Here is a 57,671-nt window from a genome sequence, read left to right on the forward strand (position 1 = left end):
TGCTGTTCGGCGTAAAAGTCAATAAATATAAGGCTTTTACGGCACTTTTGTTTTTTGACTTGGGGTGAACATCCGCTTTAAGAGAGGGTCACAGTTTAATTCCCATCTGAAGCTGTATTGTGGAAAACCAGACATACTGATTTTTAGTGGCAGAACTTAAAAACGTAGCAATTATAAGTGTCTGCACAGACACTTATAACCGACATTGCGGTTGATTTTGATAAATCATAAATTGCCCATATTAACTAACGCCGGCCTCCTGCTTGCCATTAGAATATTTCTTCTATTTTTTTTGAAATTACCGCAAGGTTTCTCTCTTTAGTCAAATATTCCACTTCGTTAGGGTGCACCTTCAAATCGGCAAGTATTTTCTTAATTCTCTTCCAGCCGGAATCCTTCTTTTTTTCGTCCGTTATCAGGTACATATCAGAAACCAGCTCTCCAAGGTTTTGTATTAGTCGCAGGTCTTTATTTTCATAAAATCCCTTAATAACCTTCTTTTGATATTGAGTGTACCCTTTTTCTTTGTTCTGATCCAAAATATATCCTGTTTTTTCTTTCTTGTAACTATTCAGCGTGATTTTGCGACTACCATATATGGCATAAAATGACTAAAAACATAAAATTTAGCCACAGGTTGTACTACCACATATAGTCTGAAAATACAAAACAAGCATTCTCTACCACATATAATGTTTTTTGCTCAAACACGCTGAATAGTTACGTTTTTTCTTTTTTTTAAATGATATTAAAAATAAAACTTCAACTAACCAATGCTTACCAAAGGTGTTTTCGGCAAATTCTTTGTCCCAATAACTAACTCCTCAACAAAATTACCAACATTTTCTATCCGCTTCTCATGAAGTTCGTGTTCATATTTTTCAATTTCTCTTACAATAGCGCTGCCAACAATTACGCCTTCTGCGATCTTTCCGACCATACTTGCTTGTTTGGCTGTGGATACCCCAAAACCTACTACAATAGGAATACTAGTAAGCTGTTTAAGTTTATTAATATTTTGTACAATATCATCGGGCAACATATCCCTTGCTCCGGTAATCCCCACCACCGAAATATAATACAAAAACCCCTGCGTTCTTTGAGTAATAAGGTTCATTCGTTGATTCGTTGTTGTTGGGGCCACAAAACAAACAATTTTTAAATCATTTTTGGATGAGATTTCAAATATTTCTTCATTTTCTTCAATGGGAAGGTCTGGGATAGTCAATCCGTCAAACCCTGCCTTTAAAGCCATTTCAACAAAAGCTTTACTTCCAAATTTGTACACAATACTATAAGAAATCATTCCGACTACAGGTATTTGAGTTTTACTGCGAAGCCTCGAAATCATATCGAATATTTGCGCAACCTTTACCCCTTTTCCCAATGCCCTGTGATATGATGCCTGAATAACAGGCCCATCTGCAATAGGGTCGGAAAATGGTACACCAAGCTCAATAATATCTGCCCCTTTTTTCTCAAAAGCAAGAATCAAGTCCTCTGTTGTTTCGATGTCAGGGTCTCCGGCCGTAATAAACGGAATAAAAGCAGGCTCCTTTTTTCTTTTTAATTCTTCAAATTTTTTATCAATCCTGTTCATTGGAATCATCTCAACAAAACTATAACGATTTCTCTACTCTAAAAATCAAATAGAGACTGTGCTTTACTTCGAATTAAATACCTTATTTACTTACGATTATTTTATATGTGGTATTCCACTAGATGACGTAGCCTAGTTTTTTTGCCACTTCAAAGGAATCCTTATCTCCAGTACCGGATAAACAAACAATAATCAATTTGTCCTTACTCAAAACAGGAGCAAGTTTCATTGTATACGCAATAGCATGTGCGGCCTCAAGGGCTGGAATAATCCCTTCTAATCGGGCACATTCCTGAAAGGCGCTTACCGCTTCTTCGTCAGTTATCGAAACATAATCAGCCCTTCCAATGTCTTTCAAATAGCTGTGCTCGGGACCAACGCCGGGATAGTCCAAACCGGCAGAAATTGAATGCACCGGCAATGTTTGCCCATCATCGTCCTGAAGAACATAGCTTACACTTCCATGCAACACACCTACTTTCCCGCTTGTCAGAGTCGATGCATGCTGGCCTACTCCAGGGCCAGTGCCTCCCGCTTCTACGCCAATCATTTTTACCTCTTTGTCGTCAATGAATGGATGAAACAATCCTATTGAATTACTACCGCCACCAACACAGGCAATAAGATAATCCGGCAGCCGGTTTTCCTTTTCCAATATCTGCTTTTTTGCTTCTCGTCCTATTACTAACTGGAAATCTCTTACCATTGTTGGGTAAGGATGAGGACCAACAACAGAACCAATAATGTAATGAGTGTGTTTTACCGACCCCATCCAGTCCCTCAAAGCCTCATTTGTAGCATCTTTTAATGTTTTCGAACCACTGACGACGGGAATAACCTTTGCTCCGAGCAGCTTCATTCTAAAAACATTCAACGACTGACGTCTCATGTCTTCTTCGCCCATATATACATCACATTGAACACCAAACATTGCAGCAGCAGTAGCCGTGGCGACGCCATGCTGTCCAGCGCCAGTTTCAGCAATAATGCGCTTTTTTCCCATCCTCAAAGCAAGCAATATTTGCCCAATCGTATTATTAATTTTATGTGCTCCGGTATGATTTAAATCCTCCCTTTTGAGATATATTTTAGCGCCGCCAAGTTTTTTTGTCAGCCTTTCCGCATAATAAAGGGTTGAAGGACGCCCCACATACTCTCTCAAATAGTATTCCAGTTCTGTATTGAATGTCGGATCGTTTTTCGCATCATTATATGCTTGTTCCAATTGGTCGAGAGAGGGCATAATCGTTTCCGGCACAAACTTTCCGCCAAAGCGGCCAAAATGCCCCATTTTAGCAGAAAAACCATCTGCCACCGATAATTTTTCATACGCAGGAGTTCTTATTTTTGAAGTAGTGATGCTCATAATTTAAACCTCCTTCTTTCATTTTAAAACAAGTAATTTTCTCTTAATACTTAATTGCCTGGAGATACAAGGTTTCAAACAGGCAAAAAAGGATTGAAACTACGGATTACACAGATTATGTATTTATCTCTGCACAATCTGTAGTTTATCTTGAATTTCCCTAAAAACCTAACTCATTTATAAAGATACAACGCACATAAAAGTACCGAATAAATACAATGAGGGTAGCAAATTGACCTCTGCTACCCTCATTGCTCGACAACATATATATCCTGAAAATTAAATCAGGTACATGAAACTTAGTGATGTATTTCTACACCAGCATCTGCATTAGCACGGTGAGGAATATCAGTTCTCTTGAACCATTCAACATCCACGTCGCCAGGTTTTCTCTTCCAGCCTGGGAGTAAATCAAGATATTCACCATGTTTCCAGAAATCAGCAGATTTGTGTTCTAAACCGATCTTTTTCTCAATAGCTGCAAACCTTCTCAACTTAGCTGCTTCGGTTTTGATTTCAACCAATTTTCTGTCCTGCTCAAAGGCGCTTCCATTTCCGTACGTTTGATTGTACATAGACATATGTGCATATGCCTTATAAACGTTACCGGTCAGGTAACAAATCATTTCCAGCCCTAAACGCTCTAAGTTAGAAGTCGCGTAGAACCTTGGATCTCCGCCTGGTAACAAGCTGAAAGTATAATGACCGTACCAATCAGGAGCTGATCCTTCAGGCATTGGGTCAACTACACCATCAAGATAACAACCCACGATAACCGCAGCTGCTTCTCTCCACTTTGTAAAACTCAAATTAACACCTGCGTCCATTTCTTTGAGTTTATCCGCTGCGAACCTTGGCGAATGACAGTCCTGGCATAACTTAATCCAAGAGTCTCTTTTCGCTTTATGTTTTGGTGCCCCGCGGTCTACCTGGAACATGCCCATATCGCTATAGATCGTTCCAAACCTCTGCGGATTGTGATCGCCGTTTTGCATATGGCAATAAGCACAGGTCGGCACCCTGTAGTTACCCTTCTTCAACTTCTTGCCCCAGTCCATCCTGGCTGATTCTGCTTCATACAATGCTCCATGGATAGAGGTATTGTACATAGCCCATTCATCATGGTCTATACCCATATGACAAACCCTGCAAGCGGTCGGTTTTCTGGCCTCAGCCGGGTCAAATTTGTGCCTTGTGTGGCAACCGGAACATCTGTTTTCCGCAATAGCATGACAATGCGCACAGCCAGTAACCTCTTCAGCAGGTTTCCCTACGTGCCATGAAAATTCCAACACGTTAACTGTGTATGCATGAGTATGAGACCCCAAACCGCCAGCCCTGTGTTCCGCTGTTTCTTTTGGATGACAGTCGTTACAGAGCTTATAGGTTGGCATTTCAAGCTTCTGGTGGTTATTGCCATGACAATCAGCACAACCAACCAAATCTTCAACCGGTTTTCCATCCTTCTTTATGCCAATCCCTCTCCTTATGTCCTTGCTGCCATGCGAACTTTGCTTCCAATCGTTCACAATCGTCGGAGTTTGTACTGTATGGCACAATACGCATTCTTCGTTCTTGAACACCCCTTCTGTCTGGCTTCCATTTGTCCAATAATGTTCCGGATCGTACCAACGAATTGACGGTAACATCTTCAAAAAAGACTTGTATGGCCCACGTCCATCAACATATTCAGGTTCAGTATATTTAGCGGTCAACCCAAATATATACAAGGTGCCATCATTATCCGGGCCAACTGGCTGGCCGAATACCTGTGATGCTACGTCCTGAAAAGTTGGTCCTTCAGCCATTGCAACACCATTTTCCATAGCGCAAGCTAGCAAGGTTACGCCTGCAAAGGCAAACGTCGCACCTACAATCCTGGACAATGGTTTCTTAAAAATTTCAAACATTACATCTTCTCCTTTCTTTACTTTAAACACTTTTAAAACTACGGTTATTACCTAAGTGACACAAGCGAGAATCACAGGTAAAAGCAGGAACATTAAATAATCTTTAGCCTAACCACCCCCTTCCCAGGTTCTTTATTAAACAAATTTTTAAAAGATTTTCATGCAAAATTTCAAGGCATAAAAATTTTCAACATTATACAGCGGTAGAATATCTTGTCAAGGACATTTTCATTGCAGCCAGTGCAATGTTAACGCCGCATTAAAACCTCTTATACTGCGGTAAAAAACGATATTTTACAACCGTTTTAGTTTTTTTAAGAATTTCCGAAATTACTAAGCATTATACATCAATAACGGCAATAACGGCAATTCAAAACTCCCGAAGTGTTTTTTCGCCAAAAAGTACCTAAATGTAATGTATAGACTGTGCCGAATGCAAAATTGCACTGATAGGGCTTTTGTAAAATTTTCCCTGGCCATAAAATCACAGGGCAGGATAATCAATTTTTGGGGTAAATAACACGCGCACCAGCCCATTTTCCCAAACAAAAATGTGGCGCTGTGCGATATTGTAGAGAAAATCTGTGCGCTTGAAAAGGATATTTCGAAAAAAATGCTCCGTCTTTGTCCAAATGGCAAGCGCCCACCTATCTCGCCTCAACTCTCAGAGCTTCTGAAGTATTTTTTTTAGTCAAAAAGTACCTAAGCCTATTAATTCCAGTGGGATAGGCAAGGATTAAAAAGCTTCACCATTGCTGGGTGGGAAATGGCATGACACCTGTTTTTAAACCCTGTAATGGAACATGGAGACTGGACAGGCTATACGCACGTCCTGCCATGTACAAATTTGCGTCTTGTATTTAATCTGGTATCAAATCAAATTCCACCAGATCAAGAGTTATGAAATTTTAAATTGATATGACATGAACTACTTATTCGCCTATCATGGCTTTTGCGCCATGCCATCGCTACCGCCGCTTAATGTAACGATAGCCGCTTCTATTTCGCCTGCCATTGGCTGATTTGGATTTAACCGCAGTGTTTCTTTTAAATGAAATAATGCTTTCCGGGTGTTGTTGAAATAATTCGCATACACAACGCCGAGCGCCTTGTGCACCGAGGAATTTTCAGGATTAATTTCTATTGCTCGTGCAAATGCGTCAACTGCCTCTCCATATCTTCCTTTTTCCATAAGGGCATTGCCAAGGTAATGGTGAAAATCCGCGTCATCCGCATTGATTTTAATAGCCTCTTCAAACTCAGAAATAGCCTTATCAACATTTTTTTTGGATAGATAGGCAATGCCAAGATTGCAATGCGCATTGCAATCTGTTTGGTCATATTCCAGGACGATGTCAAGTTCCCGGATGGCATTATCCGTCATTCCCATTGTCATGTACACACATGCCAGATTATTATGCACATCCGCGCCGTCAAATCCAAGGGCTACCGCTGTGTTTAATGCCTCTGCCGCTTTTTCCCCGTCGCCTTTATTTGCATAGGCAATTCCCAAATTGTTATATGCGCTTGCCATTTTCGGGTCGAGCCGGATCGCCGTATCAAACTCTCTCATTGCTTTATCAAATTGTTTCATGTTTGTGTATAACATCCCTAAACTATTGTGAATATTTGCATCGGCAGGGTCTAATTGAAGCGCTGTTTTGTATGCCTCTTCCGCGCCATCAAAATCTCCCATTTCTTTAAGAACATTTCCCAGTGAATTGTGCGTTGAAGATTTATCGGGTGCGATTTTTAATGCTTTCAGAAAGGCGTCAACAGACTCACGGTAATTTTTTGTTTCAAGATAGATAAGCCCTAAATTACTGTGATAGCGGAAATCGAACGGATTGCACCGGATCGCTTTTTCATACATTTTCACTGCCGCAGGATACTGTTTCTTTTTTTTATAAATATTTCCTATATTATTGTATGCATCTGCATGGTAGGGATTTGATTGTATTGCCTTTTCATATGCTGCGATAGCATCGCCAATCAGTTCCTTTCGTTCGTATAAATTCCCCAGATTATAATACGCCCCGGCATCATTCGGTTTTATTTCCAGGGTCTTTTTATACTCATACTCCGCCTTTTCATACATCCCTTTTGAATTATATACCACCCCAAGGTTGTGGTGTGCGCGTGCACTGTCAGGTTCTCTTGCCAGGGCATCATGCCACAGAGCAAATTCATCATGCCATACGACATTCCGGGAAATACTTATAAAGGCAAAAACGATTAAAATCACGCCAAAGCATATCTTCGCAAAAATATTCTCTGAAACACCCTTCCAGAACAGTACACCCACAGCGCCCGAAAATCCCATGAGGGGAATATACATGTAACGCTCTGACATGATATTGCTTAACGGGATTATATTTGACACCGGCGAAAGGGTGACAAAAAACCACACTGCAAAAAAACAGAATAATTTGTTTCCTTTCCCTATACGCAATAAAACAATAATCAGTACAATTATCAAAACGACAGAGATTGAAAACGATACCACATCTGCCAATACCGGCAGAATCACATAATCAGCATTAAGGTCAAAAGGTAGGAACAAAAGCTTTATATACGAGGCAAGTACCTTAAACATCACAAAGATGCTTTGCCCGGACTCGCTCAGATTAATAGACACATCCTTAAATACCCAAAACTGAATAATTAAATAGCAGCACGTGACTAAAAAATATCCAATATAGACGCCTTTCATTTTTTTAACACACTCTTTAAAAGGATTATTTTTTGATGGAAAAAAGAATGTATATATCACGAGCATTACCGGCAGAGTTACTGCCATCTCTTTTGAAAATAACGACAGTGCATAGAAAGTCAAAGAACCGGAATAACACAGATAAAATGCGCCTTTCTTCTTCAAGCCATCGTCGATTTTTAAGAACAGGATAAACGTCATTAGATAAAAGAAGGCGGCAAGGATATCTTCGCGATAGCTGATAGAATTAACTGTTTCTGTTATTACGGGATGGGTGGCAAACAATAATGCTGAAATAAACGCCAATGAATGTATCCGCGTTATCTTTTTAATAAAAAAGTAGAATACTGTTACATTTGCAATATGAAAGAGGAGATTAGTGAAGTGATACCCCGATGGGTTTTCTCCCCAAAGAGAATAGTCAAGAAAATAGGTAAACGTAACCATAGGACGATAGCTTATCTCTCCGGAAAGCATGAAATACTGAAAGGAAAACAACGTCCGGAAATTATCCCAATTCTTAATCAAATGGTTATTAACAATCGTAACAGAATCATCATAAACAAAATTATTCCGCAACGTGTTAACAAAGATAATACATGACCATATAACCAGAAATGCAACAGGGATTACCTGCCATTTCCAGCTTCCCGGCATTTTGGTTGAAACTGCAGTTGCATTCATAATAAATCAGATTTTAACGTTTTACATAACCTGCAGCAGGGAAAAAGGGGGCGTACGTTCATAAACCCAAACACCCGCTGCGGACTACAAATTTTAAGAAAACGCACTACCCGTAAGGGTCGGGTTGATGCAATTGTTATGTTGTTTTTGGGGGGGGATGAAAACTCTATTTTAACGCTAGCGTGTTATCTGGTTTATACCCTCTTTTCAATGAGAGTTCAAAATATTTATTAAAAATTTTGGTTTCACTATAAGAAATATTGTAGCAATCCGGCTTTTAAAAAAAGCCGTGTCGTTGAGAGAGGGTGCAATTTCATTTCTTGTAATACTTATTGTTTATTTATGTCAACCGGCATGGCGCACAAGATGTTACACGGCATGGATTGTCAGGCAAATAAATTGAATACCAAAATCAATTATCTCTAATATTGACATTTGTATTACATTTGTCATACAATTAGTGAATGATAGTATTTGATTCATCCACATTAATACTTCTCGCTAAAATAGACATGCTCGACATGGTTGTCTCTAATTTTAGAGGTAAAGTCTTGATTCCAGAAACAGTTATGACGGAAGTATGCGAAGATCGCAGAATTGAAGTACCTGCTATAGAAAAACTAATCAATGATCATAAAATCGAAGTTTTTAAGGTGAAAGGCATTGCACAGACAAAAAATATTATGGAAGACTTTAGCATCGATAGAGGGGAAGCAGAGGCAATTATTTTATCGATCGAGAAAGGGATATCCATGGTGGCGACCGATGATAGAAATGCGATAAGGGCATGCAAAATGCTCAAGTTAGATTTTGTTACTGCAATAACTATTTTGATAAGAGCATTTGAAAAAACGCTTATCGATAGCGAAACAGCGCTTCTTAAATTACAGAAATTACAATTAATAGGACGATATAGTAAAGAAATAATTCGCGATGCTACAAAACTATTAAGAGGAGGTACATAAAATGGCAACAAAGACCTTGAGTATCCGCATAGGTGATACTGATTACAAATTTCTTTCCTCACTGGCAAAAGAGGAAAATGAAGATGTCTCAAAAAAAATAAGAGAGCTGGTAGACCTCGGGCGGGTTATGCTTGCCATAGAAAAATATAAAAAATCAGAGGCATCTCTCGAAAAAGCTGCGCATATTGCAGGTGTCTCAATAGCAAAGATGATGGATATATTAAAAGAGTACAAAATCGAGGCAAACCTGGAGTACGAAGACTATTTGAAAAGCCTAAAGACGCTGAGAAAAGTGTGGTAATAAATTCCACTTTTGATGAAGTATTTTTTGTTGACAACTAATTATGTATCAGGCCGATTGCGGTGTTGTAATATACCAATCTCATTTGACGCCAGTTCTTCAGCATTATCATTAATTTTGTAAAATTCCTTATAGTGGTTCAACATTGCATTGGAGTTTTTGTACCCTAACCGGCGTCCGTAATTGACGAGACACATGGTTCTTGCTTCGACAAAAGAAAAGCCGTTAAATTGCAAGGCCGCCACGATGCATTTTCTCATGTGGCTGAGGTGATATGCCGTGGTGCGTGCAAAGAAACTTTTGTTGCCTTTAAACAGATATTGTATATCCATGGGATTATCAGGATTTCCTCCCGGCGTGGTTAACGTCTCGCAACCCCTTGGGGTGATGGGAGAAACCTGGCCGCCGGTCATGCCATAGATTTCATTTGCATAACAAATAACAGTAATGTTTGTGTTTCTCCGGATGGCATGCAAAAGATGGTTGCCGCCAATACCCATCAGGTCGCCGTCCCCGCTCACGACTACCACATTAAGCTTTTCGTTCGCATATTTAATACCTTCTGCTACGGGAATTGCCCTGCCATGGGTGGTATGTACTGAATCAAGATTAAAAAATCCCGCACTTCTCCCTGCGCAGCCAATCCCCGAAACGACTACCGTGCCTTGCAAAGGGTAGTTGAGTTCATAAAAGGCCTGGCATATGGTTTTCAGCACAATACCATTTCCGCAACCCCCGCACCATGGCGTTGGCAGCAGTTCGAGTTTCAGATAACGTTTGAACTGGACGTCTTTTATAGCATTGTTTTCCATGATAAAACGACACCCTTGTTTTTTAGCATTTTTTAATCACTTCAGAGAGTACACTCTTTATTTCTTCCAGGCTTATGCGCCCGCCGAGGATAGGGATCAAAGTTACTTCGCGGTGTAATAAACGTTCAATTTCACGGGCATATTGGCCTGTATTCATTTCCATAACGATAATTTTTTTATATTGGGATGCGATGCGCTTAAGGTCGTCAAAAACCGGAAACATCAATATTGGCCGGAATAATGAAAAATCATTTTTGAAATAATACGCCACCCTTGATAAAGCTCCATAAGAGATAAGTAATGTGTCGGTTTTCTTCGGGCATTCAATGTATTCGTAATAGTTATATTGCCCCGCAATGCGTAATTGTTTTTCATGCAGACGTGCAATAAGTTTTCGGTAATTGTCAACATCCGAGGTTTTTGGTTGAGAATCATAGTGTGATAAACCGGTGAAATGACGATTCCCGCAGCCAAACGGAAGCCGTTCCCGATTTTTGATCACAAAATTAACAGGGGGGGCAATTGTCTCAGAGAGGTGGCTTATGTAGCCGTCACTAAGCAGTATAACAGGGCTTAACGATTCTTCGGCGGCATTAAATGCCGTTATCGTATGAGTATAAAGCTCCGTCACGGAATTGGGATAAAATACTATAGGAAAATAATCGCCGTGGCTGCCATATATACATTGCATAACATCTCCCTGCGCGGGCAAGGTAGGCATGCCGGTGCTGGGCCCTACTCTTTGTACATTAACAATCACCAGAGGCACTTCCATCATGTGTGCGAGACCGATGTTTTCCTGCATTAAAGAGAATCCAGGGCCGGACGTGGCTGTCATTGATTTAAGGCCGGCGAGTGACGCACCGATAACGGCGCTTAATGAGGAAATTTCATCTTCCATCTGCAGTACTTTTACTTTTTTCCTGCTCACCAGGTTGTGGATTATTTCCGATGCCGGAGTAATGGGGTAGCCGGCAAAAAATGTCAGGCCTGCAACCTCAGATCCCAACACAATTGCCTGGTTTCCCTGCAATAATTGTTTAGACATTTATTTCCTCTATTTCAATGGCTATGTCCGGGCAATAACGCTGGCAGGTTCTGCAGACAATACATTTATTCAATTCCATTAATATTTTGTTTTTAATTTCCAGATTCTTCACCGGGCAAAGATTTACGCAGATACCGCAGCGTTTGCAATATTTATGATTTATGTGAACTATTCCCTTTCGTTTTTTTTCGTTGTTTTTTTCCACTGGATAACGTTACTTCTTCATAATATTAATAGGAAAGTTTTTTATACGATGTATTCACTACTTGTTGGGGAAGATTGCATGGCACTACTAAGGATTTGTGAAAAGCCAGATTTACATTTGCCTGTAGCTATTAAAGATATCTAGTCTAACAATAATATATTATGAATTCTAGCGATATTTACGTGTGGTTTTCGTTGCGAATTAATGTCTTGAGGAGGATAAGTGATGAAGCAAAAATATTCTCTCTTACCAGTGTACATCCCCTTTGATTTTTTGGGATCAACGATTTTCAACCAATCCTTTTAAAATATTTAAATTTTTCACATCCATGCCGCCCTCTTTTGGTGTTTCCAGTATTTTCGGTATGTGTTTCATTGTATTCATAATCTGTCTGAAGGGTTCCAGTCCTATAGCGCCTTGCCCGATATGTTCGTGCCGGTCAATTTTACTACCCAAAGCCCCTTTCGAATCATTTAAATGAATGGCATAAAGGGAGTTGAGGCCTACCGTGGCATCCAATTCCTCCATCGTTGTTTCAAATCCGATCTTCGTCCTTATATCATAGCCCGCTGCGAAAGCATGGCATGTATCAAAACAGACGCCTATTCTTCCAGAACCGATTCCCTCAATTAATTGCTGTAACTGCTTGAAATGATAACCAATGCTTGACCCCTGGCCGGCAGTGTTTTCCATCAGGATTTTTACGGGAGAGTTGTTTGTTTTTTTGAGTACTGATTTTATCATTTTGATTACGTTTTTCATGCCGGTTTGTTTGCCGGTATTTTTTGTGAAACCGGGATGTATAATAATAGACGCAATGCCAAGGTCATCACATCGTTGAATCTCTCCCAGGAGGGAATTGTGGGTAAGTGCGTGAATTCTGCTATCGCTGGTGGCAAGATTGATAAGATAGGATGCGTGTGAAAAAATTGTTTTTATGTTTGATTGCCGCAATGTTTCTCTGAAAATTGTTTTTTCCGCCGGACCGACGATTTTTTCTTTCCATTGGCGTTGGTTTTTCGTAAAGATTTGAAAGGTGTCTATTCCCAAAGACGCGGCTTCATTGAAGGCGTTATGCAAACTGCCTTTTATTGAACAATGTACTCCCAGGAGCATAGGTTAAATGTAAATAGTTATTGGCCTTAAATAATAGATATCGCTGATAATACAGCACAGGAATGCACCTCTCTGCTTCCTATACCATTTAATTATTTTCTCATAAACCGGAAAAAACCAAATTTCTGCTCTTTGCTGGCTGGAGTAACATGAATTTCCTGTTTTTCCTCCATCAGAAGGAATTCGCTTCCTAATTCATTTTGTAATTTTTCCGCGTCGTATTGTTCAATATCAAGACCGCTGCACCTTGTTGGGCCGTCAATTGCAAAAGCGGCGATAATCAAATGCCCTCCCCTTTTCAAAGAATTTTGTAATACCTCAACATATTTCTTTCTGTCCGATGGATCGGTCAGGAAATGAAACACCGCCCTGTCATGCCAAAGGTCAAACGGATAGGGCGCGACATATTCTGTTACATCGGCCTCAATCCAGCATACATTTTCAGCCCGCCTGCCCAGTCTCTCCCGAGCATATTGAATAGCTCTTGATGAAATATCCAGAACGGTTAAATCCCGATATCCCTTCTCCAGCAATTCATCCACAAGGACAGACACACCGCCACCCACATCAATAATTTTTGCAGCATTGTCTGGTTTTGCCAAGGTGATAAACTCCAGTGACACAGCAGGGTTAACCTGGTACCAACTGACCTCTGACGGTTTCTTTTGTTCATAAACATTTTCCCAATGTTTCTTTCGGCTACTGTCCATCGCTTTGCATCCCTCTATATAATGTATTGTTCATAATCATAATTCTTTTGAGAATGTTTTAGCAGAAATTTGGTATCTATTCAGCGTATTTTCATCCACTGTCGCTACGAGCTGGCAAAATCAGGCAATTCACCACGGAATAGCATCTGTAATGCCCGGCTCAAATTTACCCCTTGTTTTCGACAGGTCGAGAGATAACTCCGAATGCGGCAGAAAATTTTCGCTCCCTCCAAAGAACGAAAACAGCCCGATATCTTCTGCTGAACCTTCGTCATCCTGATATCGTTTTCTGCCAAATTGTTCGTAAAGGGGACATTTTTATTGTCCATAAACCTCAGCACATCACCCTCATACTTCCTCAATCGTTCCAGAAGATTCCGGGCCTTTGTCCTTCTTACCCTACCCCTTTTTCCCTTACGGTTCGTTTCATCAGGAGGAGAGCTTTCGGCTTCTGCGTTTTGTAGTATCGTCCTATACCTTTGCCGGTATTTTTCAGACTCATCGGTTCCCAGTATTCCCCCCGCATCGCTTGTCGCACGGTTTATCTCTTTAAGTAATGCTTTCATCTCTTTCGCCCACTCCTGCTTATTATCATCTTCCCACACCCCCTCCAATTCCCTCAAGTGGTGCGCATTACACAACGCATGCATACAGTTGCTATAGGTGTAATACGACTTCAAATGGTCATGGCAAAGAATCCCCCTAAATTCAGGTAATATACCAATACTATTTATCGCTTCTGTTCCACGCCTTTCATGTGGGAAAAAGTACGTCCACAAACTATTGGATGCACTGTGCAACCAATACCTGTCTCCATTCTTGTTGATGCCCGTTTCATCCACATGCATCACCTCTGATTTTGTAAGTTCTTCCCTGGCTCTCACATCGAAGGGTTCCAATGACTCGTAGGCTTCCCTGTTAAAGTTGTAAATAGAACCTTCACTCAGCGGTATACCAATCTGCCCTTCAAAATACTCCTGTATCCTCTTGTAGGGTATCAATTGATACTGCGACATATAGACTGCATGCGCTTTCAAATCCGGACCATACTGCACCGCCTTTGTTACCCCTTCCGGAAATGACGCTACAATCCGATTCCCTTTCGCATCCTCAACTACCTCTGCACGATACTCCGTTACTACACGCGAAATCTTTATATCAAACACCTGGCGTGCTTCGTAACCTACCACCTTGTATTTGCTGCGCGGATACTTCCTCCGGTCTACTTTTATTACTTCCACCTCATCAGGATTGTCTACCTTTTTGAGCGTTACTCCATCACGGCCCTTTTGCCCGCCTGCCTTCCTTTCACCCTTCGCCTTGCTTTCTCTCTTGCGATTCGGATCACTTGAGGGCGGCTTGCTGCTGTTGCGGCTGTTCCGGTTCAGACGTCCTGCCAGCAGTGTTATCAATAATACCAACAACTCTATCATTGACCTCACCGCCGGTGACAGCCCTTTCTCTTCAGAAAGTAGCTTCTCTACTTTCCGGAGTGTTGCGTCTACGTCTATATTCTCTATCGTCAATGGATGATACCTGTATAATTAGCCTGAAATTATCTACTGCATCTATTATACCACAGATTTTTTCACCCTTTTCTTTCGCTCTATAACACACCACAAAGGCTCGAATTTCTATCACTGAACAGACCTCACGCCTCTCTTTGTAAAGACTTCCTATGGACTGCAGTGACCGCATCTGCAACCCTATATATCGCTAACCATACTTGCTGCCTGCTTTTCTCATTATCTGTCAAGTAAATTCTAAATTATTTTCGCTGAATAGATACGAAATTTGTCTAGAATGTTACGATTTTATCGCTCTCTTTTACAATTTCGTACATGTCTTTCATTGTAGAAACAGGACACATTTCAGAACCTTCCTGGTTTCTTAATCTGATGCAAGTGCCACAGGCATAAACCCTTCCCCCGCTTTGCACAAATTTTTCCGCCTGCTCAATCGTATTGAACTTCTCAGTGCTTATCCTTTGATAATCAACTCCTTTGCCTGTAAAAAATATCTTGACCGCGTCTTCCCGGGACAGGCAGAAGTTTGCAAAACGTAAGGCATTCCAGCAAGTTTCGGCATCATTACTTGAAATAATAACTCCAATCTTCATACATCTTCCCCCCTCATCTTTTTAATACCTATTTCACTCATAACTCTTTTTATTTCATCAACAACGTAATTTACCTCATCTTCCGTATTGAATCTCCCCAGACTAAACCTCACTGCGCCCATTGCCAATTCTGCCGGAATATTCATGGCGGTTAGTACAGTGGAAGGCCGTCTCACCTGATCATGGCAAGCAGATCCTGTTGAGAGAGCGACGTCTTCCAGCTTGGATACCAATGCTGAGCTGTCAATGCCCTCAAAACTCACATTCAGGGTATTAGGAAGTCTTTGCGTGGGATGGCCGTTTAACTTCACTGCTGCAATTCCCTTCAGTTTTTCATGCAGCAAATCTCTCAAATACCGGATATTTTTAATGTACTCATCCATTCTCACGGCAGACATCAGACTTGCTTTTCCCAGCCCTCCTACCCCTGCAACATTTTCTGTCCCTGCCCGCAGGCCCATTTCGTGGCTGGCGCCATGAATCAATGGTTCCACGTCCACACCTTCACGGATGTATAACGCCCCGACTCCTTTGGGTGCATGAAATTTATGGCCTGCAATGGTCAACAAATCGACGCCTAGCTCGTTCACGTCCACTGGTATTTTTCCAACGGACTGTGCCGTGTCAGAATGAAAATAAATTCCTCTTTTTCTGCATATCTTGCTAATTTCCGCTATCGGCTGAATAGTTCCGGTTTCATTGTTTGCATGCATCACCGAAACTAAAACTGTCTCATCAATTATCGCTTCTTCAATATCATCGGCATTGACGCAGCCATACTCATCCACGCCAACATACGTTACCTTGAATCCCTTTGTTTCAAGATATTTGCAGGGATTGATTATTGCAGGATGCTCAACAACCGAAGTAACAATATGATTCCCCTTTCCTTTAAGGGCAAAAGCGACACCTTTTAATGCATGGTTATTAGACTCGCTCCCGCCGCTCGTAAAGATAATCTCATGAGGACTCGCCCCGATTAATTCAGCTACTTGTCTTCTTGCCGTATCAACAGCCTCCCTTCCCTTCTTACCAAACCAATGGCCACTGGAAGGATTGCCATAATATTGCCTGATAAACGGCTCCATCTCAACGATCACGTTTGGGTCAATTGGAGTGCTTGCATTATTATCAAAGTAAACTTTCACTTCACCCATCCAATAACTACCTCCTAAAAATGCATAAAAGTTTTCTACCGAAGAGAGCACGCCTTTTCCCGACTCTTTCCTTCTCCGTGAACTGACTCCGGAGAACGTCTCTCCACAGGATATTCCTCCGATAAGAATGCAAGCAATTTTTCAACCAGCTTTGGGCGCGTAATGTAATAACACCTAAGTTTGCCGTCCTCATGATAATCGACAATCTGTTCATGACGAAGAGCCGTTAAATGCTGTGAGACGTTTGACTGAGGCACATCAAGCAAATCCTGTATGTCTGTGACACATTTAGCTCCACGGGAAAGTTCTTCCAGGATTGCCAGCCTTGTCGGGTGTGCAAGAATTCGTAATCGATCAGCTTTTTTTCTTAAATCAAGTTTTTTCAATTTCAAACTTCCTCATTTCATTATTTCCACCGATGTAGAATAAAAAGGTACGGTAATCTTGCTGAAAGGTATGGGCGCCTCATCAGCCTTCTTGGGGAATATTAAATATTCAATCATGTCTAATCGCAACGTTAGCTTTTTAAAGGATGCATCACGTGGGATTTTGTATTTGTAATAAAATGATTTACACTCTCCAGGCGCCAATCTCCCATCTTTCACCTCCGTTGGGTATCCGGGAAACTCGAATGTCCTTGTAATGAAATATTCCTTTAATCCCTTTTCCTCTCCATTTTCATCCAGCACCGCCACGCGGGCAGCAATGGCCCTGACCGGGCAACCCGTTGGCACATAATGCCCGGCCCCGGTGTTGGTGACCCTTATTTCGGCCTTTACCTTATCTCCCGGTTTAGAGGTATCCTTTTCCGTTTTTAATTCTGTTTTAAGCGCTTTTCTTAATTCCTCAGGACTGCGAGAGCTTTTCTGGTCATGCATACCGTAAATACGCCTTGGCTTTCCCAATGAGGCAAGCCCTTCTTTCCTCTCCATGTGACAATCCTGACAGGTCTCCTTTTTGCCCGACCTTTTATACTCATCGCTGGTATAGCATGTCTTTTTAATCCTTGCCCGTGGAAAGCCCCAGGAATGACAGGTATAACAGAACTCAGACTTTTGAAAAGACGGATCGTATTTAACCGGGTGCGGCGCTTCCCCTTCCTTTATCTTTCGGGGGCCATAAATGGTTTTATTTCGCAAATGACAAACCACACAAGTCACGCCCTCTTTCATAAGAATAGCATCAAATTCTTTGTTTTTTATTGCGACAAAAGGCGAAGGGCCAGTTTCTTTAAACCCCCGTAATATTTTAGGCTTCTGTTCCAGCATGGGAAAATGGCAATTAGAGCAGAAGGGAGGATTATTCCTTGCCGTCCAGCATGCCTGAAATACAGGGTTTGTCGATGATTTGCTGTGCAAGGACTCCCGCCATTGGTCATAAATTTCCCGGTGACAATCTTTACATGAGTCGGCGCTATGTAAAGGAATATTTTGGGGCAAGTCTAACCGGGGAATATAATTTGATGGGCCAATAAATGTGACACCTGCATCACTACCCAACAAAACATGGGAGGCGATAATACTAACTGTTAAAAACAGAATTATTTTAAAGGTGTTCATGTCTATGCTCAAAATTCGATTTTTAAACCAAAGCTGGTAAAAAAGGCATCATAATCACCCAAGAGTAGTGTCTTTGCTCTGTCGTTCTGTACAAGATACCTTGAATTAACAAAGAACGATATGACAGTATCAGGCGATCGTAGATACTTATAATCAATTCCCATAAACGGCGCTGATTGAAAGAAGTCTGCATTATGCGATTCAGAGAAATACTTAGGCGCTGTAAATAAATTAACGTCTCACTTTGAAGCCTTGATTGCATGTTTCCAGAGCATGAAATTGATCTACTTGATACCTTTATTTATTTACAGTGCCTTACCATCAACTGCTAAGAAGGTATTCCCTACATTAAAATACATCTTAGACCTGAGCCGATAAAGTATTGGGATCCCGTATGTCAGGGAAATAGCATTCACATCAAAATCCATATTATTGGCATCATCCGTTTTACGTCTGTATTGATACAGCGAATATACCAGGGAGACCTTATGATTGTAAGGCAAATCAGAGGCAACACCTATTCCTCCGTGAGATATACTCCCCTTTTTTCCAGTGCCTTCCTGTGTTCTGATACCAAAGAAAGGCTCTATAAAACCAGGCTCTTGAACATTGCCTGCCTTTGAACTTTCTATCTGTCGTAAGTAATCCATGTCTGCAAAAAGCCTTGTAAAAGAAAGGATTCCAGGGAATGGATAGTCAAGGTGCAGTCGTACTCCCTCTCTATTTTGCGGATACTTCTTTGCGTCGTGGAGTTGCCAACTATCCGCATATGTTGTGAAATAGGGAAGTTCATAAAAGAGACCAGGAGATTGGACATCGCCTGGTCTTTCCATCTTTATCACAAAGGGGTCATACTTCGGTTCGACCCAAATGCCTTCCAAGTTAAAACTTACCCTCCCGACTGTGCCACTGATGCCCGTATTAAACAGATTTCCATGAACATCGATTCCATCGCTTCCGATAGGTCGATAAATACTATGTGCATAGGCAACTAGAGAAAAAGACATGGCAGATAGAGAACGCATTGCGGTCGATAAATACTATGTGCATAGGCAACCCATGCCTTATAGGTCGTCAGGAAATTATACGAGTACTCTGCACCGAGGACAAACGCGTCCTGTTTCCCTGTTTTATTGTAAGGAGACTCCCATCGTACCGGATTACCATCCACCATACCCTGTAAGGGTGAGTCTGTTTCAGATGTTGATGCGCCCCTGTTAAACGGACTCATAAAATTGAAACCAAATTTCATATCTTCATATTCCCTTCCCACGTAGAATCCACCCACCCAACTGGTAGAATCTGAATCTTCCGGTAATTCTGCAAAATATACCTCGTACAGGGTTGATGGAATAACGAAGGGGTTATAAAATCGCCTGACAACATTAACTCCATAAAAGGGCAAATAGTCTGGTCCGTAAAAGGTCGGATTGGGTTCGCCTTTCGTAATCACCCACGTGCAGCGGAGTGAAGGCGCCTACGGACATAGTGGTATCTAAGGGTTGGTACCGCGCCCAGGCCGTGTTGAGTGAGACGTCATTCGAGTGTCCCGCAAAAGGATTGGAAAAATACGGCAGGGTAACACCCCATATATCTCCGGTACCGGCATCACCTCCCAGTCCATATGCATCAACCTCCAGGCCTACAGTCCAGTCCTCTGACATATCTGCATAAACACCCGCCCTTGCCCTTGTCGTTATTGCCGCACCTTCTTCGATGGAAAATACATTCGACGGCCGGGGTAGTGTGTACGTTGGTTCCCACTCCTTGTGCATCCTCTGTGTGAGAAATCCCATCGTATAATCAAAGGCGCCTTGAGTTTTTGCAGTAGCGTCTTTGAAGTCAACGTCAATACCCGTTGCTATAGATTCAATACTAAAAATGGTTTTGTATCTATCTGATTCGGGTTTCGTCTGGAACCAGTTGGATTCTGGCTTTATCTCTTGAAGTGCATCGGCAACCCTATCCATGTCTAACCCAAGCAAAGGGGCTCTGAGGTATTTATCACTTATATCTTCGGTCTTTTTTTTATCTTTGATATTGGGAAGTGTAAAATCAGGGGCATTAGTGCCAACCTGTTCGATATCTGCATAGGCTACGTCATGCAAGGCGATAAAAATAATAAGACAGAAAGAGAATAAAGATAACCACAGTTTCATTTTATTGCCTTCACCTTTCAGGAAAACCAAGAAGAGTTTTACGAGTGACACAATGTTAGCAATATTCCCGGCAGAAAAAGGGTTGTCAAGCGGTTGAAATGATCATGTCCGGAGCGCCACCACCACCAGGTATTCCGACTCAACGAGAGTGGAGCCTCTATTTCCTTTGTTGTGGGCGGTCCAAAGCCCTTCGAGATCTTTGCGAAATGCGGCTTGTCCATCGGCATCAAGTGCAGCGAACGCTCGCTGTGTCGGACCATAAAACTGCCTCCAAAACTCGACCACTTCTGCAGGAGCAAACGGGAACTTAAAGGATATAATGCATCGAGCAAACTCTAATGCTGATGTGCCTTTCTGCAGGCGTTCACGCACCGTGGCTTCGTCTCCCCAAAGAAGTGGAGATGGCACTCCCGGCGGTGGAGGAACACGACTGGTGGTCGTCTTGAATACCTGTCCAATAAATCCGGAAGACACCCAGTTGGCCATAGCGATACGTCCGCCAGGGCGGCATACGCGGACAAGCTCTGCCGCAGTCTTTTCCGGGTGTGGGGCAAACATTGCCCCAAACATCGTAACCACCAAATCAAAGGTGTGGTCGGGATAGGGAAGGTTTTCAACATCGCCTTCATCAAGCTTGATCAGGAGTCCCTCTGTTTTCGCACGATCTCTGCCTTGTTCCAGGAGATTAGGAACTATGTCTACTCCGGTAACACATGCGCCGGCCCGCGCACATGGCAAAGTAAGATTACCGGTACCGCATGCAACATCAAGTACTCTAAGGCCGGGAGTGACCTTCAGTCTATCAACAAATTCTGCTGCGCCATCTTCATACGATTTTGCAATCTCTCCGAAATTTCCTGCTGCCCAGGTCGCCTGGAGCCGGGATTTAAATACGCCAATATCGGAAATGGTTTCACTCATAAATTTCCCCCTTTTTATCTAAAGCCATTCTTCATTTATTTTAGCAAGTTATCTGAGTTAAAATACCGCCACCTGAAGTATCCCTTGAACCTCCAGATGTAAAAAAACTAACCCCTGAAAATATTATTGATTGTATTAGAATATTATCATATTATATTTCAATCAAGTAAAATATACAAAGAGAGGAATGACAAATGAATAAATTAGATATAAGAGACAAAGCGGAAATTTTAAAGATCCTGGGACATCCAACCAGATTGTTGATATTGGAAGAGATTGCTGAAGGGGCTAAGTGTGTAACGGATATCCAGGATTTATTGGACATTGAACAGTCCAACCTCTCTCAACATCTTTCGGTATTGCGAAGGCTTAAGATAATTGATTTTTATGAGGATGGAGCGCTTCGTTGTTATTACATCACACGCCCCAAAATGGCAGATTCGCTATTTATGTTTATTTCCGGAAATTACCCTGTTGTACGACGTTCATGCGAAGAAGTTCGAAAGGAGAGTGAAAGAAGACAGACAAAAACAGCCACGAGAAAATAAATTTTATTCGTACAGGAATTTCATTTCATTACCTTCGCAACGATTATGACAAACAATCCCTTCCCGAAACCTTCTTCAAAGGCACTTATTTCCATCAAAAGAGGACGCTGATTTTCTCAGACACACACTGGCAATTTTGTATGTAATCCTGATAATCTGCGTGTATCTGCATCCAAAATAAAAATATTGCTGCTGTAAAAAAAGCGCTTGACAAACACGCTCTTTTGTAATATTTTAATTAAGTTATTACTAAAATACTTAACAGAATAGGAGCATAAAGAAATGAAGTTAGTACCTTCCGAAATTTTTAAGGTATTAGCCGTGGAAACACGGGTTAGAATAATTGATCTCCTGAAGTCCAAGGGGCCGCTTGGCGTCAAAAATATTGCAGAACTGGTTGGCATAACACCAGCCGCGGTATCACAACATCTAAAAATATTGAAGCAGTCAGGTCTTGTCAGGAGTGAAAGAAAGGGATACTGGATACCGTATTCCATAGATGAAGAGGCGTTAGAAAATTGCCGACAGATTTTAAACGAAGTTTGTACATGTGGATGCTCAGAAACCGGCAAATTCAAAGAGAAAGAACTGAGTGGAGCAAGTTTAGAATTACTCAGGAAATATGAGAAGGAATTGCAAAATGAAATCAGAACTGTCCATGAAAGGATTAAAGAAATAGCAACCCCAAAGAAGTAGGTAAATTTTTTTAATTTTATAATTAAGTATATGCTTAAATACCTAACTACTATCTTTATATGTTTGCTGACGTGGTCAGCACAATATCGAATTTTATAGGAAGGAGGTGATGAAAAATGTGTTGCAAACCAGGAGGAAGCCAAAGAATGACGGGGGTTTTGGGATGTAGCTGTGGCTGCTGCGGGTGTGGATGTCGTCCTTTCTTCCGACGTTTCATATCCACAAAAGAGGAACAGGAAATGTTGGAAGAGTACAGTGACCAACTGAAGAAAGAGCTCGCAGGAGCAGCAGAACGCATCCAGGAACTTAAAGGCAAGTAAGGCACTGTAAATAAATAAAGGTATCAAGTAGATCAATTTCATGCTCTGGAAACATGCAATCAAGGCTTCAAAGTGAGACGTTAATTTATTTACAGCGCCTAAGCTCAAGCTCCAACGCGGGGCGGGCAAATGTTAAAACCCCCGCCCCGCCTTTATTTGATTATCACAGTCATTTTCCTGCTTCTGACTGATGAATCCGAATTCGGCCGACCTCGACAATCCAAAGCTTCTTCTCTACGGGCATTTGAGTGAGTAATTGTAGAAATTGCAGGACCAGTTGTTCCAGCAAAGCAAAACCTGGATTCCGGGGAATACGAATGACAACTATGCCACTTGCTGAACATGGTGGAAAGCTGATTACATCCGCAAAATCCAAGTCCAGCGTTATCAGACAACGTTGTTCCTTACAGCATACCTCATAGAGATTTCGATCCAAACACCCCTGGAGTTCCTGACTACGGACTGTTTGAATGTCATGTCCCGCTGCACGAAAAATTTCCTGTGTTCGTGTTCCAAAGTTCTCATCTAATTTAAACTTCATCCTGTCGTCCCGGTTGGTATTTCAACATATCGTTCTCGCGCCATCTCAGCTCCATAGGCAAGAGCAGCCCGAACATCTTCCTCCGTCAGTTGAGGATATTCTGCAAGAATCTCCTCAATACTCATCCCATTGGACAGAAAATCAAGAATCAGTGATACCCAGATGCGAGTGCCACGAATGCAGGGTTTGCCAAAGCAGACACCCTGATCGATGGTAATACGTTGTAAAAGCGGATTCATATTCGTTTCTCCTTATCTGAAAAAGCCATTATCTGTTTTGCATCCCTTATATTCTGCGACAATTTAAGACTTTTGGCTAATATAATCAACTAATTTGTTAAAGGAAACAAAAGGCCACATATTCCTCCCTGCCCTTCACATACATATTTTCATTTCGTTGCTTCCGCTGAAATTACTACAAATAATCCTTTTCCAAAGCCTTCTTCAATGGGTCTCTACATTATACATTACGGGTTCACAGATTGTGATTTTTTAAAAGTTGCCGTTGTAGAGCGACGAGGCTCGTCGCTCTACATTGAGAAAGCAACCAAAGGCCTACTTTATTTGCCAGAAAGTGCAAAGAAATTACTTATAAGGTGCTAAACCTTTTCGCAGACAGTGCTGCGAAAAGGAAATCCGAAATACTAAGCACGAAATACGAAACAGGCAGGTTTTATGGCCACAGCAAACGGACACATCTCATGGTCTTGGTTTTGAACATTTGAATTTTGAGTTTCGGTATTGTTTCGAATTTCGACATTCGACTTTCGTATTTAGACGCTTTGATATATCGACAAAATTTTGTCGATGTTGAGGCGCTAATCGCCTAAATGGATATATTTTTTATTTCTGAAGCGCCTTTACAATGGCCTCGCCGAACTTCTTTGCCGATGCAGGTCCGTCTGCCGTTATTATATTCCCGTCTCTTTCAACGCCCTCGCCGGTGTAATTTGCCCCTTCGGATTTGATATCATTTACGGTGGAGGAATATGTTGTGGCTTTTTTCCCTTTAAGCAATCCGGCTTTTGCAAGCGTCACCGGCGCTATGCAAATTGCTCCCACTATTTTGTTTACCTTGTTTGCCTCTTTGGCAATCGTATGCGCCGTAGGGTTGTCCCAGTATTCGCTTGACCCTGTCCCCCCCACAAATATTACTGCGTCATAATCGCCAACAGCGATATCCGTAAAAAGGATATCCGGAGATACTTTTGCCCCTAACATCCCCTTTGATTCTTTTAATGAAGAAGAAGCGATTGTTACCGCCGCACCGTTTTTTTCCAGAATTGCCTTTGGTTCCAGCAATTCTTCGTCCCTGAAATTATTTTTTGCGATAATTATTACAACCTTTTTTCCTTTTATTGACTGCATGGCATGTGCCTCCTTACTGTTAATAACGCTACAGAATGTAAATAAAATAAATGGTATAAGCGCTAATCGATATACAAGGAACGTCTTTTTCATTTTTGTTCCCTCCGGAATGAGTTGTAAGATATGGTATTACCATGTAAAAACTTCTTTTTTTGTAAGTTTTTCTTTGTACTACTATCCATCAACTTCTTGTTTTTTATGCTCGTTTTTCAAAATGCATAACCGTAAGGCATTGATTAGATGAGGATTACGTAAAGTTTGGAGCATTGGGTTTTTTGTCATTTGAATTTGTTTCGTATTTCGATATTCGTATTTTGAATTTGGTTGCGGCCAAAGGCCGCGCCAAGCCCTTTGTGGTTAAACTCTTTTCGGTTGCGGCTTTGCTATGCTATGGTAACAATTCAGACTTTTGGAGAAATGGAAAATCAGGGGCACATTCCCCATAAAAAGCACATTCCGCAACCAAAGTGTTTTTTATTATTGCCAGTACATAATGTAATATATAATTGATAAACAACTGTTTTCATTTTACCTTTGAAAGTCTGTTCCGGCAAATACGTTTTTTTGATGGGAAAAGTTAACTATCGTTTCCCGGAAACTTATTTGGAGAAAGCGAGTATAAGATGAATGCGATATATGATGCCGTAGTGGTAGGTTCAGGCCCTTCGGGCGCTGCTGCTGCAAAAAGGCTGACCGGCGAGGGACTCCGGGTACTGGTATTGGAGAAAAAGAAACTTCCCCGATATAAGATATGTTCAGGCATTATTTTTAAAAAATCCCAGGAGATCACCGAACGCTATTTTGGCAGGATTCCCGATGCCGTTTATGTACAGCCAAAGCTGTTAAAAGGGGTAAGGTTCTGGAGTGATCTTGGGAATTATTCAGACTGGCCGTTTTCAAAGGATAGTGAGGGGGCGCCGAATGTATGGCGTTCGGAATACGATTACTGGCTTATCAGCAATTCCGGGGCAGAAGTGATGGATTGTGCTGTGTTTAAAGGGTTTGAAACGGAGGGGAATGCGGTTGTTGTTCATTATTATGATGCCAGAGAAAATAAAATCCGCCAGGCAAAATGCAGGTATTTGATAAGCGCCGAGGGAAGTGTTTCTTGTATCAGGGCAATGCTTTCACCAGCATTTGAGCGTAATGTGAAATGGTTTATTGCATATCAAAATTATTATGAAGGGCAGTCCAGTTTAGACCCATATTTTTATCATGGATTCCTTGACCAAAAATATGGCGAAGTGTATGCATGGTTCAGTGTAAAGGATGATTTGCAGGTGTTTGGCACATCCGTAAGAAAGGGGGCTAAAATCCTTCCTTGTCTAAATGCATTTCACGAAATGTTGGAGAAAGAACATGGGCTGGCATTGAAAAAATTGGTGCGAAAGACAAGCTGCCTGGGAAATACTATGTGCGCTTCGGGGAATTTTTCTCTGGGGAAGGGCAATATCCTTCTGGTGGGGGAAGCCGCGGGGTTTTTGAATGCCTTTGGAGAAGGGATTTCATGTGCATTGTCGTCGGGGCTTTTTGCTGCGGAAGCGATATGCGCCTGTATTAAATCGGGCGAAGATGTGATTTCTGCGTATACGGAATTGACAAAGAAGGAAAGAAGGCAGACTTCGGTATCGTGGAAATTAGGGGCAAAAATAGCAGGAAGGGATCTTATGCCTCTATAATATTACTCCGTAAAAACATCTTTTTTTGTAGGTTTTTGTTTATTGAAGATTGCTAAATCGTTCGATTGAGCTTACGACAAAGTCCGAAGCACGAAATCCGAAACGATTTCAAAATTACAAATTCAAATGTTCCAAACCTCGTTTTTAATTTCTTTAATTTGATATTAGAATTTCTTTCGGATTTCGATATTCGAGTTTCGAATTTGTCAAAAAAACAACAGTATTTATTATTCAGAACTAAGTAACTTTTCCTGGTTACTGCTGCGCCTCGCTATGAAACAGTCAGCATTGGCAAATATTCCGAAAATAAGCGGTCAGGAAGATTTATCATACACGTCAGCGGAAGGACATCCGTTTTAAGAGCAGGGAGTTTGTTACTACGGATACGGAAGAAAGCGCCATTGCAAGTCCGGCATATTCAGGTTTAAGGCTGATGCCAAAGAAAGGATACAGGGCGCCGGCGGCAACCGGGATTCCAATGGAGTTATAAAAAAATGCCCAGAACAAATTTTGCCGTATCTTTGCCAGTGTTTTTTTCCCTAACCGGATAGCCCGCACAATGTCCATAATATCATTTTTCATAAGTATTATGTCGCCTGCCTCCTTTGCAACGTCTGTTCCCGCGCCAATGGCAATGCCTACATCCGCCTGCGCCAGGGCCGGCGCATCATTTATGCCGTCGCCTACCATTCCCACCTTCATTCCCCGTTCCTGATAGTTTTTTACAATGTCCCTTTTTTCTCCCGGCAAAACTTTCGAATGGTATTCTTTTATGTTTACCGCGGAAGAGACGGCATTTGCCGCAGGCTCGTTATCTCCTGTAATCATTACGGCACGTATATTCATTTTTTGTAATGACGCTACCACGTCCTTTGCGTTTTGTTTTATTGTATCCGCAAGCCCCAGCATGCCCTTGCAGACATTGTCGTAAGAGACGTAGAGAATGGATTCTCCCCTATATTCCAACTCCCCTGCTTTGTTTCGTAAGTCTTCAATATTGATATTGTTTGATGTCATAAGCGACTCATTGCCTATCATCAGTGCTTTATCCCTGTATTTGCAAAGTATCCCGCTGCCGGCACGTTCTTCGAAGTCCTGAACTGTATCCCATGTAAAATTTCTTGCCTTTGCTTCGTCAACAACTGAAAGGGAAAGGGGATGATTAGAAAAGGCGCAGCCTGCGGCGGTGAGGGTGAGCAGTTCATTATCATTTATTTTTCCCGACGGGAAGATGCTTGTCACCCCAAACCTTCCTTCGGTAATAGTGCCTGTTTTATCAAATACGATAGTGTCTATACGCGCAATCTGTTCAAGGGCGCTGGCTTTTTTTATGAGTATTGAATTGTTGAGTCCAATGCCGCTCCCCACCATAATGGCAGTTGGCGTAGCAAGCCCAAGGGCGCAGGGACACGCTATTACCAGGACTGCTACCGCCGTTTTTAAAGCCCATACAAAGGGAGGGTGGGAGTGACGTCATAAAATATGAGATACCAGCAGAAAAACGTTATTATGGAAATAGCGACAACGATTGGAACAAAGACATTGGACACTTTATCCGCAAACCGCTGTATGGGAGCCTTGTCCATCTGGGCGTCTTCTACCATAGTAATAATCTGAGATAAAACGGTTTCCTCGCCTACCCGCAAGGTTTTTATAATGAGGACTCCCGTTTTGTTAATGGTTGACCCAATAACGCTGTCGCCTTTTTTCTTTACAACCGGCATTGATTCGCCAGTTACCATGGATTCATCAATTGTTGCCGTTCCCTCTGTTATTTCACCATCCACCGGAATAATTTCACCGGGCCGTACAATAACCGTATCTCCCACCTTAAGTATGGAGGCGTTTACTTTCGTTTCCTTTCCTTCAGGGGACAACAAATGCGCTTTGTCTGCCTGTAGTGTTATGAGTTTTTGCAGCGCCTTGCCTGCCCTGCCTTTTGCGCGTTCTTCCAGATACTTTCCGATGCGGATGAAGGCAATCAGCATTACGGATGTTTCGAAAAATGCGTGGCCTGAAGCGCCAAAAATGCCGAAAACGGCAAAGACGCTGTAGAGAAAGGCAGACAAAACTCCTATGGAGACGAGAACATCCATGTTGGCAAAAAGATTTTTAATGGATTTATAGGCGCTGATAAAAAAGTCCATACCGGAACCAAGAATGGTGATTGTTGCGATTCCCATCTGCAGGAAGGAAAGGTGCTTATTATCCAGTCCTGGAAAAGGAACATACATGATTACCATCATTACAATGGAAGCTGCAATGCTATAAATCAGCCATGCTATCTGAACGGACCCTTTTGATGATTGGTCCATTCGCATCCTTTCTTTTGCAGTATAACCAATGCTTTTTATGCATCTTGCGATACTACTTTTGTTTATAGCATGTGTATCATAGCTGACCAGGCAGGATGCCGTGGAGAAATTTACTCGTACCGATGTAATACCTTTTACTTCACGCAGCCTTCGCTCAATAGTAGCGGCACAGTTAACGCAATGCATGCCGGAAATATCAAATTTAATAGTCTGTTCAGCCATTTTGCCTTCCTATGGTATTACCTGTAAAAACTTTTTTAAATAAGTAGAGAAGCATGGCCATGCTTCTCTACTTTTTGGGTTGCGGATTGCTGAGTCTGGTGTATTGCGAACAATCTTATTCGTAGCAAACGGTTACAAACTCAGGTTCTACCATACTGCTAAGGATATCGCACCGTGAAATAATCCCGACAAGCATATCGTTCCTTACTACTGGGACCCTGATAATATTGTGCTTTGTCATAAGGTCGATAATTTCCTCTATGGAGGAATCTTCTTTTACGCATACAGGGGTTTTTGTCATAATTTCTTCAGCCGTTACCTGTTCCAGTTTTTTTCCCGCCTGAATCACTTTGAGAAGATCGAATTCGCTTACAACACCAATAACCCTTCCTTTTTCGTCCACCACGGGTACTCCGCTATACATGCCTGATAGAAGTTTTACCGTTAAATCCCTGCCAAGGGTGTTTCTTTTTGCCGCAACAACTATCTTATTCATAACATCTTTTGCAAGCATAATTCTCTCCTCCTTTATAAAAGATAAAAACCTTAAAATAACTTTTTCATTATATAACAAATTCTGTACGAAAGTCTTTTCAAAAATCATGTAACACTTTAGTTTTACAAAATCATACAATCATTTTTTATGTGTAAAATGCCGGCAAAGGGGAATGTGTCGCATAAGAGAAAAACCCTTGATAACTCTTAGTTTTGTTGATACCATTTGAACTTAAATTATTTTAGGGTAAAACATTGAGGAATTTATTTTGAAACCGTTTATTTCATCCACAACAATTTTATCAGTGAGAAAGGGCGGACATGTTGCCATAGGCGGCGATGGGCAGGTTACTATGCAAGCCACGGTGGTGAAGCATGATGCTAAAAAGATTCGACGGTTGTATCATGATAAGGTACTGGTCGGGTTTGCCGGTTCGTCGGCGGATTCTTTCGCGCTTATGGAGCGTTTTGATGCAAAGCTGGAACAATACCAGGGTAACGTGTTGCGGAGCGCACATGAACTGGCAAGGGAGTGGAGAACAGATAAGGTATTAAGAAGACTAGAGTCCCTCCTGGTGGTGGTAGATAAACAGCATTCTTTTCTGATCTCCGGAAGCGGCGATGTGATTGAACCGGATGACGGTATCATTGGCATTGGATCGGGAGGTTCGTATGCGGTTGCTGCTGCCCGCGCTTTGGCAAAACACACTCCGTTGTCTGTGAAAGAAATTGTTGCGGAATCGTTGAATATTGCGGCGGATATTTGTGTCTATACCAACAAAAATATCAAAGTGGAGGAAGTATAGAAGTGGAGGAATTGACGCCTCGAAAGATTGTTGAGGAGCTTGATAAATATGTTATTGGGCAGAAAAGCGCCAAGCGCGCCGTGGCGATTGCGATACGAAACCGCTGGCGCAGGCATCAGCTTTCTGAGGAATTACGTGAAGAAATTTTACCAAAAAACATAATAATGATAGGGCCTACCGGCGTGGGAAAGACTGAAATAGCACGCCGCATGGCATCTATGGTAAAGGCGCCCTTTCTTAAAATCGAAGCATCCAAGTACACAGAGGTTGGATATCACGGACGTGATGTTGAATCTATGATACGCGATATTACCGAAATTGGCGTTAATATGGTAAAGGCAGAGATGGTGAAAGATGTTCAGGGCAAAGCAGAAGAGCTAGCGGAAGAACGCCTCCTTGACCTGCTATTGCCGCCGACTCCAAAGAATTCTGAGAAAATGGATAAGGAAAAAGAGGTGGCAAAAGAAGACCAGCGTATAAAAACAAGGGAAAAACTCAGGAAAAAATTGCGGGATGGCGCTCTTGCTAACCGCACGGTGGAGCTTACCGTACATGAAAAGTCATATGTGTTGCAGGGATTTGTCGCCGGTGTGGAAGATATGGGGATAGATTTTCAGAACATGATGGAAAAAATGATCCCGCCGCGGGCACAGGTCAGAAAGGCGCCGGTTGCCGAGGCAAAGAGGATTTTAATACAGGAAGAAGCGGAAAAACTTATTGATAAGGAAAAGGCAATACAGGAGGCGATTCGCAGGACAGAACAGTTTGGGATTATTTTCCTTGATGAAATTGATAAAATTGCGGGGCGCGAAACAAGCAGGGGCCCTGATGTGTCCCGCGAAGGGGTGCAAAGAGACCTCTTGCCGATTGTAGAGGGCACCACCGTTAATACCCGATACGGAATTGTCAAAACAGACCGTATTCTTTTTGTTGCAGCAGGAGCGTTCCATGTCTCAAAACCTTCGGATTTAATTCCTGAGCTGCAGGGGAGATTCCCTATTCGTGTTGAACTGGAAGATTTGGGGAAGGAAGAGTTTTTACGTATTTTAACAGAGCCAAAAAATGCGTTACTCAAACAATATAAATCACTTCTTGAGACAGAAGGGATAAAGGTTCATTTTAAAAAGGAAGCCATTGAAACTATTACGGAAATTGCCGTGCAGGTAAATAAACGTACTCAGAACATTGGAGCAAGGAGGCTGCATACTGTTTTGGAAAAACTGCTGGAGGACGCCTCCTTTGATGCACCTGATATGGAAGGGGGTAAGGAAGTGATTATTGACGATAAGTATGTTAATGATAAATTGCAGGCAATTGTCAAAGACGAAGATCTTAGCCGGTATATATTGTAAAAAATGAATAAGAGACAAACGTACGCGAAAAAAGAAAACTTATTTCGTTTAATGTATTTCGGCCATCATTATTAATACTCCAACCACTTCAGGAATATTCCCGCTGTATCATCCAACGTATGTTTCCCGCCTATAATGCCCCTCTCCTTAATCCCATTACTATAAAAACGAGCCTTGCTGTTTCGTCAAAACCTTTACGATAGTTGCTTAAGGTTATGAAGCCAATCATTGCGGTAAATTGTGATTATCGCTGGGAAAAAACCCGGCCTCATTCTTTTGTATACAGAGAGTATTGCGATGCGATAATCATGGGGGGAGGCATACCTGTTTTATTGCCTGTGCCGAGAGAAAAAGAGGAGGTTGTTTCTCTTTTAGAAAAAATGCACGGACTTCTTCTTACCGGCGGGGATGATATTTCCCCTGAATTGTACGGTGAAACAAGGCATAAAAACACGACATGCATCCATCCTGACAAAGAAGTTTCAGATATTGCCCTTTTACATCATGCCCTTCAATTAAAGATCCCCGTTTTTGCTATATGCTATGGCATTCAGTTGATAAATGTTGTTTGCGGGGGCGCCCTTATTCAGGATATTCCCAGCCAGAACACCAAATGTTGTAATCATAGGCTAACCGGTAAAAAACAGACACATACTGTCACCATAAAAAAAAATACCTTGCTCCATAAGGTTGTGGGAGAAGAACACATTGAGGTGAACAGCGCACATCATCAGGCTATAAAAAAAACGGGCAGCGGTTTAATTGTTTCTGCCCGTGCACCTGACGGAATCATTGAAGCCATTGAAGGCAGAGACCATCCGTTTTTGTTGGGGGTGCAATGGCATCCGGAGCGTCTGTGCAATAGTTCCTCACACAAAAAAGCACTCTTTTGTGAATTTATACGCGCCAGCGAAACATTCAGTGAGGAAAGAGAAAGGCAATCCTGGCGGTAGATGTATAAAATGGAACGGAGAGAACACCATTCAACCGTGCGAAATGAGCAAAAAAATGAATTTGGGTGGGTTTGACAGCAACTTTATTCTGTTATTGATGTTAATGTAGCGACGCATGCAATGCGTCTCTACAAAAATATTGAAATGCCTGTTCATAATTTCAGGGAAGTTACCGGAGAGATGAATTGCTTCAAAAACGGTCGCTATTGCTGCATTTACTGCAAACGCCGAAGAAAGATATCTGAAAGCCGGAAACAGAGAAATCTTTTCTTAATGAATCATCAAGTTTTATATTGGCGGTAAAAGCTTCGTGAATGTCATATATCTCCCTGCAATCAGAACAAATAAAATGATGGTGAACACTAATATCAGGATCATAATGCTTGCGGTCTTTATCAATGGTGAGTTCCTTTATTTCACCAAGATCCCTTAGCGTTTCCAGGGTTTTGTAAATTGTGGTAAAAGATACGGACGGATACACCTTTTTGACTTTTTTGTAAATCTCCTCGGCAGAGGGATGAGAGGTGTTATTCTCCAATACTTTGAAAATCATCAATCTTTGCGGTGTAATTTTAAGCCTGTTATTCTTTAATGTGTCCGTAAGTTTTTCTACCGTTTGCATGACAAATAGTAAATCCTAATAAAAAAACAGTCCTAATAAAAAATAATTATTAAACAATTAATACATTATTTAAAAAACAGTGTTATATGTCAATAAAAAATTAATGATGTTATCATAGCAGGGCAAAGCAGGAATTTAAAACCATGCGGGACAAAAGCATACTGATGGTTGCAATTGAAAGATGAATCAAAATTTTGAAAGAGGAGCATTCCCGATTTTTTGTAACCTTTTGTGTGATTGGGGCAAAACAACGCTGCCAGGGGTTAATACTACTGTATGTTTCATTAAAACATGGCAGAACCGGGAATACACCCAGATCAACCCCACAAGGGCATGAAAGCTGCAAGGGTGTGTGGCAAGCCTGTCCCCCGTTGGCGGGGGATTAAGGGGGTGGAATTGTCTACGGAGGAAATCTGGGAGGTTTATAACATGAATAGCCATAAGTTTTTCTTCTAATTTCTACGCTCTCAGACTGGGTCAAATGAACTTTGTTGTCTCAAAAATGGGGGCAACTCCCCGCATTATGCCTGTTTTTGACCCTATTTAGTGCTGTTTTCCCATTAAAGTGGAGAATGCCTGTCGTAAAATTAGGATAAAATTGTCCATTTGACCCGTCTGCGGAGCGTGGGAAAGAGGGTCAAATTTGTTTTCATAATAAAGGGGGTAGTTGAATCGATGGAGAAATCCAGTCCACCCTCTGCACACCCGCCAGCGGGTGACATGGTTTGAACAGGAGCATTCCCGATTTTTGGTTAACTAATGGTACATTGTAACACAAGCATCCCGGCTCGAAAATAAGACTACAAAAAATAGTTTAAGTACAGATACTACAACACTATATGGCTATAAAACCATTTTCATCGTTTCTGGGTGTTGCAAATGCAACATGATGACTGCTTCTGGCATTTTACCCTCAAGCTGGAAGTTCGTATTTTTTATATCTCGCTTGGTGCTGGTATCGCCAGCGTAGGTTTACAAGGTGCGATTCAAATCCCAAATCGTAATTCGTAAATCGCCCCCCCCTGTTTCACATGCGTATGGGGATTATTGTTGCAAGCGATTCAATTGATTTTCTGAATGGGGTATTTCGCACATATTTCCACCTCTCATCATTTGGTTCCGGCGCCTGTTTGGTAATGTTACGGATAAAAGGAAGCCCCCTGAGACCCTCATTCAGCGCAAAGGCATGCGTCCGGGAATTTGCTTCACCCATAGGGACTACATCGGTTACAAAATCAACGAACACCTGCATATCGTCAAAGATTTCAGTAGTCACTGTCCGTCCGGCCTTAAAATTGCCAATGGTGGCGTCCGGAATAGTTTCCAATAAATTTATACCTGCAAACAGTGCATTCTCGCTGACATGTATTGCGCTCCTTGGCACGCCTACTACAATGTCTTTGAAAACAGCATCAACAAATATCTTTTTGAAAAAGTGTTTTGTTGCGTCGAGTGCATTTGTAGGGGAGCTTTCCCCTTCCGGGGTGTATTTGCCAAGGGTGAATCCGCTGGCAATATCTTTAAAGAAATTTATTATTGTGCCGAAAAAACCGACTTTTCCCCCCGCCTGAATGGAACCATTGCTATCAACATACTTAAATGGCGCGCCGGCGCCTACGTCTTTAAAAATGTTAATAATATTTTCGCCGGCATCTTTCAGGTCTTTTCCTACTCTTTTACTAAATTGAGATTGATTTAAGTCATAATCTATTGTATTTGTTTCTTTATTAAGCGCAAAAGAGTCCCCGCCGGGTTTTGATAACAGTTGGTCTTCTTTGTACATTATTAGCTGTTCTATAAACGATGGTGAGGTTTTTCCTTTTTTTATGTTTTCAGAGGCTGTTTGAATGGCAAAACTATTACGCTCTAACTGCGATAAAGCTGGTTTGCCGGTTTCTATAGTTTGAGTGGCGGAATGTGACGTCGTTTGGGATGCCTGGCTTTTTAATTCATGGTTAATAATATCCCGGAACAAAGAATTGTCAGTACCTTTGGCAGCATCTGTGGTGAAACCAGAATTGACCTGGGTACTGATCGTCGAAATTTCTGTACTCTGTATCATGATAAACCTTCTTTAAAGAATGTTTTCGTATGAGGCATAAGAATTTTTAGCAAATATAGTGCCTTTAAAATAATAGGGGTGAAGCATTTGCCTGCGTAGAAGATAAGGACTTAAAATGCTACATACCCGACAACTCCGTTTTGTTGAACGAGTTATAACTATATGCAGCAAACGCTTCGCCCAAATGGGTAAGTGATTTTATTTTAATGTGAATATATATTAAAGAAAACGGTGTGGAAAAATTTTCCCCGTATTGTGTCCTGATATTGTTCAGAAAGGAATGTTTTTATAATGACGGTATTGATAGAGATGAGTACCATGTGTTTCAAAGACACAGAGGTGTTTGCAAAGGTAACAAATTGTAAGGAAATGGTTGAATCACAAGGGTTTGAATTTGGTATTCAAATTCATAATACCATTTCAAGGGAGTTGTATAACAAAATTAAGGGATATAATGTAAAGTATACCGTTCATGCCCCATTATTTTCTCAACATTTCATAAATCTGGCAGGAGATAATTTTGAGCGTATTGTTGAGGATTTTGAAAACACGGCAAATATTCTTGAAGAGTTGAACAGCACTATTGCCGTGCTGCATGGATTTTTCATGACCACAAAACCAATTAAAAATGATCCTGCCAACTATGGGAATGTATTGCGCGAGGCAATAGACAGTAAATACCTTTTACACAATACCCGTGTAATGAATCCGGAATATTTAGCTACGGAAGAGTTTCAGGGCTACCAAAAAGGGGTGAAAATAAATATGGAGAGGCTAAGAAGCCATTTCCCGGCCTACATCCTGTGCATTGAGAATGATTTTCCCGGGCTTGGGAATGGAAATCAAACACCGGAGCATTTAAAATATCTTGATTGCCCAATCTGGCTGGACGTCGGCCACCTATGGGCATCAGCGATTTTAAATAAATTTGATTTTTACGAGGGAATTAACGAGATATGTACGCAATGTAGTGTTATGGGGGTGCATTTAAATACAAATCAAACGCCACTCGATTGGAATTTCAAAGCGCCAATGGGAGATACCCATTCGCATTTTTCTACTGACTATGATATGGATATGGAAAAAATCATTTCTCTTCTTAAAAAAAATCACATTACGCATTTTACCATCGAAATTATTGGTGGAAATGAAAAGGATGTAGCATTTTTCATTGAGACATATCGAAATGCGTGATAGTGTGTATGGTCGAAATCATTTGCCCCGGCGAAACCGGCAACCGACAGATTGTGGATTGTAGATTGTCTACCCTCCTCCCCTAACTCAATCAATAAACTTGACAAAACAAAATTTATTAGTATCATGCGGAAGTCTATTTTTTTTACATGAGAAATCGTATCTATAATTTAATTTTGAAATGGTAAAGATAAAATGTACAGGATATTAGTCGCATCGAGTATTGCTTTTTTCACATTTTTGGTAATTATGGGGCCATTGACGTATCGGACACTTATCCCCGCATTGGAAAGCGAGGTGAAGAACCATTTGATCTCGGTACGGGAGATAAAAAAGGTGCAGATTCAAAACTTCTTTTATGAAAAATACGGAGACGTGCATATCCTTTCCAAAAACCCCCTCGTAGAACAAAGTTTACCCCGATTCTCCAATGCATTTAGATCTGCAGGTTTAGATTCTGCCTCATACAAACAGGTCGATACCTATTACGGACCTCTTTTAGAACATTACCAAAGACGGTTCGGTTATCAAAACATTTTTCTTGTTGATAAAGACGGAAATGTTGTTTTCGGGATAAAGCGCAATGAATACCTCGGTACAAATTTAAAAACAGGCGTTTTTAGCTCATTTACCATTGGAGAAGTGTTTAAAGAAGGTTTAAATAATATTAAATTTTCTGATTTGACATGGAGTGAGGAATCAAAAGATTTTGTCTTTCTGGGGGCTGCCCCTGTGTATGATGCTTCTAATACTCTTTTAGGGTTGGTGATGGTTGAAATACCTTTTTCAAAGATTGATCCTATTTTATTGCAAAGGGATGGATTAGGGGAAACCGGGGAGATTTATGTGGTTGGTGATGACAACTTCATGCGGTCAAAGTCAAGGTTTTTGAAACAAAACACTATTTTAAAACTGGAAATTGACACACAGGCAACGAAAGAAGCGCTTGCGGGGCATACGGATATAAAAATCATAAAAGATTACCGCAATATCCCCGTACTCAACGCCTATACCCCCCTTGAAAACCTCAGGGATGTCCACTGGGTGCTTTTGATAAAAATAGATAAAAAGGAGGCGTTTTATGCCGTGCTTGCCTTGAAAACAAATCTTATCATCATTGGTACGGTCATAGCCGTTATCACGATTGTTTATCTTTATTTTTACTTTCGGAAAAGACATTTGCAAAGTGGTCATGCAAGGCATTAAAAGGAAATATACCTATTGGATATTCCCTGCATTTTACCACCTTGTTGTAGGCCTTTTTCTCTTTAATAGCCGCTAGTTTTTTTTGTCTGTTCCCGAACTCAGTAGTTATTTGTTTAAACATAGACGCATTCAATTTTTTGATTTGATGGAATAACTGACTTCGTTTCTCCTTGTCGCTTCCCCTCATCCTCTCTATCAATGCACGTTTTTCCTCCACCATTTTTAAAAACAGGGGATGTTGCCTTGTTTTTCCCGAAGCGTGTCGTTCGGGATTGGTGCGCATATCGTTCAGCTCTTTTTGTAAAGCAGGGAATGTTTTCGCGTCAATATCATGTGTTTTGACAGGTAGAAATAATGTGGTTGTTGTCGTAATATATTTTGGCGGGTTTATATGAAAGAAATCTTTCATGATGCCATTTGTTATCACATCGTACCTTGATCCGCCGATTCCATGGATAAATACATCAGACAGGAATAATCGGGAAAACATCGTTAGGGTAATCGCCCTGGGCCGCAATTTAATAGGGTGGAAAGGATGCGACGCCAACGACCTGAGTCTGGAGATGATTTTCTGCGGATCTTCATCTTTCTTTAATGCCAATTCCATTTGATTGCCATTTGTTACTATTATGGAACCGGCATCATATCGTGCATAACATTTATTACGTGCGCCGCCTTTTTCCCATATCCAAAAGGGCAGTTCCACCAAGGTATCATGTATTTCCAGGTCGGGAACCGGATTTGCTTTAGAGGAAATGGCATGAGTGTTTCGATAATCATTTAATTTTTCGTTATGAATTTCTGTAAATTGTTTTGCATTGTACAAAATGTGCAGGAAAAAAGAGTAGAACCCTTTCGTGTTACACATCAGCGAAACAGGGATTTCAAGATTTTTAATGCCAAAGGCGTTTTCAAGACCCTTTCTTGCCGCCGTAAACAATCCCGTCATGTCCTTGCAGCCTTGCTGATACGCATGCCGTATTTGATACATAAAACAATCAAACATGATTTGCATATCTTTAACGGTATTTTTTACGTCGTCGTGATTGTTTTTCCGGAGCAATGCATCAACTTTATCTTTAAAGCGTTCTATCACCTCTATCCTTTCAAGCGAAATTTCTTCATAAGCCTGAGTTTCTTTCCCCTCAACAAATGATACTTTCTGAATAGATGCTGATTCTTCGGAGAAACACGGCACATACACAAAACCAGCCTTACATGAATCACTGTCCACAATAAGATTTATGCTTATACCTTTTAATTTCTCTGCCAAATAATATGCGAGATGGTTTTTTATCCATATCCCTGGATGATAGAAAATGGGTTCATGTCCGGTGAGTATTATTGGTATACTTTCAGGACAGTAACGATGTGAGATTATTGGTTCAACAGGCAAAAAACTTTCGTATAATTGTTCAGCGGCATTTTTTCCGCTATCATTTACCGTGTGGCTAGTTGTTTCGCTGAATTTGTGCGGTAGGAACGAAAAGATTTTTTTTGTGTATTGTGTTGCGATGTTTAATAATTCCAAGCGGGTTTCATTCCGTAATGTCTGAAAAGTGATATCAGTTATTTTAAAGGCATAATGCTGTATTTCCCGCATATTGTCTCGCGTCAATTCCGGGGCGTCTCCGATAGGCGGATAAAAAACGGACGCTTCGTTTTCCGGTATTTTATAAGGAATATTTTCTGTTGCCATTTTCAAATGATTCTGTTTTAGTATTTTAAACCAACGTAGGCATGGTTTTATTTTGCACTGAATAAAGCCATGTTTTTAAAAACAGGCCGTATAAAAATATGTCTGATTAGGAAAAGAAATGCTCGAAAATAACATTGAAAAAGTTTTAATCCTTGATTTTGGATCTCAGTACGCGCAGCTTATTGCCAGACGCGTAAGAGAAAACCATGTGTACAGCGAAATAGTATCACACCTTATTACTGCAGAACAAATAAAAAAGATAAAACCAAAAGGCATTATACTCAGCGGCGGACCTGCCAGTGTATATTCAAAAAATGCACCGGGATGTGATGAGGAAATAATGAAACTAGGAGTGCCTGTTTTGGGCATTTGCTATGGCATGCAATTGGGATGTATGATGCTTGGCTCAAAAGTAAGCCCTAGCGCTGCAAGAGAATATGGGCGTACTTTATGTGCCATCAGCGGTGAAAACAGATTTTTAAAAACCCTTCCACAAGAGATCACGGTATGGATGAGTCATGGCGATATCGTTACTGAATTACCGGCGGAATTTGAGTCGCTTGCACACACAAAAAATTGTCCTTATACGGCAGTAAAGCATAAGAATAGGGATTTCTATGGGGTACAATTTCATCCGGAAGTGACACATACGCCAAATGGCAGTCAGATCATAAGGAATTTCCTCTACGAAATATGCCATTGCTCGGGAAACTGGAAGATGGATTCCTTTATTGAAAAATCGGTGAATGACATAAATAGACAAGTGGGAAACGGGCGCGTCGTTTGTGGCTTGTCCGGCGGGGTTGATTCCGCGGTAACTGCAGCGCTTATTCACAAGGCAATTGGCAATCGTCTTTCGTGTATTTTTGTTGATAACGGACTGTTAAGAAATTTTGAGGCAGAAGAGGTAGTTAAAACATTTAAAGAAAATTTTTCAGCAGACCTCCATGTGGTTCGGGCGCAGGACCGATTTCTGGGGAAATTAAAGGGTGTATCAGACCCGGAAAAAAAGCGTAAAATTATTGGTCATGAATTTATAAAGGTATTTAAAAATGAGGCGCAAAAGATAAGCGATGTACAATTTCTCGCCCAGGGCACATTGTATCCTGATGTTATAGAAAGCATACCTGCACATGGCGGCCCGACAGTCACTATAAAAAGCCATCACAACGTCGGCGGATTGCCTGAAGAATTAGGGTTTGAACTGGTTGAGCCATTACGATTTTTGTTTAAGGATGAAGTAAGGAAAATAGGTGAAGAACTGGGGCTTCCGAAAGAATTGGTCGGACGCCATCCATTCCCAGGGCCTGGTTTGGCTATCCGGATAATAGGAGAAATTAGCGGACAGCGTTTAGAAGTCTTGCGTAAGGCAGATAAAATAGTCATTGAGGAGATATGCAAAGCGGGCTTATACAATAAAATTGCTCAGTGTTTTGCGGTGCTCCTGCCGTTAAGTACCGTTGGGGTTATGGGTGATGAGAGGAGTTATGAAAATGTGATTGCTGTTCGTGCGGTAGAAACAACAGATTTTATGACTGCAGACTGGTACCGCATTCCCAATGAAACGCTCGGAAGTATTTCTCATCGGATTATAAATGAGGTGAAGGGCGTTAACCGTGTGGTATATGACATAAGCACAAAACCTCCGAGCACAATTGAATGGGAATAGTCGGAATGACAGATTGTTGTTAAACGGCATAATAGAAAATCCACAGTCCTCAATCTGTGGATTGCCGATTACAGAAGGGACAATTAAATATTTTCCCAAAAAGCATGCACTGACGAATGGAAGTGTGCGAAGAAATTACTGATAAGGTACTAAAGCGTTACCATTAAAAAAGGCGCTGTCTCCAAAGAGACAGCGCCTTGTATTTTTCCGTAAATCTAATCCCTCAAACCACAGTAATGCATGAGGTCCGGAATTAGTGCCCGGCAGGTATCTTCAATGTGCTAGTAGATTCCATCTCAAGGTGGTAGCCAATCTCGCCGTGCTGAGTAATATCCAGCCCGGTGTCTTCTTGTATTTCTGCTGTCCTTAAGCCTATCGTATACTTGAGAAATAATCCGATAACCATTGTCACTGAAAATGCGTATGACCATGAAATCAGGAAACCAATACATTGTAAGCCCAATTGTTTGAAGCCTTCCATACCCCATCCAATGAATAAGCCGTCAACTCCATCAGGCCCCATTACCATTTTGGTACAATATAGACCTGTGGCAAAGGCGCCTATCGTACCGCCAATCCCATGTACTCCAACTACGTCCAAAGCGTCGTCATATCCAAAAAGCGCTTTTAGCTTCATGCTGGCAAAGTAACATCCAACACCCGCCATAATTCCAATCTGTATAGCGCCTAAAGGCCCTACAAAACCAGACGCCGGGGTTATGGCTACAAGGCCGGCAACTGCGCCTGAAGCCGCACCGATAAGCGTAGGTTTTTTCCTATGAATCCATTCGCATACCATCCAAACGAAAGCAGCAGTGGCTGCAGACGAGTTTGTTATTACCCACGCAAATGCCGCCCTTCCGTCAGAAGCCAGTTCGCTGCCAGCATTAAAACCGAACCATCCGAACCAGAGCAGGCCCGTGCCGAGTAGCACCATCGGGACATTGCATGGTGGCCTTATGTTTTGTTTCTTGCGTTTTCCGAGTAATATCACGAGGGCAAGGGCTGCCGCACCTGAATTTATGTGTACCACCGTTCCGCCGGCAAAATCCAGCACTTCCCAGGCTTGGAGGAAACCGCCGCCCCACACCCAATGACATACCGGGTCATATACGGCAGTCGCCCACAGGGGAATAAATATTAAAAGTGCGCTGAATTTCATGCGCCCTTCAACTGCACCCATGATAAGCCCCACGGTAATAATCGCAAATGTTGCCTGGAATGCCAAAAAAGTGTATTCCGGAATGGTGCCGGAGAGTGTATCGGGCGTTATACCGCGCAAGCCGACCTTTGCCAAATTTCCGATAAAGTTGCCGCAATCCTCTCCAAATGAGAGAGAGTATCCCCAGAATACCCATTGGATACTGATTACCGCCATACTCATAAAAACCATCATTAACATATTTATGATATTTTTGGATGAACACATGCCGCCATAAAAGAAGGCAAGGCCCGGGGACATCAGAAGTACTAATGATGCCGACATAAGAATCCATGCATTATCGCCCGAATCCAATACATCGTCACCTGCCAATACTACGGATGATGCGGCCATCACCAGTACAAGGCTTAACATTGTCAGTAAACTAAATTTTTTCATTTTTAAAACCTCCTATTCGTCAGTTTAAAAATCCTTATCTTTAAATTTGCAGGAATAATGCTAAATTGCCTTTTCCCCGGTATCTCCGGTCCTTATTCGTATAACATCTCTTATATCGTAGATAAAAATTTTACCATCACCGATGCTGCCGGTTTGTGCCGCATCAACGATTGTTTTGGTAATTTTATCCACATTTTCATCTGTAGTGATGATCTCTATCTTAATTTTAGGCAGCAAATCCACAGAATACTGTTTGTCGCGGTATACTTCGGTTATTCCCTTCTGTGTGCCGTGTCCTTTTACCTCCGAGACGGTCATACCGGCTACCCCAATGGCTTTTAGGGCGTCTTTTACGGCTGTTAATTTCTGGTCCCTGATAATTGCTTCAATTTTTTTCATTACTACCACCTCCCATTAACGAAAACAATAAAGAGAAAAAATATTCGTAAAACATGACAAAAAACTAAAACCTCCTTTCATAGAAATAATGTGAATTAGTCTGGAACAATATTCGTTTCAGACAATAAACAAAAAAAACCGCAGTCGTCATGTTGCAAGCGCAACATGACGACTGTTGTTGATGTTAGTATAGAGAAGCATTGCATGCGTCTCTCTGTTGTATCAACATTTTCATTACGTATTCGCAATGCGTCTCTACAAAAATATTAAAATTCCTAAACGTCAAGGCGAAAAGTGCAGTGCTTGTTCTTATCGCAAGTACATCTTTATTGCCTTTATTGCCTTAACCAAGCCATGGTTATTAAGGATAAAATATTTACGAATAATGAAGTTTAGGAGGCGAATGTTACATTATCTGTTTTTGGAGTCAGGGAAAATTTTTAAAACAATGTAACGCTATAGTTTTTTGAAAAATCCGTCCAGGCATTTAACCGTATAGGGAATAGCCTGATGTTACAAAATTATTGATAGCACCCGGAGCCATGTTCGTAGAGATCCAGGCCTTTTTGCTCTGCGCTGATGGGGTCTCTTAATCCTATAACACGTTTTAGGAAAGAGAGAAAAAGAAAGCCCATTCCCAGACACCACACAATTAAGGTGATGCTGGCGATAAACTGGGAGAGCAATTGCCAGCCTGAACCTGTAATCAATCCTCTTACTTCGCAATATGTCCCGTCTGCAAATACACCTACTGCAAGTAAGCCCCATATCCCGTTTACTCCATGAACCGATATGGCGCCCACAGGATCGTCAATCTTTAGTTTATTTTCAATGAAATCGAGGCTGAAACATGTCAATGCGCTGCCGATAGCCCCGATTACAATAGCCGCCCAATGGGGAACATATGCACCGGATGCTGTAATTGCAACACAGCCTGCAAGAGCACCGTTGCATGCCATGCTTACGCCAAACGTTTTTGTCATAAAATAAGAAATATAGAGCAGGGTTAGAGCACCTGCGGCGGCGGCTAAAAAGGTGTTAGTTGCTATTATGGATACGCGCAATTCTGTAACGGCAAGCGTACTGCCGGCATTAAATCCAAACCAGCCGAAAATTAAGATAAGTGTCCCTATTACTATATACAGAAGGTTATGTCCGCGGATAACATTCGAGCTGCCATCCGGATTGTACTTGCCATATCTCGGCCCAACGCGCCAGGCCGCGACAAAAGCAATCAGTCCCCCTACTCCGTGTACAACTCCCGAACCTGCAAAATCTCTTGCCCCTACCCCAAATGGCAGCGTTTCCAGCCAGCCGTAGCCCCACATCCAGTGTCCATAAACAGGATACAATATGCCGCAAAGGAAAATACTATTAAGCACATGGGCATGAAACTTACATCTTTCCGCGATAGCGCCGGTTACTATCGTAGAGGCAGTAGATGCAAACATAACCTGAAATAACCAGAGCGCAGAAATATGAACGTCGTATGAGTCGCCTATCAGCAAAAATCCGCTATAACCGATAAATTTGTTTCCGTTGGTAAGCCCGGGAGCAAGTTGAGAACCTCCAAACATTAAAGCAAAGCCAAAAAGCCAGAAAATTATTGCTCCGGCGCAAAAATCCATAAAACTCATAGTGCCGTAATTCAGGGTATTCTTCTTTTGTACAAATCCAGCCCCAAGGAAGACGAAACCAACCTGCATATTAAAAACCAGAAAAGCGCTCATTAATATCCAGGCGAAGTTTACCGAAAATTTTAATCCCTGTATACTGTCAGAGTATGTTTCTTTTCCGCTGGGGTCTCCTGCAAACATATCATTTGCCAGGCATGTTACTATGACAATTAAAGTGATAAAAAGAAGACACCTTTTCAATACACCACTCCCAATAAATTTTTTATAAATACTATAATGTCAGGGGAAAAAATTTTTCGTAACAGCAGGGGCGAAGCATGTCTGCATACATCATAACTCGTCAAATAGGACCTAGTTGGGGCGCGTGTGCAGCATTTAGTCTTTATCTTCTATGCAGACAAATGCTTCGTCCCTACTACAAAAAAATAGCTGGCGCTATCAAAACTATTCATGGTAGCGCCAACTTTGGATTTAGCGCGGTATAGAATCCACCTTAAATGGCAGTCGCATCTTTCTCTTTTGTACGAATTCTATAAACGTTTTCTACATTTATGACAAATATCTTTCCATCTCCGATGCTTCCCGTTTGAGCTTCCGTGGTGATAGTATCGACAATCTTTTGTACATCCTCATCTTTTACCACAATTTCCAGTTTTATTTTTGACAGCAAATCAACACGATACCTCCTACCGCGCCATACTTCGCTGATTCCTTTTTGACTGCCGTGCCCTTTTACTTCCGTAACGGTCATTCCCGGATAGCCCATCTCCGTCATGGCGTCCCGCACAATATTGAACTTCTCCGGCCTGATTATTGCTTCTATTTTTTTCATGAAACTCCTCCATTCATATTATTAATACTATATATGTTTATTTGACCACAAACAGGTCTTATTTCTTAGAATTCGACGATTGTTTTTCTTGTTTTGCCTTTCCGTATACCCATCTGCCAAGTTTCTCAGAATAAATCCTCTCGCGTGAACGGTCCTTGCTGATTGCTTCTTCAAGCAAAGAGATTTGTTCTTTTTCTGCCTGAACATCGATGAGGTGTTCCCCCACAGCGCCAAAGAACCCTCCTTCCACAGGATAGCATGAAGTACCGTGATATGCAATATCAAGACCTTCTTCTTCTTCAAGGTCGGAAACCCTTAAACCAATTGTTCCTTTCAATCCGAAGAAGACCGCTCCGCCAAAAGCAAATGCATATGCAAAAGCGACAACAGTTCCGATAAATTGGGCAAGCAATTGCTCGCCGGTGCCAAGGATTAAACCATTTATACCATAGGTTCCATCGGCAAATAAACCTACGGCAAGCATGCCCCACATGCCGTTTGCGCCATGCACTGCCACCGCCCCAAGGGGATCGTCAATCTTGAAAACGACTTCTACCAGCGCTACGGCGCCTCTCATAATAAGGCCTGCAAGGACTCCGATAACAACTGCTGCCCATGGCGCTACATAAGCGCAAGGCGCGGTAATCGCAACCAACCCAGCCAAAGCTCCGTTACAAACAAACGATACGTCAACAAAGCCCTGTCTCTTCCATGTAAAGAACAACATAATTGATGCGCCCGCAGCAGCGGCAAGAAAGGTATTTGTCGCAATTATTGCTATACGTAAATCAGTGCCTGCCACGGTGCTTCCGGCATTAAAACCAAACCAGCCGAAGGCAAGAATAAAACAGCCAATGACAACATAGGTCATATTGTGCCCGGGAATGGCGTTTGGCGAGCCATCGGGATTATATTTGCCTTTTCTGGGACCAACAGCCCATGCGCCCATGAGGGCCATAATACCCCCTACTGTATGAACTACGGCGCAACCCGCAAAATCTACTACCCCGGCACCAATTGGAAGGGTACTCAGCCATCCGCCTCCCCATACCCAATGACCATAAAGCGGATAGATAATGCCGCACATTAAACAACTGTAGATAATATAAGGCACAAATTTCATTCTTTCTGCAACAGCGCCTGCAATAATTGTTACTGTTTTTGTTGCAAATACCATTTGGAAGAGCCAGAACATGACCGTTTTTACGTCATATGCATCCCCTAAAAGCATAAAGCCGTCCCAGCCAATACCAGGCCAGCCCCTATCAAGGCCTGAATACGCCTGAGACCCGCCAAACATCACAGCAAAACCGAAAAAATAAAAAACGCATGCACCCAACGTGGAATCAATGAAACAATGTGCTAGGTAGTTGAGCATGTTCTTTTGTCGTAAAAAGCCCCCTAAAAAGGCAAAACCCGCCTGCATGCTAAATACCAGGAATGCGGCTATTAACGTCCATACGACGTTGATTGAAATCTTTAATCCTTCAATACTCTCAGAATACGTATCGGAACCGTTTGGGTCTCCTGCCGCTTCAGCAACCCCCGTGCCAAACGCAAACAGACCCATTATTAGTAAAAGCCAAACACCGATCATAAATTTGTTATACATTTTCATAAGTTAAGTCTCTCTCCTTTTTATCACCCTACTAAAATTACAAATGTGTCTACAATGTAAAATGTTATGCTGGCATATTATATTTTCAATAGTACCTCCCTTTCTAAAATAAAACTTCCAAAAAACGGAGAAATATAACAAATGCAACCTGAGAATTCCGCATAATTTTAATGTGTTGAATGGATAATTGGCGATAGAATTCTCTTCTCTATCTATAAAATATACTTAAGGATAAAAGCAATTCAACTTTAATTGGCTTATTGGAGCAATTATTATTCCATCCGTTTGCGGTATATTTTTTTAAAGGCAGTTTCCTATAATGTTAAAATCCGTAACTATCCTAAAACAAAATAGATAAAACCATGCTGCAGTATAAATAATACTTCCTCCATGGTTTATAGGCAAAATAGTTTATAAATAATTAATATATTAGTATTTGTAAATATATTGCATAAGTATTTAATAATTTGGCAATTATGAATAAATTACGATTTAAATTCGAAATGCAACGACGGTTTATTTCAGCCACAGCATTCATGGGTAGGTATCATTTTTTCATTTGTTCGTGTAAAAATTTAATATAGATTCATTTTTTGTTTAGAAAAATAGTTGTTTTAAATTTTGCGTATAATGCAAAACATATGAATACCTTACAGGCAGATGAAGTGTTTTAATTTTTCACCTCTTTTCTTTATGAAAATATGAAAATCAACGCTTTGAAGTCATAAATTGAATATTTGGCATTTTTTATGCGAACTAATGGTCGAAAAACAACATTGTACAGGATTATTGCCACCAACCAATTGATATATGTATAAAGTCCGCTCCCGGCTGGCATAGCCAGAGCCAAACAGGCACGAAAACAGTCCTCAATCTTCAATCTGCAATCTGCAATTTGCTGACAGTAGACTGCCGACTGCCGGCAGGGTATATGTTTTCTTGGATAACAATAACACGTATGTATATAATTAATAATTATCGTTTTCAAACGTTTAAGTGTGAATCAAATTTACATAAGTCTAACTATGCTGTTTTGATTAATGCTGCCGGTAAGGGGATAAAATACGCCCCTTATGCTGATTTTTCCGGAGAATACAATGTCCTCAAAAAGCTTAATCATAAACAAATTCCTAAAGTGTATGATGTTGGACATGGTGATTTATACAAGGATGAGAGGTTTTTGATAAAACAGAACTTTATCGTATTGCAACATATTGACGGTGAAGATATTCTGGAATATTTCAGGGAAAAGGATGTGGAAAAGGTAAAGGTCATAAATGAAGTGGTAAAGATGTTTCTTACGGTTTGCGACCCCTTAATATATCTGCATGCTATGAAGTACATTCATTGTGATATAAAACCAGGGCATTTGATTTGTAACAGGGAAACAGGTTTGGGGCATATCATTGACTTTGAACTGGCTATTAAACATGGAGAAGTTCTGCGGGGAATCAGCAGGGAGTATGCCTCGCCTGAACAGTTTCGCATTCTTGATTATTTGAGGAGCCAAAAAGGAGATCATGGCGAAGACGGCCTTCCCTCTTCTATGCAGTTGGATGGCAGAACAGATTTGTATTCCATAGGTCTCTTATTCTATGAAACGTTAACGAAAAAAAAATGGCAAAAAGGGATGGATTTGCCGCACAAAATTAATAAAAATATCTCTCAAAAACTGGAAGAAATTATCATGGGGCTTTTGGAAGAAGATGTTTCGAACAGAATTTCTTCCGCAGAGAAACTGGAAAAGATGTTGCGCAGTATCTAATAAATGCCTTTTACTTATTATGGAAAGCAAGCTCTTGAAAAACATTATAATATCAGATATTCATGGAAATGTTGATTCTCTGATTGCATTTATTAAAGAGATTGCGAAAAAGGAAGGTACCATTGACAGGCTGCTTATCGCAGGCGATATAGTAGGGTATGGCGCCTCTCCAAATGAATGCTGCGACATTGTACGCTACATGAAGTATGGAAAGAGAAAAGTACCGATTGAAAGAATATATAAAATCATTGAACAAATCAATCCGGAAACTTCTCCCGACAGGGATTTTATGGACGCCATTCAATTAATGGAAAAGAAATGCGTTGTCATTGGAGGAAACCACGATAAACAGGTAGTCGGGGAACCATCCCTTACCTCTGAAATGAATCCCGTAGCACAAGCCGCAGCGGATTGGACAAAAGGGGTATTGACGAAGGAGAATTATACCTTTTTAAAACGTTTATCGCTGAGAAAAAAATTTAAGCATGAGGGGTTTGAAATAGTACACAGTACCCCTTCGTACCCGATTGGTTATGAATATGCCAAAAATGCAAGCGTTTTAAAGTACACCACCTTATGGTCAAAGATAACATTTGGCGGGCATACACACCGGCCAGCGGCGTACATTTACACGAAAGAGAAGAGATTGGTAAATGCCTCCGTTCTCATCCCTACCGACAATTATGATATGAGATTAATGGTGATTGAAAAAGAATGCTCCGACAAGACAGAATCTTTTACGGTGGATCAAAACAATGACTGGAAATATTATGTTAACGTTGGTTCACTGGGTCAGCCTAGGGATGGAAATCCCGACGGGTGTTATGTTGTTTTTGATTCCACTTTAAACCAGATAAGCTTCAGGCGTGTGAGGTATAATGCTGAAGCTGCATCAAGAAGAATAACCGAAGCAAAATTGCCGAATGAGTTAGCCCAGAGGGTTTTAAAAGGGGTTTAGGCGCTTAGCGTCTAATATTGACAAAATTTTGTCGATATGTCGAAGCCTCTAAATTCGAATATAGGTAACACTTTAGTTTTTTGAAAAATGTACTACCTATAAGCTCCGTAGGAGCAGCCTGTTTGTAGCAAAATAGGATATTATAACAGAGATTAGCTCTGTTAGGAGCGACCTGTCTCTTGTAAATCCATATAAACAGGTCTACCTGAATACGGACAGGCCGCTCCTACGGAGCTATTTACCTTATTGAATTTTATTGCGCTACAAACAGACCGCCCCTGACGGGGCTACATGGTATTTTTTCTATCCCGGGAATTTTTCAAAAAACTAAAGTGTTACGAATATAGAAATTCGAAACAATACCGAAACTCAAAATTCAAATGTTAAAAACAAATCGGCTCTTACAGTTTTGGACAGTTCGAATTTTATTTTTTGGGATTTGTTTCGTATTTAGAATTTCACTATTTTTTTTGTCGGGAGTATATAAAATGTATTCTATTAACAAATATACGTTTAAAGAGTTTAAGATTACGCCCGGACACAGGGCTAATTACGCAATCCTTTGTAATCCTGAGTTCAAAGAAAATCAGTGGGGCATAAAATATCACCCTTCCAATGATTACGCGAGAGAATACAAAATCCTTGCCCTCTTTTCACATCCGCAAATTCCGGTTCGATATAAAGTGGGAAGGGATAACATGTATAATGATGACAAGTTTGTTTTGGCACAATATTATCTCATTATGACCCACTTTGAAGGAAAGGGCGTACTTGAATATTATAAAAAAAGGGATATGACCGACCGGAAAGAAATCGAAGGGGTAATTCAGCATTTTGCAAGCGTGACCTTGCCTTTGATGCACATGCATACCAAAGGATACCTTCACTCCGATATCAAACCCGGTCATCTTATACTAAATCCAACTACGGGTGTAATGGCGCTTATTGACCTTGAATGCACTATTAAAACAGGAGAGACGCTTCTTGGTATGAGCAGGGAATATGCATCCCCGGAACAGAAAGAAATGATACAACTCTTGAGAAAAAATGAGCGGGAAAAGGATGTGTTGAAAAAGATTAAGATTGCGGCCACATCCGATTTGTATTCTGTTGGGTTGATTCTTTATGAAGCCCTGACAAATAAGTTGTGGCAAGAGAATCCGGTCCCCCCATGGGAGTTAAATTCATCAATACCCGAGAAACTACACAAGGTTATTTTAGGATTATTGGAGGAAAACCCGTTAAATCGTATACATTCTGCAGAATTATTAAAAAATGAATTGGAAGCGATAGCGTAGTTGTTTTTCCGTATTGGTAAAAAGTGCTTAAAGCGGGTTCAGGTATTTCGTCAATGTTGTTTATCCTGTCTTTTCGGCAGGAAAACAATTAATCAGTTTGATCAATAAAGGGACACTCCCCATATTTCAAAAATTAATATGGGAAGTGTCCCTCTATTTTCCATGAACGCTTAATATACATCCCTTTGCTTTAATGCTCCCCGCAACACTTTCTGCATCTTGTGCGTTCATGCTTCCGGTTGCAACATAGCCCAAAGCCATTATTTTCAGCAGTGACCAGGTCACAATACCAATGCTGGATAAAACCGGCCTTGTACTTAACCTATTCGGCGTAGTATTGATAACAGCGCTTATCTATTTCTTGGCCGTCCATGTTTTTGGTATAGCGCTTTTAGAATTACCGGTATGGGTAATAAAGAAGTAAGGAAAATTTAAACCATTCTCTACTGATAAAAAAAATTGCTAAAACGAGAAAGCCTTTCTGCTACAAAAATTCTGCTTGCGCGTTTTCCTCTTTGATGGTTGAATGGGCAAAATGTTTTAATTTCAATATTATAAAGAAAGGTCATTTGTATGGATATACAACGAAATTGTCATTTGTATTGCAACTAACCTCGTCGCACTACATGGGAATTTAGTGGGCTTAGAACACGTATCAAGTGCCATCCTCTCCGTACGGCTCATTGCTTAACTGAAAGTGTACCGTGCGCGTGATGTTGTCCCATTTCAGCAAAAATTCTTTTTATTTATACAAATATATCTGTTATGCTTTTTTCCTCTTTTCGTACTAATGATAAATGAATACGCTTCGCAAATGAAAATGGATAAAAATAGAGAAACGATTGACAACACCTTAAAAACGGCATGGATAATGCAGTTGAAAGAGGACTGGAAAACCGCGAATTACCATTATTTCAAAAATTCCATGCGTCCCCCTCACTTTGAACTTTCGGGTGCGGACCGAATGCTGGGGAATTGGAAGGGAGGGCATTGGCGGCGACTCTCTATCAGCATTTTCCTGATCCAGTCCTATCCGTGGGAATATGTCCAGGAGGTGCTTTATCACGAAATGGCACATCAGTATGTGGATGAAATTCTGGGAATACGGGATGATTTACCCCATGGTGAAATATTTAAGAGTATTTGCCGGGAAAATGGTATTGATTCCTCTGCCACCGGAGATATTCATACGTGGATGGAAAGAAAGAGGAACAGCTTTTCTGCACAATCAGGCAACCACACCATACTTGACAAGGTACACAAGCTTTTGGCATTAGCCCAGAGCAAAAATGAACATGAGGCGCAATTGGCAATGGCAAAGGCACACGAACTACTGTTAAAACACAACCTGTCATTATTGGATGCGCATGCCGGGCGGCATTACGTTTACAAACAAATCGGGAATATAGGGAATAGGGATGCTATCAAATCATTAATCTGTTCCATACTCTGTAAATTTTTTTTCGTAGAAGCCATTTGGAAATTCGGGTACGAACAGCATGAAAATAAAAATGGCAGGGCGCTGGAAATTTATGGACTGCCGGAAAATGTGGAGATGGCTGAGTATGTGTATAATTACCTTCAAAACATCTCCGAATTATTGTGGACAGACTATAAAGAACAAAAAAAAATCGACGGTAACAAACACAGGAGAACCTTCATCTACGGCCTCCTGGAAGGTTTTTACACTAAACTGGAAAACCGGGCCGTTACCAGCCATTCAAATAAACTTGTTTGGAAGGGAGATCCCAGGCTTAAAGAGTTTTTCTTCAGAAGAAACCCAAGGCGCTCGCGTACTTCTCACCGATATTCAACAAGCTGCCATGAAGCCTATGCCTCCGGGATCAACCATGGAAAAAATCTGGTTATTCGCAAAGGGGTCCATGGGAAAAGCAATGGGGAGATTAAGTATTTAAACTGACCCCAAATTAAAATTGGCAGTCCCCAGTCTCCACTCCTCAATCAGCAATTTGCCGATTGTAGATTGTAGATTGCCTACTACTACGGTAGTATAATGGAAAATTAATTTTTATATGCTTGACAGGGAAAACATGACATTATAGAATCCAATAAGTTGAGATTTTGCGAAATGAACCATACTTGAATCAACAGATATTTTCCTCGCAGCAACAGAAAATTTCCATTTTCAACAGTAAAATCTTGCGTCTTTAACTACCCATTATTATTCGTGTTAAGGCGGGCTTGACAGGCAAGCAACGGTTACAGAATAAGAAGAATTGCTGGACTAACAGATGAACAGAACAGGCGCTCCTATTCTCAAAATTCCATTAAACCGCACTGAAGGTTTTTTGTCGGATACAATAATCTTTAGGGATGCAAAAGCCCGGACCCCACATCCTAATCTTGAATTAAAGAAAGACAATGCGAACGATCCCCAGATGCTGGTTTGGGGAAAGTTTTTAATCAAACATGAATACCAAATTGCGAAAAAAGACGGTGAGCTTTTTGTTGACGTCACAAATGATAAAAATCTCATCCACAGGAAGGGAAATATTGTTCCTGGCGCAATGACGGTCTCCAAAATAATTCTTCCCCTGGAAATCCTTTTTGCGGATATGGAGATATCTTCCGTTAACATTAAATTTACCCGTTCCGCCTTTTATGGCGCGAAAACCTGTAGTCTGTTCCTCTGGCAGTTTATTAATGATAACAACATCCAGATTGATATAAGAACGTATCAGCAGAATGAGATTATAGCAAGCGCCATTGTACTGGGAAGGCCAAAATCCCTGAATAAACAAATACAACAGGTAGACGAACTCCGGGTAAATAAGTCGTGTTTCGCAAAGGTACAGGCTTATTTTAAAAGCCTGGGCATCCGGAGCGATTCTTATGTTGAAAAGGGGAAATATAAAGACTACACCTATCCTTTAGCATATATCGCCTCGCTGCCTTCCGCCGAAATCGTAAACCAATTGTCAGGACAGGGTGGTATGATTAATGTGTTGCGTATGGACTTTGGAAATTATGAGAGGATACCTATTACCGGGGATAAAGGCCCTGAGGTAAAACTCGCGAGGGCAAAGAAGCGGAATTCGTTTAACAAGATTTTGACCGAGGTTGCGGAAGGGCTCGTCACCTACTATAAAGGGCTTGCAATCGTTAATCCCATTGCTAAATTCCAAAATTCTTCTGAACCGGTTATTGATACCATTAACAAGCTAATTCACCTGCAGGAAAAAACAAAAACAGTGGCCGGGCACAAAGAGGCATGAAATAAATTACCCCTTTCCGGAATTGCAGCAAATCTACAAAACATCCTCCACCCCTCTCTGAAAACCCGCAATCTTCCCCCTTTTCCCGGATGTAGTGACAAGAGAATGCTATTATTTCTTTTTAGCAACGGCACTCCTGAAGGTTTTCGAATAAATTTTCACGAAGAATAAAAATACACGTCAAGGCATTTACCGTAATTTTATTTTCATATCGACGGAATAAGCCTTTCCTCCTATCTTAGAGAGTAATGGACTGAGATCTAACCTCAGATTAGCCGAAACGATATAGCGAAAACATAAAACAATTAAAATCGATTGAAAGCATTGCGATTGCTGATAAAATTAAAAAAAATGTAACACTTTAGTATTTTGAAGCTGGAAATAGTCATATGTAGTTCGGCGAGGTTCGTCGCATTGTCTTGAGTAAACCCTATTCACCATCGCACAACTCTTTTTGGTGCGACGAACCTCGTCGAACTACATTGTTGGAATTTTTCAAAATACTAAATTGTTACAAAAACAATCCATTTAGAACCGGCACAAGAATAGAAATACATAAAATGTTTGCTAATAATATATTACAACGCTACGTTATACGAGAATGGTTTCAAACATTCTGGCCTTCTTTTTTGTGCTTTGAAATCCTAATGTTCTTAGGGTTTGTAATTCAGATATTACACAAAGGGCTTGATATTATAGCCCTAAAAGCTCTCATCCCTCATATGTTTATCCAGGTGGCGCCTTATTCCATTCCTTCGGCACTGCTTACCGCCACTACCTTAACGTATGGAAGATTGAGCGCCGACAGAGAAATTATCGCCATACAAGCAAGCGGCATCCATTTACGGAAGATAATTACTCCGGTTTTGGTAATAGGCATTATTTTCAGTTTTTTTACGCTGGTGCTATCGGCGGAAATTTTGCCAAGATCCCTTTACCAGATAAAATTATTACAAGAAAGGGCGATAAACAATATCCTCGCCGGCAGATTAGCAACCTTCCAGAAAAAAGTACTCATGGAGCCGTATCAAATATACATTGGAAATGTAGTAGACAACATCAACAAAGACGTCACCGTTATTCAGTATGCGGATGATTATGTTACGGATATCATCTTTGCGGAAGAAGGCAGTATCGAGGTGAATAACGAAAAAAACACAATCTTCCTTACGCTGCGCAAGGGGGAATTTATCAAACCAAACTACAAAAAAGCCGAAGAGGTTCCGCGTTTAGGCGTGTTTACGGAGACCACATTTGAAATTCCCATGGGAAAAGACAAGGCCGACTTTTCCACCAAGCATATGACGATATTCCAGCTCTTTAAATACAACAATGAAATTGACAGGGAACTTGCAAACAGCAAAGAAATTCCCGACAATTTTGAAGAGGCACGGGTTGAAGCATCAAGAAAACTTGCTGAACACCAAAACCAGTTGCAGCAATTAAATAAAAAGCAAAAACACCTTGAATCCGAATTAAAAAAATCAAAACAAAATCTGGAACGGCAGAAATCAAAGATTGATGGACTGGCAAACGAGAGTAAACTGGCAAATAATTATATACTTGTCGCAACCGAAAATCTTATGCAGTTAAAAAGGGAAAATAAAGCCGGATATTACATCGCTGATGATATCGATTTAAAATTAATGGAAATAAAAGAGACTATAGAAAGAGAAAAACAGCGGATTAGCGTTATATCACAAAGAATGATTGAAACACGTGAGATACAAAATAGTGAAACAAATAACATAGCCACACTCACAAAATCGCTTGAAGAGACAGAAAAGAACATATCTGTTTTGTTGAGGAAAATTACAAGCTTTGAAAGCGACCTGACGTTAGCGTCAAAAAAGAAATTAAGACGCAAAAACGATATTTCCATACACAAAAGAATCTCACAGGCACTTTCGTGTTTAAGTTTTATTGTTATTGGCATTCCATTGGGCATTAAGTTGCGTAGCTCTCACCTTATAATAGGGTTTGGAGTAAGTTTTATGATTATCTTGTTTATCTATTACCCCCTGATGGTAACAGGTTCAGTACTTGCAGATGATACATTATTGCCCGTTGTGCCTGTTTTATGGGGTGCGAATGGCATACTTCTTATCGTTGGCATATGTATTTACCAAAAACTTTTTGCATATAATAAATCTTAACAGGCATAAGCCATCAAAGACCTGATTTAAACGTTTAGTACCTTATAAGTAATTTCTTTGCACTTTTTGGCAAAATATTTACTGGTGAAATCCGAAACAAATTCTAATGACGAAATGATTTGAAATTCTAAACAAACGCCTTTTTCGTATCTCGCATTTCGTGCTTCATATTGTTGTATGTTTTGGATTTGTTTCGTATTTCGTACTTCGAATTTCGTATTTTTTATATCGTGCTTTCCATGCAAGCAGATACGTTTTCAGACGTCTTTGGCATTGTCCTGTAACGGACATCAATTCTTGACTTTTTTCAGGATAGGGCTTACTATAATTTAATTAACTTCGTTTAACGTTTTATGAGAGATCGGGCGTAATGTATTACAGGAGAAACCCTTTCGGATTAAATATTGGCAGCAAATGGACCCGCCTGGTTATGATGCTAATCATCGCCAATGTCGGGGTGTTCATGTTCCAATTACTATTTTCCACGATAAGCCCCCAGTTACCCCCCCTTCCGGTTAACTCATTATCAGAGGCTCCAGCCCTGCCGTGGCATTATCCCGCTTCAGATAAATTCACAAAAATGTTCTGGCTCTATCCGCCGGACGCTATAGGGAATTTGTGGTTCTGGCAGTTTTTTTCGTATATGTTTTTGCATAGTACAACAGACCCTTGGCACTTGATCTTTAATATGCTGGTGCTCTGGATGTTTGGCAGCGAGGTCGAAAAGGTTCTCGGTCAAAAAAAATTTCTGACACTTTACTTTACCGCGGGAATCTTCGCGGGGATATGCTGTTGTATCTTTACGCCAAAAGTTCCTATTCTCGGGGCATCCGGTGCAATTTTCGCTATAGAAGTCGCCTTCGCGATGTATTTCCCCAATAGCATGGTTATTTTCTATTTCTTTCCTATCAGGGCAAAGTATCTGGTAATGATATTTGCCTCTATTACGGTATTTAATTGTATTACACCGAGGGGAGGCAATATTGCGCATTTTGCCCATCTGGGGGGACTTGTGTACGGGTTTTTGTTCGTACGGTACTCAAACCGTGTTGTTGATTATTTAAAACGATGCCAAATACTT

At 41.1% G+C, this 57,671-nt stretch carries 52 protein-coding genes (1 of these 52 cut by a window edge); 19 read left to right on the top strand and 33 right to left on the bottom strand.

Translation table 11 applies throughout. The annotated features are described in order from the left end of the window. Nucleotides 1-269: 269 nt before the first annotated feature. The 5 genes from M5U24_RS09675 to M5U24_RS09695 all read right to left on the bottom strand — a co-directional run bounded on the left by M5U24_RS09675 (nt 270) and on the right by M5U24_RS09695 (nt 8,273). Nucleotides 270-539, bottom strand: a complete 270-nt coding sequence (locus tag M5U24_RS09675; protein WP_099325790.1) for a hypothetical protein — start codon at nt 537-539, stop codon at nt 270-272. A 227-nt stretch (nt 540-766) separates the two neighbouring features. Then, nucleotides 767-1,600, bottom strand: a complete 834-nt coding sequence (gene trpA / locus M5U24_RS09680) for a tryptophan synthase subunit alpha (RefSeq protein WP_157820605.1) — start codon at nt 1,598-1,600, stop codon at nt 767-769. Between the two features lie 118 nt (nt 1,601-1,718). Continuing rightward, complete coding sequence (gene trpB, locus M5U24_RS09685) at nt 1,719-2,966, bottom strand: tryptophan synthase subunit beta (RefSeq protein WP_197705203.1); 1,248 nt, start codon at nt 2,964-2,966, stop codon at nt 1,719-1,721. Between the two features lie 299 nt (nt 2,967-3,265). Then, a complete protein-coding gene (locus M5U24_RS09690; protein ID WP_099325788.1) occupies nt 3,266-4,876 on the bottom strand; it encodes a hydroxylamine oxidase in 1,611 nt (536 codons plus the stop codon). Between the two features lie 943 nt (nt 4,877-5,819). Continuing rightward, the gene (locus M5U24_RS09695; RefSeq protein ID WP_295102565.1) at nt 5,820-8,273 is read right to left on the bottom strand and encodes a tetratricopeptide repeat protein; all 2,454 of its coding nucleotides are present in this window, start codon (nt 8,271-8,273) and stop codon (nt 5,820-5,822) included. Between the two features lie 551 nt (nt 8,274-8,824). Here M5U24_RS09695 and M5U24_RS09700 point away from each other — a divergent pair. Continuing rightward, on the top strand, nt 8,825-9,238 hold the full coding sequence (locus M5U24_RS09700; RefSeq protein ID WP_157820604.1) for a hypothetical protein: 414 nt from the start codon (nt 8,825-8,827) through the stop codon (nt 9,236-9,238). Nucleotide 9,239: 1 nt separating this feature from the next. Next, complete coding sequence (locus M5U24_RS09705; protein WP_099325785.1) at nt 9,240-9,539, top strand: UPF0175 family protein; 300 nt, start codon at nt 9,240-9,242, stop codon at nt 9,537-9,539. Between the two features lie 41 nt (nt 9,540-9,580). Here the strand turns inward: M5U24_RS09705 and M5U24_RS09710 are convergent, their stop codons facing one another. The 14 genes from M5U24_RS09710 to M5U24_RS09775 all read right to left on the bottom strand — a co-directional run bounded on the left by M5U24_RS09710 (nt 9,581) and on the right by M5U24_RS09775 (nt 21,345). Continuing rightward, nucleotides 9,581-10,351: a thiamine pyrophosphate-dependent enzyme gene (locus M5U24_RS09710; protein WP_099325784.1), complete on the bottom strand. Its 771-nt coding sequence runs from the start codon at nt 10,349-10,351 to the stop codon at nt 9,581-9,583. A 22-nt stretch (nt 10,352-10,373) separates the two neighbouring features. Next, nucleotides 10,374-11,399, bottom strand: a complete 1,026-nt coding sequence (locus tag M5U24_RS09715) for a 2-oxoglutarate synthase subunit alpha (RefSeq protein ID WP_099325783.1) — start codon at nt 11,397-11,399, stop codon at nt 10,374-10,376. Further along, complete coding sequence (locus M5U24_RS09720) at nt 11,392-11,604, bottom strand: 4Fe-4S binding protein (protein ID WP_099325782.1); 213 nt, start codon at nt 11,602-11,604, stop codon at nt 11,392-11,394. Before M5U24_RS09720 ends, M5U24_RS09715 begins: the two co-directional genes overlap by 8 nt. A gap of 279 nt (nt 11,605-11,883) precedes the next feature. After that, nucleotides 11,884-12,720, bottom strand: coding sequence for a deoxyribonuclease IV (locus M5U24_RS09725; protein ID WP_099325781.1), 837 nt, complete (start codon nt 12,718-12,720; stop codon nt 11,884-11,886). A 92-nt stretch (nt 12,721-12,812) separates the two neighbouring features. Beyond that, nucleotides 12,813-13,430: a class I SAM-dependent methyltransferase gene (locus tag M5U24_RS09730; protein WP_099325780.1), complete on the bottom strand. Its 618-nt coding sequence runs from the start codon at nt 13,428-13,430 to the stop codon at nt 12,813-12,815. 104 nt (nt 13,431-13,534) lie between these two features. Next, nucleotides 13,535-14,956, bottom strand: a complete 1,422-nt coding sequence (locus M5U24_RS09735; RefSeq protein WP_099325779.1) for an IS66-like element ISCku5 family transposase — start codon at nt 14,954-14,956, stop codon at nt 13,535-13,537. Nucleotides 14,957-15,228: 272 nt separating this feature from the next. Further along, entirely contained in the window at nt 15,229-15,549 is a 321-nt protein-coding gene (locus M5U24_RS09740) for a DsrE family protein (RefSeq protein WP_099325778.1), read from the bottom strand. Continuing rightward, nucleotides 15,546-16,706 carry a cysteine desulfurase family protein gene (locus M5U24_RS09745; RefSeq protein WP_099325777.1) on the bottom strand — a complete coding sequence of 387 codons (1,161 nt, stop codon included), beginning with the start codon at nt 16,704-16,706 and terminating at the stop codon, nt 15,546-15,548. Before M5U24_RS09745 ends, M5U24_RS09740 begins: the two co-directional genes overlap by 4 nt. Nucleotides 16,707-16,741: 35 nt before the next feature. Continuing rightward, complete coding sequence (locus M5U24_RS09750) at nt 16,742-17,092, bottom strand: metalloregulator ArsR/SmtB family transcription factor (RefSeq protein ID WP_099325776.1); 351 nt, start codon at nt 17,090-17,092, stop codon at nt 16,742-16,744. A 12-nt stretch (nt 17,093-17,104) separates the two neighbouring features. Next, a complete protein-coding gene (locus M5U24_RS09755; protein WP_099325775.1) occupies nt 17,105-18,265 on the bottom strand; it encodes a multiheme c-type cytochrome in 1,161 nt (386 codons plus the stop codon). 305 nt (nt 18,266-18,570) lie between these two features. Then, nucleotides 18,571-19,272, bottom strand: coding sequence for a hypothetical protein (locus tag M5U24_RS09760; RefSeq protein ID WP_099325774.1), 702 nt, complete (start codon nt 19,270-19,272; stop codon nt 18,571-18,573). After that, on the bottom strand, nt 19,257-19,670 hold the full coding sequence (locus tag M5U24_RS09765; RefSeq protein ID WP_099325773.1) for a hypothetical protein: 414 nt from the start codon (nt 19,668-19,670) through the stop codon (nt 19,257-19,259). Before M5U24_RS09765 ends, M5U24_RS09760 begins: the two co-directional genes overlap by 16 nt. After that, nucleotides 19,651-20,424, bottom strand: a complete 774-nt coding sequence (locus tag M5U24_RS09770) for a hypothetical protein (RefSeq protein ID WP_298202289.1) — start codon at nt 20,422-20,424, stop codon at nt 19,651-19,653. The genes M5U24_RS09765 and M5U24_RS09770 overlap by 20 nt, the downstream gene beginning before the upstream one ends. Before the next feature lie 102 nt (nt 20,425-20,526). Further along, a complete protein-coding gene (locus tag M5U24_RS09775; protein ID WP_099325771.1) occupies nt 20,527-21,345 on the bottom strand; it encodes a class I SAM-dependent methyltransferase in 819 nt (272 codons plus the stop codon). A gap of 194 nt (nt 21,346-21,539) precedes the next feature. On the opposite strand from M5U24_RS09775, the gene M5U24_RS09780 reads away from it, so the two are divergent. The 3 genes from M5U24_RS09780 to M5U24_RS09790 all read left to right on the top strand — a co-directional run bounded on the left by M5U24_RS09780 (nt 21,540) and on the right by M5U24_RS09790 (nt 22,909). Beyond that, nucleotides 21,540-21,893: a metalloregulator ArsR/SmtB family transcription factor gene (locus tag M5U24_RS09780; protein WP_099325770.1), complete on the top strand. Its 354-nt coding sequence runs from the start codon at nt 21,540-21,542 to the stop codon at nt 21,891-21,893. A 282-nt stretch (nt 21,894-22,175) separates the two neighbouring features. Further along, on the top strand, nt 22,176-22,589 hold the full coding sequence (locus tag M5U24_RS09785) for a metalloregulator ArsR/SmtB family transcription factor (protein WP_099325769.1): 414 nt from the start codon (nt 22,176-22,178) through the stop codon (nt 22,587-22,589). 146 nt (nt 22,590-22,735) lie between these two features. Next, complete coding sequence (locus M5U24_RS09790; RefSeq protein ID WP_157820602.1) at nt 22,736-22,909, top strand: hypothetical protein; 174 nt, start codon at nt 22,736-22,738, stop codon at nt 22,907-22,909. Nucleotides 22,910-23,078: 169 nt separating this feature from the next. Here M5U24_RS09790 and M5U24_RS09795 read toward each other — a convergent pair whose 3' ends face one another. From M5U24_RS09795 to M5U24_RS09805, 3 genes are all read right to left on the bottom strand, one after another. Further along, on the bottom strand, nt 23,079-23,450 hold the full coding sequence (locus M5U24_RS09795) for a DUF5615 family PIN-like protein (RefSeq protein WP_099325768.1): 372 nt from the start codon (nt 23,448-23,450) through the stop codon (nt 23,079-23,081). Continuing rightward, nucleotides 23,447-23,689, bottom strand: a complete 243-nt coding sequence (locus M5U24_RS09800) for a DUF433 domain-containing protein (RefSeq protein WP_099325767.1) — start codon at nt 23,687-23,689, stop codon at nt 23,447-23,449. The genes M5U24_RS09795 and M5U24_RS09800 overlap by 4 nt, the downstream gene beginning before the upstream one ends. A 603-nt stretch (nt 23,690-24,292) precedes the next feature. Then, entirely contained in the window at nt 24,293-24,910 is a 618-nt protein-coding gene (locus M5U24_RS09805) for a DJ-1/PfpI family protein (RefSeq protein ID WP_197705202.1), read from the bottom strand. Nucleotides 24,911-25,440: 530 nt separating this feature from the next. Between M5U24_RS09805 and M5U24_RS09810 the strand changes: the two genes are divergently transcribed. After that, nucleotides 25,441-26,496 carry an NAD(P)/FAD-dependent oxidoreductase gene (locus tag M5U24_RS09810; RefSeq protein ID WP_099325765.1) on the top strand — a complete coding sequence of 352 codons (1,056 nt, stop codon included), beginning with the start codon at nt 25,441-25,443 and terminating at the stop codon, nt 26,494-26,496. A gap of 336 nt (nt 26,497-26,832) precedes the next feature. On the opposite strand, the gene M5U24_RS09815 is transcribed toward M5U24_RS09810, so the two are convergent. The 3 genes from M5U24_RS09815 to M5U24_RS09825 all read right to left on the bottom strand — a co-directional run bounded on the left by M5U24_RS09815 (nt 26,833) and on the right by M5U24_RS09825 (nt 29,547). Further along, entirely contained in the window at nt 26,833-27,918 is a 1,086-nt protein-coding gene (locus M5U24_RS09815) for a heavy metal translocating P-type ATPase (protein WP_099325764.1), read from the bottom strand. 17 nt (nt 27,919-27,935) lie between these two features. Next, the gene (locus M5U24_RS09820) at nt 27,936-29,033 is read right to left on the bottom strand and encodes an HAD-IC family P-type ATPase (RefSeq protein ID WP_298202293.1); all 1,098 of its coding nucleotides are present in this window, start codon (nt 29,031-29,033) and stop codon (nt 27,936-27,938) included. Between the two features lie 115 nt (nt 29,034-29,148). Then, entirely contained in the window at nt 29,149-29,547 is a 399-nt protein-coding gene (locus M5U24_RS09825) for a CBS domain-containing protein (RefSeq protein WP_099327063.1), read from the bottom strand. Between the two features lie 250 nt (nt 29,548-29,797). Here M5U24_RS09825 and hslV point away from each other — a divergent pair, with 250 nt between their 5' ends. The 3 genes from hslV to M5U24_RS09840 all read left to right on the top strand — a co-directional run bounded on the left by hslV (nt 29,798) and on the right by M5U24_RS09840 (nt 32,639). After that, nucleotides 29,798-30,334 (top strand): ATP-dependent protease subunit HslV, encoded by a 537-nt coding sequence (gene hslV / locus M5U24_RS09830; RefSeq protein WP_099325762.1) that lies wholly within the window; start codon nt 29,798-29,800, stop codon nt 30,332-30,334. A 2-nt stretch (nt 30,335-30,336) separates the two neighbouring features. Beyond that, a complete protein-coding gene (gene hslU / locus M5U24_RS09835) occupies nt 30,337-31,686 on the top strand; it encodes an ATP-dependent protease ATPase subunit HslU (protein ID WP_099325761.1) in 1,350 nt (449 codons plus the stop codon). A gap of 215 nt (nt 31,687-31,901) precedes the next feature. After that, nucleotides 31,902-32,639 carry a gamma-glutamyl-gamma-aminobutyrate hydrolase family protein gene (locus M5U24_RS09840; protein ID WP_099325760.1) on the top strand — a complete coding sequence of 246 codons (738 nt, stop codon included), beginning with the start codon at nt 31,902-31,904 and terminating at the stop codon, nt 32,637-32,639. Between the two features lie 190 nt (nt 32,640-32,829). Here M5U24_RS09840 and M5U24_RS09845 read toward each other — a convergent pair whose 3' ends face one another. Together M5U24_RS09845 and M5U24_RS09850 are read right to left on the bottom strand one after the other, a co-directional pair. Beyond that, the gene (locus M5U24_RS09845; RefSeq protein WP_099325759.1) at nt 32,830-33,261 is read right to left on the bottom strand and encodes a transcriptional repressor; all 432 of its coding nucleotides are present in this window, start codon (nt 33,259-33,261) and stop codon (nt 32,830-32,832) included. Between the two features lie 1,027 nt (nt 33,262-34,288). Beyond that, nucleotides 34,289-35,323: a hypothetical protein gene (locus M5U24_RS09850; RefSeq protein ID WP_099325757.1), complete on the bottom strand. Its 1,035-nt coding sequence runs from the start codon at nt 35,321-35,323 to the stop codon at nt 34,289-34,291. Nucleotides 35,324-35,614: 291 nt separating this feature from the next. On the opposite strand from M5U24_RS09850, the gene M5U24_RS09855 reads away from it, so the two are divergent. Together M5U24_RS09855 and M5U24_RS09860 are read left to right on the top strand one after the other, a co-directional pair. Then, on the top strand, nt 35,615-36,517 hold the full coding sequence (locus M5U24_RS09855) for a hypothetical protein (protein WP_099325756.1): 903 nt from the start codon (nt 35,615-35,617) through the stop codon (nt 36,515-36,517). Nucleotides 36,518-36,712: 195 nt separating this feature from the next. Continuing rightward, nucleotides 36,713-37,723 (top strand): cache domain-containing protein, encoded by a 1,011-nt coding sequence (locus M5U24_RS09860; protein WP_298202297.1) that lies wholly within the window; start codon nt 36,713-36,715, stop codon nt 37,721-37,723. Here the strand turns inward: M5U24_RS09860 and M5U24_RS09865 are convergent. After that, nucleotides 37,656-39,422, bottom strand: coding sequence for a hypothetical protein (locus M5U24_RS09865; RefSeq protein ID WP_298202299.1), 1,767 nt, complete (start codon nt 39,420-39,422; stop codon nt 37,656-37,658). The two genes, M5U24_RS09860 and M5U24_RS09865, sit on opposite strands and share 68 nt — an antisense overlap. Before the next feature lie 118 nt (nt 39,423-39,540). Between M5U24_RS09865 and guaA the strand changes: the two genes are divergently transcribed. Beyond that, on the top strand, nt 39,541-41,091 hold the full coding sequence (gene guaA, locus M5U24_RS09870) for a glutamine-hydrolyzing GMP synthase (RefSeq protein WP_099325753.1): 1,551 nt from the start codon (nt 39,541-39,543) through the stop codon (nt 41,089-41,091). 253 nt (nt 41,092-41,344) lie between these two features. On the opposite strand, the gene M5U24_RS09875 is transcribed toward guaA, so the two are convergent. The 5 genes from M5U24_RS09875 to M5U24_RS09895 all read right to left on the bottom strand — a co-directional run bounded on the left by M5U24_RS09875 (nt 41,345) and on the right by M5U24_RS09895 (nt 47,177). Continuing rightward, nucleotides 41,345-42,691, bottom strand: a complete 1,347-nt coding sequence (locus M5U24_RS09875) for an ammonium transporter (protein ID WP_099325752.1) — start codon at nt 42,689-42,691, stop codon at nt 41,345-41,347. Between the two features lie 60 nt (nt 42,692-42,751). Next, nucleotides 42,752-43,090 carry a P-II family nitrogen regulator gene (locus M5U24_RS09880; protein ID WP_099325751.1) on the bottom strand — a complete coding sequence of 113 codons (339 nt, stop codon included), beginning with the start codon at nt 43,088-43,090 and terminating at the stop codon, nt 42,752-42,754. 521 nt (nt 43,091-43,611) lie between these two features. Further along, nucleotides 43,612-44,967: an ammonium transporter gene (locus M5U24_RS09885; RefSeq protein ID WP_230408001.1), complete on the bottom strand. Its 1,356-nt coding sequence runs from the start codon at nt 44,965-44,967 to the stop codon at nt 43,612-43,614. A gap of 253 nt (nt 44,968-45,220) precedes the next feature. Next, complete coding sequence (locus M5U24_RS09890; protein ID WP_099325750.1) at nt 45,221-45,559, bottom strand: P-II family nitrogen regulator; 339 nt, start codon at nt 45,557-45,559, stop codon at nt 45,221-45,223. A gap of 58 nt (nt 45,560-45,617) precedes the next feature. Continuing rightward, nucleotides 45,618-47,177 (bottom strand): ammonium transporter, encoded by a 1,560-nt coding sequence (locus M5U24_RS09895; RefSeq protein WP_099325749.1) that lies wholly within the window; start codon nt 47,175-47,177, stop codon nt 45,618-45,620. A 958-nt stretch (nt 47,178-48,135) separates the two neighbouring features. Between M5U24_RS09895 and M5U24_RS09900 the strand changes: the two genes are divergently transcribed. From M5U24_RS09900 to M5U24_RS09930, 7 genes are all read left to right on the top strand, one after another. Next, nucleotides 48,136-48,942, top strand: a complete 807-nt coding sequence (locus M5U24_RS09900; RefSeq protein WP_164995481.1) for a protein kinase — start codon at nt 48,136-48,138, stop codon at nt 48,940-48,942. A 34-nt stretch (nt 48,943-48,976) separates the two neighbouring features. Then, nucleotides 48,977-49,900 carry a metallophosphoesterase family protein gene (locus M5U24_RS09905; protein ID WP_157820601.1) on the top strand — a complete coding sequence of 308 codons (924 nt, stop codon included), beginning with the start codon at nt 48,977-48,979 and terminating at the stop codon, nt 49,898-49,900. 488 nt (nt 49,901-50,388) lie between these two features. Next, entirely contained in the window at nt 50,389-51,198 is an 810-nt protein-coding gene (locus M5U24_RS09910; RefSeq protein ID WP_157820600.1) for a hypothetical protein, read from the top strand. 820 nt (nt 51,199-52,018) lie between these two features. After that, a complete protein-coding gene (locus tag M5U24_RS09915) occupies nt 52,019-53,119 on the top strand; it encodes a DUF2786 domain-containing protein (RefSeq protein WP_164995483.1) in 1,101 nt (366 codons plus the stop codon). A 331-nt stretch (nt 53,120-53,450) separates the two neighbouring features. Further along, the gene (locus M5U24_RS09920; RefSeq protein ID WP_099325744.1) at nt 53,451-54,434 is read left to right on the top strand and encodes a hypothetical protein; all 984 of its coding nucleotides are present in this window, start codon (nt 53,451-53,453) and stop codon (nt 54,432-54,434) included. A 560-nt stretch (nt 54,435-54,994) separates the two neighbouring features. Continuing rightward, on the top strand, nt 54,995-56,590 hold the full coding sequence (locus tag M5U24_RS09925) for an LptF/LptG family permease (protein WP_099325743.1): 1,596 nt from the start codon (nt 54,995-54,997) through the stop codon (nt 56,588-56,590). Nucleotides 56,591-56,960: 370 nt separating this feature from the next. Further along, nucleotides 56,961-57,671, top strand: partial view of a rhomboid family intramembrane serine protease gene (locus M5U24_RS09930; RefSeq protein WP_099325741.1) — the 5' portion only. Its footprint extends 156 nt past the window's final position; the window shows 711 of its 867 coding nt (coding positions 1-711); its start codon is at nt 56,961-56,963; the stop codon falls past the right edge of the window.

Source organism: Candidatus Kuenenia sp., from assembly GCF_027493735.1.
In the GTDB taxonomy this organism is placed as follows: domain Bacteria; phylum Planctomycetota; class Brocadiia; order Brocadiales; family Brocadiaceae; genus Kuenenia; species Kuenenia stuttgartiensis_A.

Coding starts and splice junctions, on each gene's coding strand:
- trpA (WP_157820605.1), bottom strand. CDS start 1,600: ATGAACAGGATTGATAAAAAATTTGAAGAATTAAAAAGAAAAAAGGAG.
- trpB (WP_197705203.1), bottom strand. CDS start 2,966: ATGAGCATCACTACTTCAAAAATAAGAACTCCTGCGTATGAAAAATTA.
- M5U24_RS09690 (WP_099325788.1), bottom strand. CDS start 4,876: ATGTTTGAAATTTTTAAGAAACCATTGTCCAGGATTGTAGGTGCGACG.
- M5U24_RS09695 (WP_295102565.1), bottom strand. CDS start 8,273: ATGAATGCAACTGCAGTTTCAACCAAAATGCCGGGAAGCTGGAAATGG.
- M5U24_RS09705 (WP_099325785.1), top strand. CDS start 9,240: ATGGCAACAAAGACCTTGAGTATCCGCATAGGTGATACTGATTACAAA.
- M5U24_RS09710 (WP_099325784.1), bottom strand. CDS start 10,351: ATGGAAAACAATGCTATAAAAGACGTCCAGTTCAAACGTTATCTGAAA.
- M5U24_RS09715 (WP_099325783.1), bottom strand. CDS start 11,399: ATGTCTAAACAATTATTGCAGGGAAACCAGGCAATTGTGTTGGGATCT.
- M5U24_RS09725 (WP_099325781.1), bottom strand. CDS start 12,720: ATGCTCCTGGGAGTACATTGTTCAATAAAAGGCAGTTTGCATAACGCC.
- M5U24_RS09730 (WP_099325780.1), bottom strand. CDS start 13,430: ATGGACAGTAGCCGAAAGAAACATTGGGAAAATGTTTATGAACAAAAG.
- M5U24_RS09740 (WP_099325778.1), bottom strand. CDS start 15,549: ATGAAGATTGGAGTTATTATTTCAAGTAATGATGCCGAAACTTGCTGG.
- M5U24_RS09745 (WP_099325777.1), bottom strand. CDS start 16,706: ATGGGTGAAGTGAAAGTTTACTTTGATAATAATGCAAGCACTCCAATT.
- M5U24_RS09755 (WP_099325775.1), bottom strand. CDS start 18,265: ATGAACACCTTTAAAATAATTCTGTTTTTAACAGTTAGTATTATCGCC.
- M5U24_RS09760 (WP_099325774.1), bottom strand. CDS start 19,272: ATGTCTTTTTCTCTAGTTGCCTATGCACATAGTATTTATCGACCTATC.
- M5U24_RS09770 (WP_298202289.1), bottom strand. CDS start 20,424: ATGAAACTGTGGTTATCTTTATTCTCTTTCTGTCTTATTATTTTTATC.
- M5U24_RS09775 (WP_099325771.1), bottom strand. CDS start 21,345: ATGAGTGAAACCATTTCCGATATTGGCGTATTTAAATCCCGGCTCCAG.
- M5U24_RS09780 (WP_099325770.1), top strand. CDS start 21,540: ATGAATAAATTAGATATAAGAGACAAAGCGGAAATTTTAAAGATCCTG.
- M5U24_RS09785 (WP_099325769.1), top strand. CDS start 22,176: ATGAAGTTAGTACCTTCCGAAATTTTTAAGGTATTAGCCGTGGAAACA.
- M5U24_RS09790 (WP_157820602.1), top strand. CDS start 22,736: ATGACGGGGGTTTTGGGATGTAGCTGTGGCTGCTGCGGGTGTGGATGT.
- M5U24_RS09795 (WP_099325768.1), bottom strand. CDS start 23,450: ATGAAGTTTAAATTAGATGAGAACTTTGGAACACGAACACAGGAAATT.
- M5U24_RS09800 (WP_099325767.1), bottom strand. CDS start 23,689: ATGAATCCGCTTTTACAACGTATTACCATCGATCAGGGTGTCTGCTTT.
- M5U24_RS09805 (WP_197705202.1), bottom strand. CDS start 24,910: ATGAAAAAGACGTTCCTTGTATATCGATTAGCGCTTATACCATTTATT.
- M5U24_RS09810 (WP_099325765.1), top strand. CDS start 25,441: ATGAATGCGATATATGATGCCGTAGTGGTAGGTTCAGGCCCTTCGGGC.
- M5U24_RS09820 (WP_298202293.1), bottom strand. CDS start 29,033: ATGGCTGAACAGACTATTAAATTTGATATTTCCGGCATGCATTGCGTT.
- M5U24_RS09825 (WP_099327063.1), bottom strand. CDS start 29,547: ATGCTTGCAAAAGATGTTATGAATAAGATAGTTGTTGCGGCAAAAAGA.
- M5U24_RS09840 (WP_099325760.1), top strand. CDS start 31,902: ATGAAGCCAATCATTGCGGTAAATTGTGATTATCGCTGGGAAAAAACC.
- M5U24_RS09845 (WP_099325759.1), bottom strand. CDS start 33,261: ATGCAAACGGTAGAAAAACTTACGGACACATTAAAGAATAACAGGCTT.
- M5U24_RS09850 (WP_099325757.1), bottom strand. CDS start 35,323: ATGATACAGAGTACAGAAATTTCGACGATCAGTACCCAGGTCAATTCT.
- M5U24_RS09855 (WP_099325756.1), top strand. CDS start 35,615: ATGACGGTATTGATAGAGATGAGTACCATGTGTTTCAAAGACACAGAG.
- M5U24_RS09860 (WP_298202297.1), top strand. CDS start 36,713: ATGTACAGGATATTAGTCGCATCGAGTATTGCTTTTTTCACATTTTTG.
- M5U24_RS09865 (WP_298202299.1), bottom strand. CDS start 39,422: ATGGCAACAGAAAATATTCCTTATAAAATACCGGAAAACGAAGCGTCC.
- guaA (WP_099325753.1), top strand. CDS start 39,541: ATGCTCGAAAATAACATTGAAAAAGTTTTAATCCTTGATTTTGGATCT.
- M5U24_RS09875 (WP_099325752.1), bottom strand. CDS start 42,691: ATGAAAAAATTTAGTTTACTGACAATGTTAAGCCTTGTACTGGTGATG.
- M5U24_RS09880 (WP_099325751.1), bottom strand. CDS start 43,090: ATGAAAAAAATTGAAGCAATTATCAGGGACCAGAAATTAACAGCCGTA.
- M5U24_RS09890 (WP_099325750.1), bottom strand. CDS start 45,559: ATGAAAAAAATAGAAGCAATAATCAGGCCGGAGAAGTTCAATATTGTG.
- M5U24_RS09895 (WP_099325749.1), bottom strand. CDS start 47,177: ATGAAAATGTATAACAAATTTATGATCGGTGTTTGGCTTTTACTAATA.
- M5U24_RS09900 (WP_164995481.1), top strand. CDS start 48,136: ATGTATATAATTAATAATTATCGTTTTCAAACGTTTAAGTGTGAATCA.
- M5U24_RS09910 (WP_157820600.1), top strand. CDS start 50,389: ATGTATTCTATTAACAAATATACGTTTAAAGAGTTTAAGATTACGCCC.
- M5U24_RS09915 (WP_164995483.1), top strand. CDS start 52,019: ATGGATAAAAATAGAGAAACGATTGACAACACCTTAAAAACGGCATGG.
- M5U24_RS09920 (WP_099325744.1), top strand. CDS start 53,451: ATGAACAGAACAGGCGCTCCTATTCTCAAAATTCCATTAAACCGCACT.
- M5U24_RS09925 (WP_099325743.1), top strand. CDS start 54,995: ATGTTTGCTAATAATATATTACAACGCTACGTTATACGAGAATGGTTT.